Origin of the sequence: Streptomyces sp. 5K101, from assembly GCF_046506645.1 — a bacterium.
Lineage (GTDB): Bacteria > Actinomycetota > Actinomycetes > Streptomycetales > Streptomycetaceae > Streptomyces.
In genome coordinates, this window is sequence record NZ_JBKFFO010000023.1 from 1 (window position 1) to 56,104 (window position 56,104).

Sequence of the window (56,104 nt, forward strand, 5' to 3'; positions counted from 1 at the left end):
CCTCCGCAGTGGAGGGCCACCCCGGCCCGCGGTCACACGACCGCGGTCACCGTTCCCGCCCCGACCGTCCGTCCGCCCTCGCGGACCGCGAAGCCGAGGCCGGGCTCCAGGGGCATGTCCCGGCCCAGTTCAACGGTCATGGTGACCGTCTCCCCGGGACGCGCGACCCCGGCCGCGCCGAGGTCGATGTCCCCGACGACATCCGCGGTGCGGATGTAGAACTGCGGCCGGTACCCGGTGGTCACCGGCGTGCTGCGGCCACCCTCGCGCGCCGACAGGACGTAGACCTGCGCGGTGAAGCGGCGGCTGGGCACGACGCTGCCCGGTGCGGCCACCACATGGCCGCGACGGACCGCGTCGCGCGACACCCCGCGCAGCAGCAGCGCGACGTTGTCGCCGGCCTCGGCCGACTCCATCGGCTTACCGAAGGTCTCCAGCCCCGTGACGACCGAGTCGCCCTCTTTCCCCGGCGCAGTCCCGCCGAGGATCTGCACCCGGTCCCCCATGCGTACGGTGCCGCGCTCGACCGCGCCCGTGACGACCGTGCCGCGCCCGGTGATGGTGAGGACGTTCTCCACCGGCAGCAGGAACGGCGCGTCCGTGTACCTGACCGGCATCGGCACATAGGTGTCGACGGCGTCGAGCAGCGCCTCGACGGCGGCCGTCCACCGCGCCTCGCCCCGCAGCGCCCCGAGTCCGGACACCCGGACGACGGGCGCCGCGTCGCCGCCGTAGCCATGGGCGGTGAGCAGGTCACGGACCTCCAGCTCCACGAAATCGGTGAGCTCCTCGTCGCCCGCGTCCGCCTTGTTGAGCGCGACGACGATGTGGTCGACGCCCACCTGGCGGGCCAGCAGGACGTGCTCGGCGGTCTGCGGCATGACGCCGTCGAGGGCCGAGACGACGAGGATGGCGCCGTCGAGCTGGGCCGCCCCGGTCACCATGTTCTTGACGTAGTCGGCGTGGCCCGGCATGTCGACATGGGCGTAGTGCCGGGTGTCCGTCTCGTACTCGACGTGCGCGATGTTGATCGTGATGCCGCGCGCGGCCTCCTCCGGCGCCCGGTCGATGCGGTCGAAGGAGACGTACGACGTGCCGCCGCCGGAGCGCTCGCTGAGCACCTTGGTGATGGCGGCGGTCAGGGTGGTCTTGCCGTGGTCGACGTGGCCCATGGTCCCGATGTTGAGGTGCGGCTTGGTGCGCACGTATGCCGTCTTGGGCATGACTTGTTCGTTCCTTTCCGGAACTCGAAGCGTGATCAGGACCCCTGGACCTCGCCGACCCTCCCCCTGCGGGGTCCGCCGGACGATCCGGGAAGGGTCAGCTTCGGGCGCCGCCGGGAGCCACGGCGACGTCGGCCGCGACTGCGGCCGTGTGGAATGCGGCCGCGGCGGCCGGGAACGCGGCAGCCTTCGGCGCGTCCGCGACTGCGGACGGCGCTGCGGGGAAGGCGTACCGGACCATGGCGTCGATGATCGTGCACGGCACCCGCCACGTCGAATGGTTTTCCCGTACGGCAGTTGGGCCCGGTCGCCCGCCCCGTTCGCCGCCGGCCGGCCGGTCGGCGGGGCGGCGGCGGGCGGGGCGATGTGTGCCGCGCTACGGCGTTGGGACATGTTCGTCGGTTAGTCTCCCCGGATGCTCGCCCCCGTCCCCCGGCCGGCATCCGGCCTCACCGTCCGCTGCACCAGGGCTCTGTTCTCGCCGTGGTCGCGACTGTCGCTGCTCGTGGTCCTGCTCGCGTCCGCCGCGTCGGCGGTGCTGCTCTACGAGCCGCAGCAACTGCTCTCGGCAGGCTGGCCGCCGCAGCTGAGCGGGCCGGCGGCGGTGGTGCTGTTCGGCGTGGGGTACGGGGTGTGCACGGCGGCGTTCGTGCCACGGCCGATCCTCAATCTGGCGGCGGGCGCCCTCTTCGGTTCGCAGGCCGGGCTCGTCGCGGCGATCGGCGGCACGGTGCTGGGCGCGGGCATCGCGTTCACGCTGGGCCGGGTGCTGGGCCAGGACGCGCTGCGGCCACTGGTGCGGGGACGCTGGCTGAAGGCGGCGGACGGGCAGCTCAGCCGGCACGGCTTCCGCTCGATGCTCGCGATCCGGCTGTTCCCCGGCGTGCCGTTCGCCGCGGCCAACTACTGTGCGGCGGTCTCGCGGATGGGCTACCTGCCCTTCCTGCTGGGCACGGGTCTGGGGTCGATCCCCAACACGGCGGCCTACGTGGTCGCGGGCAGCCGGGCGGGGTCGCCGACCTCGCCCGCGTTCCTGATCGCGGCGGGGTTCATCGTGGTGACGGGCGTGGCGGCGGCGGTCGTCGCCTGGACCAAGCGGCACCGGCTGCGGGCCCGGTGACCGGCTTTGCCGGGGACGCGGACGGCTCCGGGACCGCAGCGGAGCGGGAGCGGGACGGGGCCTGGGCGAAGTGCCGTCATTTCGGGGCGCTACGCTGCCTCACGATCGGCGCCGGCCCGACGGCGTACGCGCACCCGCGCGTCTCACGGGCCGTCAGTCCCATGGGCGCCTGACCGTCCGTCAGCCAAGTCAGCGAAGGGTCCGCATGACGACGATCGAACACGCCTGCCCATGAGCCGGCCGGTGTCCCGACCGGCAGCCGATACCTCAGCGCCGACCCGTGCTTTCGCCGGTCGGACCGTGATCATCTCTTGGGTGGCGTAGCTTTCAATGTCTTGGTTCGAATCATTCATCCTGGGACTCGTCCAGGGGCTGACGGAGTTCCTGCCGATCTCCTCCAGCGCGCATCTGCGACTCACGGCCGCGTTCGCCGGCTGGCACGACCCGGGGGCCGCGTTCACCGCGATCACCCAGATCGGCACGGAGACGGCCGTGCTGATCTATTTCCGCAAGGACATCGCGCGGATCGTGACGGCCTGGTTCCGTTCGCTGACCGACAAGGCGATGCGCCGGGACCACGACGCCCAGATGGGCTGGCTCGTCATCGTCGGCTCGATCCCGATCGGTGTGCTCGGCGTCACCCTCAAGGACCAGATCGAGGGCCCGTTCCGCGATCTGCGGCTGATCGCGACGACGCTGATCGTCATGGGCATCGTCCTCGGCGTCGCCGACCGGCTGGCCGCGCGCGACGAGATCGGCGGCCGCCACCGGGCGATCCGGGAGCGCAAGACGCTGGAGCAGCTGAGCGTCCGCGACGGTCTGATCTACGGCGTGTGCCAGGCGATGGCGCTGATCCCGGGCGTCTCGCGCTCCGGCGCGACCATCAGCGGCGGTCTGCTGATGGGCTACACCCGCGAGGCGGCGGCACGGTACTCGTTCCTGCTGGCGATCCCCGCGGTGCTGGCGTCCGGCCTGTTCGAGCTCAAGGAGGCCGGTGAGGGACATGTCTCATGGGGACCGACGATCTTCGCGACGCTCATCGCGTTCGGCGTGGGCTACGCGGTGATCGCCTGGTTCATGAAATTCATCACTACGAAGAGCTTCATGCCCTTCGTGATCTACCGGATCCTGCTCGGGATCGTGCTGTTCATCCTGGTCGGAACGGATGTACTGAGCCCGCACGCGGGTGAGTCGGCGGACTGACGGTCACGCTGCGGTGGGGGACGGTGACCGTTGCGAGGCCGTAATCTGATGCCATGTCCCCCATTCGCACCGAGCCCGCAGCCGCCCTGTCCGCCACCGAGCTGAACGCCCGCATCCGCGACCTGTGGGCCGACGGGGAACTCCCCGACGACCGGCGGCCGGAGTACGAGGCGCTCGTCGTGGAGTGGGCCGCGGCGGCACGCGAGGACGTGCGCCCGGCGGCCTGACGCCCCGGCTGCGTGCGCCGGGCCGCGTGCGCGGCCTGACCGTCCGGGCTGCGTCCGCGGCCCGGACGGCGCACCCTGGAGCCATGGCCTGGCAGGCACCCATCGTCGTGCACCCGCCCTCTCCCGGCGGCGGGCGGCGTGTCACCGTGCGCGGCGAGATCGTGGGGGTCGCGCGCAGCGACAAGGACCTCGTGGAGTTCCTGCGCAGGGCGGGGCTCGACGACGGGGACATGATCCTCGACGACCCGCATCTGGTGGAGTGGCGCGGTGGCGCCGCCCACCAGGCTATGCGGCCTGAGAGCGGCCGGTGCCCCGTGCTCGGCTAGCCTGAGGGCACGATGAACCGTTTGACCACGTCATGGGGCGCGTTCGAGCTCGCCCGCTTTCCCGAGGACCCCCGCGACACGCTCCGCGCCTGGGACGCGGCCGACGAGTACCTGCTGCGGCATCTGCACGGCATCGACGACGCCGCCCCCGTACCGCTGACCGGCACCGTGGCCGTCGTCGGCGACCGCTGGGGCGCGCTGGTCACCTCGCTCGCGGGCCACCACCCGGTGGTGCAGATCACCGACTCGTACCTCGGTCAGCAGGCGACCCGGTCGAACCTCGCACGGGCGGGGATCGGCTCGGCCGCGGTACGGCTGCTCTCGGCCCGGGACACCCCGCCGGAGCGCGTCGACGTACTTCTGGTGCGCGTGCCCAAGAGCCTCGCGCTCCTGGAGGACCAGCTGCACCGGCTGGCGCCCGCCGTCCACGCGGACACGGTCGTCGTCGGCGCCGGCATGGTGAGTGAGATCCACACCTCCACGCTGAGGCTCTTCGAGCGGATCATCGGCCCGACGAGGACGTCACTCGCGGCCAAGAAGGCCCGGCTGATCTTCTGCGCACCCGACCCGGACCTGCCACGGGCCCCCAGCCCGTGGCCGCTGCGGTACGACCTGCCGGCCGACACGGGCGCGCTCGCGGGCCGCACCGTCACCAACCACGCCGGAATCTTCTGCGCCGAGCGCCTCGACATCGGCACCCGGTTCTTCCTGCGCCATCTGCCGACCGGGCACGGCGCCGCGCACATCGTCGACCTGGGCTGCGGCAACGGCGTCGTCGGTACGGCGGCGGCGCTCGCCGCCCCGGACGCGCGGGTGACGTTCACGGACGAGTCGTTCTCGGCGGTCGCCTCGGCGGAGGCGACGTTCCGCGCCAACGTGCCTGCCGGGAAGGCCGAGTTCGTCGTGGGCGACGGCCTCTCGGCGCTGGGCGACGGCTCGGCGGACCTCGTGCTGAACAACCCGCCGTTCCACTCGCACCGGGCGACGACGGACACCACCGCGCGCCGGATGTTCGCGGACGCGCGGCGTGTGCTGCGGCCCGGCGGCGAACTGTGGGTCGTCGGCAACCGTCACCTGGGCTACCACGTGCGGCTGCGGCGGCTGTTCGGGAACTGCGACGTCGTGGCGAGCGACCCGAAGTTCGTCGTCCTGCGCGCGGTGAAGCGCCGCTAGGGCCCGGCCCTGCCGGGACGACGTGCGCTGCGCGGCTCTGGCGCGCCGCCCTGCGCTGCCCGACACTGAGCCGATGACGCAGCGCGTGGATCTCGCGACCGTGATGGACCGCCTTGCCATCGATGAACTGATCACCGGCTACGCCGTGGCCGTGGACGACGGCGACTGGAACGCCTACCGGGCCCTGTTCACCCACGACGGGCGGGCCGACTACCGGGGGTCCGGCGGGATCGAGGGAACGGCGGACGAGGTCGCGGGCTGGCTGGCGGAGACCATGCGGCTGTTCCCCGTCCGCCAGCACCTGATCGTCAACCGCCGCGTCGTCTTGCAGGACCTGGGCGGATATCCCGGGGACAGCGCCGAGGTCCGGGCCGACTACATCAACCCGATGCTCCCGGCGTCCGGCCAGGACTTCGTCTCGGGCGGCCGGTACCGCTTCGCGCTCACACGCGGGGACGCGGGCTGGCGCGTGCGCACGGTGGTGACGGAAGAGAGGTGGCGCCGCACGGGCGCTGCGCGCTCGAACACCTGACACGAGCGCCCCGGACGGGCTCCTCCGGAGCACCGCGAACACCCGGAGGGCGATCCAGGTCCGGGGACCGCCCCGGAGGGCTCCTTTGAAGCCCCGCCGGCGACACGAGTGCCGGGCCTGGGGCGGAGCCCCCGCGAACACCCGGAGCGCGCTCCGGGTCCGGGGACCGCCCCGGACGTGCTCCTCTGGAGCCCCGCCGGCGATTGAGGCGCGGGGTTCGTGGCAGCGCCCCCGGCACACGCGCCGCGGGGCCCAAGCAGCGCCCCGCGAACGCCCCGGAGCACGCTCCGGGTCCGGGGATCCCGGCAGGAGGGCCCCGGGCCCGGGCCGCGGTCTGTCGTGGCCACCCTTCGTGGCCCACACTGGTCCTTGAGGAGGCGCGGTATGCGGATTCCGGGCAGCCGGGGGGCAGGGCAGCAGCGGGGCGGCCGGCGTGGGAGGCGCGTGCCGCGCGGGGCCTGCGCCGTCGTCGCGGGGGCGCTTCCCGCGCTCTCCCTGCCCGAGCCCTCGCTGTGGTGGTTCGCCTACGTCGCCCTGGTCCCGTGGCTGCTGCTCCTGCGCAACGCGCCGACCGGCCGTCGGGCGCTCGTGGAGGGGTGGCTCGGCGGCATCGGGTTCATGATCGCCGTGCACCACTGGCTGCTGCCCAGCCTCCATGTCTTCCTGCTGGTCATCGCCGCCCTGCTGGGGCTCCTGTGGGCGCCGTGGGGCCTGCTCGTGCGGTTCATGACCCGCGGCAGCCCCTCCGTGGCACGGGCGGCCGCCTCCCTCGCGGTGATCCCGTCGAGCTGGCTCGTGATCGAGCTGGTCCGGTCCTGGGAGGGCCTCGGCGGACCCTGGGGCCTGCTCGGCGCCAGTCAGTGGGAGGTGCCGCCCGCCCTGCGGCTCGCCTCGGTCGGCGGCGTATGGCTGGTGAGCCTCCTGGTGCTCGCGGTGAACACCGCGGTCGCCCTGCTCATCGCCGTCCAGCGGGCCCGTACGCCCGCCGTCGCGGGCGTCGTCGTGTGCGCGACGGCGGCCGGGTCCGCCTGGGCGTGGGCACCGGAGCCCGGCAAGTCGGCGCCGATGCGGATCGCGGTGGTCCAGCCGGGCGTCGTGGCGGGCGCGGACAGCGTGGAGCGCCGGATCGACCGGGGCGAGGAGCTCACGCGTGACCTTGCGCGCCGGGAGAAGGCGCTGGACCTGGTGGTGTGGGGCGAGAGCAGCGTGGGCGCCGACCTGCGGGCACGTCCTGATCTCGCGGACCGCCTCGCCGCCCTGTCCCGGGACGTCGGTGCGCCCGTGCTCGTGAACGTGGACGCACGCAGCGAGGCGGCGTCGGGCCCGGCGGGCATCTACAAGAGCTCCGTGCTCGTCGGGCCCGACGGTCCGACCGGCGACCGCTACGACAAGATGCGCCTGGTGCCGTTCGGCGAGTACGTCCCGGCCCGCTCCGTGCTCGGCTGGGTGACCTCGGTCGGCAGGGCGGCGGCCGAGGACAGGATCCGCGGGACCGAGCCGGTCGTCATGACCTTGCCCCCCGCCCAGGGCACCCCCCTGCGCGTCGGCCCGCTGGTCTGCTTCGAGTCGGCGTTCCCCGACATGAGCAGGCACCTGGTGCGGGACGGTGCCCAGTTGCTGGTGGCCCAGTCCGCCACGTCGACGTTCCAGGAGAGCTGGGCACCCGAGCAGCACGCGTCGCTGGCGGCGCTGCGGGCGGCCGAGACGGGCCGGCCGATGGTGCACGCGACGCTGACGGGTGTGAGCGCCGTGTTCGGGGCCCACGGGCAGCAGATCGGCGGCCCGCTCACCACCGAGACCAGCGGTGCGGCGGTGTACGAGACGCCGCGTGCGACGGGCACGACGCTGTACGTCCGGTTCGGCGACTGGGCGGTGTACGGGGCGCTCGCGGTGCTGGCGGCGCTGGCGGCGGTCGAGGGCTCGCGAGCTATCCGGCGGCCTGCTCCAGGGCCCTCAGTACGACCCGTTCGCACAGCTCGTGGGTCCGCAGCGCGTCCTGTGCGCTGAGGTGCTTCCCGGCGCGCACGGCGTCGAGGAAGGCGTGCACGGCCTGTTCGATGCCGCGCTGGCGGGCGACCGGCACCCAGTCGCCGCGGCGCCTGACGCTCGGCTGGCCCTTGTGGTCCACGATCTCGGCCAGGTTGCGGACCTCGCGCTTGGAGTCCTGGCCGGAGACCTCCAGGATCTCCTCCGTGGAGCCGCTCATCCGGTTCATGGCGCCGATGGCGGTGAAACCGTCTCCGGACAGCTGGAGGACGACGTGGTGCATGAGTCCGCCGACGATCCGGGCGCGCACATCCGTGTGCTGGACGGGTCCGGGCACAAGGAACCGCAGGGTGTCCACGACGTGGATGAAGTCGTCGAGCACGAGGGTGCGCGGGTCCTCGGGGAGCCCGACGCGGTTCTTCTGCATGAGGATCATTTCGCGCGGGTGCTCCAGGCACTGCGCGTACCCGGGCGCGAACCTGCGGTTGAAGCCGACGGCGAGACCGGTGCCGCGTGCTTCGGCGAGGGCGACGAGCCGCTCGGACTCGGCGAGTTCGTAGGAGAGCGGCTTGTCGACGTAGGTGGCCACGCCCGCTTCCAGCAGCCGGGTGACGATCTCGGCGTGCGCCGGGGTCGGCGCGTGGACGAAGGCGGCGTCGAGGTCCTCGGCGAGCAGAGCGTCGAGGTCGGTGTGGCGGCGCCCTGCGGGGATGTGGTGGATCTCGGCGACGCGGGTCAGCGTGGCGGGCGTGCGGGTCTGCAGGTGCAGTTCGACGCCCGGCAGGGTGGTGAGGACCGGCAGGTACGCCTTCTGCGCGATGTCACCGAGCCCGATGCAGCCGACCTTCACAGGGGTCTCCCTCGATGCCGTACCGGCGTCAGCGGCGCGCCGGCTGTTCTTCGTGCACGTCCTGTGCCCCGGCAGCATACGTGCGCCGCGGCGGGCGCCAGTCGGCGATGCCATCGAAGGTGCGCAGCACGAGGCCGGGGCCGAAGCGGGAGACCGCAGACGTCAGCGTCTCGCGGACGGCGACGGCGGGCGTGCCGGACAGCGCCATGAGCCGGGCGACGCGGGCGGACTTGCGGACGACGGCCATGGTGCGCGGCAGCCGTTCGGCGCTGTAGGAGGCGAGGCCGGTGCCGAGGTCGCCGGCGGGCGGGGCGTGGTGGGCGAGGACGATCGCGTCCTCGATGGCCTGGTTGCCGCCCTGGCCGAGGGTGGGGGCCATGGCATGGGCGGCGTCGCCGAGGAGGGCGGTGCGGCCGCGGTGGAAGGCGGGCAGCGGTTCGAGGATGTGGTGCACGTCGTTGCGCAGCACCTGGGCGGGGTCCGCGGCGGCGATGACGGCCGGGATCGGGTCGTGCCACTGGCCGAAGCGGCGCAGCAGTTCGGCCTTCTGGTCACCCGCGGCGGCTCCGGCGGGTGCGGTGGCGGCGGCGTACGCGTAGATCCGGCCGTCCTTGAGCGGCTGGGTGCCCCACAGGGAGCCGGGCCCCCAGGTCTCGTGGGGTGCGAAGGGGGCGTCGGGCGCGGGGACGATCAGGCGCCAGGTGGTGAACCCGGAGTACACGGGGCCGGGGTGGCGGGGGAACAGGCTCCGGCGCAAGGAGGAGCGGATGCCGTCGGCCCCGATCACGAGGTCTGCCTCGATATCGCCGTCGGGCGTGGTGACGCGCGCGCGGCGGCCGCCGGCGACTCCGGGGTCGGCCAGTTCGCCGGGGCATCCGGTGCGTACGGCCCCGTCGGGCAGTCGGCGTGCGAGGCGGTCGACGAGCGTGGCGCGGTGGACGAGGACGAGGGGGCCGCCGAACCGCTCGGCCGCGGCGGCCGCGTCGGTGCGGGCGAGCCAGCGGCCCGCGGGGTTGCGCATGCCGCCGGCGCCCTGCCAGGCGGCGAGGTCGCGGATCTCGTCGCCGAGGCCGATGACGTCGAGGGCGCGCTGGGAGTTGGGGGCGAGTCCGATGCCGGCGCCGACCGGCTCCAGGGACGCGGCCCGCTCCAGGACGGTGACCTGCCAGCCCTGCCGGCTGAGGGCGACGGCCGCGGTGAGTCCACCGATGCCGCTGCCGACGACGACGGCTCGGGCGGTTGCACGGGCTTCGGGCATGACTGCTCCTCGACATGGTGACTACATCCGTAGTGTCACACACCGTACTACGGATGTAGTCGATCCGGTAGGTTGGCCTCATGGCCGCACGCTCCACCTCGCACACCTCCCGGACCTCCGGCACCGGAGCCCGCACCGCCTCCGCCGGAGCACCCGCATCGGCCGCCGGCTCGCGCGCCGGGATCATCGGCGACACCGCGCTGGCCCTCCTCTTCGAACGCGGCATGCGCGGGCTGACGCACCGCGCGGTCGACGCGGCGGCGGGACTCCCCCAGGGCTCCACGTCCAACCTCGCCCGCACCCGGCAGGCCCTGCTGGAGACAGCGGTGCGCCGCCTGGCCGAACGGGAGGCGGCGGTCCTCGCCCCGGAGGAGCTGCCCGCCCCCGGCGACGGCCGGGAGGCGCTCCTCGACGGGCTGGCACGCGCCCTCCACCGCTACCTCACCCGGCACCGGGAGCTGTTGGTCGCCCGTTACGAGCTGGCCCTGGAGGCGGTCCGCCGCCCCGAGCTGCGGGCGTTCTACGACAACGCCGGCGCCCGCTTCCGGGAACCGCTGAACGCGATGATGGCCGCCGCGGGCTCCGCCGACCCGGAGCGGCACGCGCTGTCCCTGGTCGCCTGGTGCGAGGGCCTGATGTTCTCCTGCGCGGCCGGCTCCTATCACCGGGCGTTGCCCGGCGAGGAGGAACTGCGCACCGGTTTCGACGAGCTGCTGCGCGGCATGCTCGGCCCGGGCCCCTCCTGCCAGGGATAACCCATGACCAAGAGGCGTTCCCGTGCAGGAGGATGGCCGCCATGACCACAGTTGAGCGCACCGAACCGTCCACCACCGCAGCCGAACGCGACATGCTGGACGGCTGGTTGGACTACCACCGCGAAACCCTGATCGCCAAGTGCGCCGGCCTGAGCGACGAGCAGCTGCGGACGGCATCGGCCGAGCCGTCCTCCCTGACCCTGATGGGCCTCGTACGCCACCTCGCGGACGTCGAGCGCTGGTGGTTCCGCCAGGTCATGGCCGGCGAGGACATCGGTGCCCTCTACTACAGCGACGAGGACCCGGACGGGGACTTCCGCGTCACCGACGAGGTCACCTGGGAGCGGACGCTCGCGGACTGGCGCACCGAGGTGGCCGCGGCCCGTGCGGCGGCCGCAGGGCTCGGGCTCGACGACCTGAGCACGGGCAGGACGTCCAAGGGCGGCAGCTACAACCTGCGCTGGATCATCACGCACATGATCGAGGAGTACGCCCGGCACAACGGCCACGCGGACCTGCTGCGCGAACGGATCGACGGCGCCACCGGCGAATGAGCCACTCCCGGCAGTCCGGCTGAAAGCCGCTTCACCCGTGCGGGCCATTTGCGGCATGTATTCCCCGGCAACCGCCGTCGCGCACAGCAGAGTTGCGCGGGTGCAGCGAACATCGATCACAGCAAGGGTCCTGGTCGGGGTGGCGGCGTGGGCCGTGACCGGCTGCGTCTCCGTGGAGGCGCAGCCCGCTCCCCCGCCCGCCGCTCCCCCGGCCGGGCGGCCGCAGCAGGTGGTGGAACCGCAGGTCGTCCAGGGTCCGGCCCGCGATGCCTTGGAGGCCGCCCTGCCGAAGCGGACAGAGCCGGCGGCATCGGCCCCGGCGCACCCCCGCGAGAAGACCGCCGCGCCCGCACCGCCCCGGCAGGCCCCGCCGCCCCGTACGCACAGCCGAACGCCACGGGCTCCCGCTCTGCCCCGGCCGAAACTGCCGCCGCTGCCCGAGATCCCCGTGAACCGGGGGGACGCCTGCGAGCTCGGCCAGGGCTGGGGCGGGTGGCGCGCCGACGGCCCCGAGGCCCGCTTCTGCCGTCAGGCGTACGGGAATTGACCCTCAGCCGGCGTCCAGTGCGCGCTCCAGGCGGTCGATCGCGGCCCGCACCCCGTGCCCGTACCCGTCGTCCGCCAGGGCATCCGTCGCCGCCCGCGCCCGGTCCAGGTGGGCCCGTGCGGCCTCCGGGTGGCGCAGTTTGATGTAGTCGGCGGCGAGATTCAGGTGCAGCGAGGGGTAGAGGGCCCGCACGGCGGGCGACTGCTCGTGCCGGACCGTCCGCTCCTCGCTCAGGCTCTCCGCCGCGGCCAGGGCACGCAGGTCCCAGGCCAGTTCGTCGTCCGGGTCGTCCTGGGCGTCGGCCATGTAGTGGGCCAGGGTGCACCGGTGCAGGGCGTCGCCGGCGTCCGAGATCTCGGCCCAGATCGAGGCGAAGCGGTGCCGCGCCTCCTCACGGTCGCCGCCGTGGAGCAGCATGGCCGCCTGCCCGATCCGGGTCATGACGGCGTCCCCCGACGTCTCCTGGTGGTCCACCACGGTGCTCTCCCACGTCCGGACGGCTCGCTGGCGCGCTGACGACGTACCGACGCTATCCGCCGCCACCGGCAATCCGGCACAGGCTCGGGCGCACCGCCCGAGCCCGTCAGCCCGGAGTGTGAACGGTCAGCCGAGGTCGGGGATCCGCCAGTCGATGGGGGCGTGGCCCTGTGCCGCGATCGCCTCGTTGATCTGCGTGAAGGGACGGGAGCCGAAGAACCTCTTCGCGGACAGGGGCGAGGGGTGCGCGCCCTTCACGACCACGTGGCGCGTCTCGTCGATCAGCGGCAGCTTCTTCTGGGCGTAGGCGCCCCACAGGACGAAGACCGCCGGGTCCGGCCGCGAGGCGACCGCGCGGATCACGGCGTCGGTCACCTTCTCCCAGCCCTTGCCCTTGTGGGAGTTGGGCTCGCCGGCGCGGACGGTCAGCACCGCGTTGAGCAGGAGGACTCCCTGCTCGGCCCAGGGCATCAGGTAGCCGTTGTCCGGAACGGGGTGGCCGAGCTCGGCCTGCATCTCCTTGTAGATGTTCCGCAGGGAGGGCGGGGTCTTCACGCCCGGGCGGACCGAGAAGCACAGCCCGTGGCCCTGGCCCTCGCCGTGGTACGGGTCCTGGCCGAGGACGAGCACCTTGACCCGGTCGTACGGCGTGGCATCGAGCGCGGCGAACACCTCGTCGCGGGGCGGGTACACCGGACCGTTCGCCCGCTCCTTCTCGACGAACTCGGTGAGCTCCCTGAAGTACGGCTTCTGGAGCTCCTCGCCGAGGACGCCGCACCAGGACTCGGGCAGCATGTCGGTGTCGGTCACGTCAACAACCTCCGGTAAACAACAGGCGGTTCCGAGATCTCGGAGCCGAGAACCCAGAACCTACCTGCCGCCACTGACAATCCGCCTTACCAGCTCTTCTTCCGGTAGAGCTCCCACATCTGCATGATCGTCTGCGGGTCGAGGGCGCGCTCGCCGCCGCCGATCTCCTCGTTGGCCGCCACGTACAGCTTGCCCTGCCACAGGGGCAGCAGCCGCACGTCCAGCCCGAGGATCTCCTGGGCCCGCTCGAACTGGTCGGTGACCGCTCCGCGGTCGCTCTCGCGCCGGGACTTCGGCAGCAGCTGCTCGGTGATCTCGGGGCTGTCGTACGGGGTGCCGAGCACGTTCTTGGGGCCGACGAAGGGAGCGATGAAGTTGTCGGGGTCCGGGAAGTCGGGGAACCAGCCTCGGCCGAAGACCGGGTAGTCGCCGGCCTGGTAGCCCGCCTGGAACTCCTTCCAGGGCTTGCCCTGGACCGTGATCTCGAACAGGCCCGTCTCGTCGAGCTGCCGCTTGATCTCGGCGAACTCGGACGCCGTGGAGGAGCCGTAGCGGTCCGTGGTGTACCAGAAGGTCAGCGGCACCGGCTCGGTGATCCCGGCCTCCTGGAGGATCTCCCTGGCCTTGGTCACATTGGGCTCGCCGAAGCGGTCGAAGAACTCGGTGGTGTGGCCGGCGATGCCCTTGGGGACCATCGAGTACAGCGGCTCGGCCGTGCCGTGGTAGACCTTCTCGACCAGCGCGCCGCGGTCGACGACCTGGGCGATCGCGCGGCGTACGGCGAGCTTGCCCGCGTTGGGGTCCTTCGGGTTGAAGACCAGGTAGCGGATGTCGGCGCCGACGGTCTCGACGAGCTGGAGGTGGTCGTTCTCCGGCCTCTTCTCCTGGAGCTCGACGACCTCCTCGGCGGTCAGACCACGGTTGATCGCGTCGATCTCCCGGTCCTTGAGGGCCTGCATCATCACGTCCGAGTCCTGGTAGTACCGGATCGTGACGGCGTCGTTCTGGATCTTGGCGAAGCCCTTGTACTTGCTGAACCGGCTCAGCTCGGCGTGCTCGCCCTTGGCGTAGTCGTCCAGGGCGTACGGGCCGGAGCCGGTCAGCTTGCCGTCCTCGCGGAGCTCGTCGGCGGGGTACTCCGAGGGCGGGACGATCGACATGGCCGGGGTGCCGAGGATGAACGGGAACGTCGCGTCCGAGGTGTTGAGCCGGAAGGTCACCGTGCGGTCGTCGGGCGTCTCGATCTTGTCGAGGGACCCGAGCAGTCCGGTGGGGCCGCCCTGGGCGTCGATCGTCCTGATCCGGTCGATGGAGTGCTTGACCGCCGCCGCGTCCAGCTTCTCACCGTTGGTGAAGGTCAGGCCGGGGCGGAGCTTGCACTCGAAGACTTTGTTGGCGGCGTCCGAGAAGCGACAGCCCTCGGCCGCGTCCGGCTGCGGGGTGGTGGAGCCCGTCGGGAAGCTCACCAGCGTCTGGAAGACGTTCCGGTACAGCTCCCACGAGCCGTCCCAGGCCGCGGCCGGGTCGAGTGTGCTGGGCTCACTCGTCGTGCCGACCGCTATCTTCTGCTCCCCGCCGGAGTCCTCGTCGGAGAAAAGGCCGCATCCCGCCAGCAGAGACATGGACGCTAGGGCTGCAGCGGCCTGCAGACAGGTCCGGTAGAACACGTGCACGCTCCTCGTTCAGCCATGGGTCGGCAGACCATACCGCAGCGCCCCGCCGGAGCAACCTGGTGGTCCGGCGGGGCACTTGGATCATTGCGGGGCAAAACCGCTCAGGCTGGTCCGGTGCGCCTCAGTGCACACCTGCGTTGAGGAACATACCGCCGTCCACGACAAGTGTCTGTCCCGTGATCCAGCCCGCCTGGTCGGACGTGAGGAACGCGGCCGCGCCCCCGATGTCCTCGGGCATGCCGAGCCTGCCCATGGGGTACGCTGCGGCCGCCTCGGCCTCCCGGCCCTCGTACAGGGCCTCGGCGAACTTGGTCTTGATCACCGCGGGGGCGATCGCGTTGACCCGCACGGCCGGCGCGAACTCGTGCGCCAGCTGGAGGGTCAGGTTGACCATGGCCGCCTTGCTCATGCCGTACGCGCCGATGAACGGGGACGCGGAGACGCCGGCGATGGAGGCGATGTTCACGATCGCACCGCCGTTCTCCTTCTGCCAGGCCTTCCAGGTCTGCTGGGCGAAGCCGAGCGCCGAGATCACATTGGTCTCGTAGACCTTGCGCGCCACGTTCAGGTCGAGCTCGGCGATGGGGCCGAAGACCGGATTCGTGCCCGCGTTGTTGACCAGGAAGTCCACCCGGCCGAACGCCTCCATGGTGCGCTCGACCGCGGCCGCCTGGTGGGCCTCGTCGTGGGCCTTGCCCGCCACCGCGACGACCCGGTCGGCGCCGAGCCGTTCGACGGCCTCCTTGAGGGCCTCCTCGCCGCGCCCGGTGATGCACACGCGGTCACCGCGGGCGACGAGCGCCTCGGCGATGCCGTAACCGATGCCCCGGCTCCCACCGGTGATCAGTGCGACCTTTCCGCTGTCCGCCATCTGCCACTCCCCTGCTCCGGGTACCTCTGCCATGTCCGTCGTGCCCCGTTTCAGTTGAGCGGGCCGCCGGCCACGTACATGACCTGGCCGGAGACGAAACCGGCGTCGTCGCCCGTGAAGAAGGCGATCGCATTCGCGATGTCCTCGGGGCGGCCCACACGCTGGACGGGGATCTGGCTCGCCGCCGCGGCCTGGAACTCCTCGAAGCCCATGCCGATCCGGGCCGCGGTCTGGGCGGTCATCTCGGTGACGATGAAGCCCGGCGCGACGGCGTTGGCGGTGATGCCGAACTTGCCGAGCTCCTTGGCCAGGGTCTTGGTGAAGCCCTGGAGACCGGCCTTGACGGCGGAGTAGTTGGCCTGGCCCCGGTTGCCCAGGGCGGAGGACGACGAGAGCGAGACGATCCGGCCGAAGCCGGCGTCCACCATGTGCTTCTGGCACGCCTTGGCCATCAGGAACGCGCCCTTGAGGTGCACGTTCATCACGGTGTCCCAGTCGGACTCGCTCATCTTGAACAGCAGGTTGTCACGGAGCACGCCGGCGTTGTTGACCAGGATCGTGGGCGCACCGAGCTCCTCGGCGACGCGGGCGACGGCGGCCTCCACCTGTGCGGCGTCGGAGACGTCGCAGCCGACGGCGACGGCCCTGCCGCCGGCCGCGGTGATCTTCTCGACCGTGTCCTTGCACGCGGCCTCGTCCAGGTCGAGTACGGCCACGGCGCGGCCCTCGGCCGCGAGCCTGACGGCGGTGGCGGCGCCAATGCCGCGCGCGGCTCCGGTCACGACAGCCACGCGCTGCTCGGTGGTGGACATTCTGGTTCTCCTCGCCCTTGAAGCCCGTCAATGCCTGAGCCGGGTCCCTGGATCGGCCGCTCCCGGCTCATACGCTGAGCGACCGCTTAGTACCTCGGCAGAAAGGACGCTAGAAGCCCTGGCACCCGGTGTCAACGGCACCGGGGCGCGGCGGCGGACATCACACCGCCCCGGACGCGTGGCTCAGCGCACCAGCAGGTCGAGCAGCCGCTCCACCTCCGCCTCGGGGTCGAGCGTCAGACCGGTGTGCACGGGGCCCGGCTGGACGACGGTGGACCGGGGGGCGATCAGCCAGCGGAAGCGTCGCCCGGCGTCGTCGCGTTCCGCCTGACCGGCGTCCTCCCCGCCCCGGCAGACGCCCTCGACGGCGTGCAGCGCGGCGCGCACGCCGGTGACGTCCGCGTCGGGGTCGAGCGCCCTCAGCTTGGCCACGTCGAGGTGGGTGCGGGCAGCCACGAAGCTCCTGGCCCGGCAGTACACGACCACACCCGCGTTGAAGCACTCCCCGCGCTCGACCCGCGGGACCACGCGCAGCAGCGCGTACTCGAATACGTCCCTCTCGCTCACCGGTCGGTGTCCTTGCTCTTCTTGGTCGGGTGCGGCCACGGGGTCAGGTGATCGGTCAGCCAGCCGGGCGGCTGCGGCTGCCGGGGCTTCGCGGGGGCGTTCAGGGTGATGCGCTCGTGGATGCTCGCCACGCGCGCCAGCAGGGCCTCGACGTAGGCGCAGCGCAGGGCGTCGGTGGAGTCGAAGCCGGGCTCGTCGACGAGCCACTCGTCGGGCACGTCGGCCGCGACCTCGGTCAGCAGCTCCTCGGTGACGCGGGGCGCGAGCTCGGCGGCGGCCGCGGCGATGTCGGGGCCGAAGCGGGCCAGCGCGTGGTCGGAGGCGTCGTACGGCTTGGCGGCGGAGACGGCCGCGCCCGGCCAGTTGTGATGCCAGATCATGGTGGCGCCGTGGTCGATGAGCCACAGGTCCCCGTGCCAGACGAGCATGTTGGGATTGCGCCAGGAGCGGTCGACGTTGTTGATCAGGGCGTCGAACCAGACGACCCGGCCCGCCTCCCGCGCGTCGACCTCGTAGGCGAGCGGGTCGAAGCCGAGCGAGCCGGGCAGGAAGTCCATGCCGAGGTTCAGGCCGCCGCTCGCCTTGAGCAGCTCCTGCACCTCCTGGTCGGGCTCGGAGAGCCCGATGACGGGGTCGAGCTCGATGGCGACGAGGTCGGGCACCCGCAGTCCCAGGCGCCGCCCGAGCTGCCCGCAGATGACCTCGGCGACCAGGGTCTTGCGGCCCTGCCCGGCGCCCGTGAACTTCATGACGTAGGTGCCGAGATCGTCGGCCTCGACGATCCCGGGGAGCGAGCCGCCCTCACGCAAAGGCGTGACATAGCGGGTCGCTACGACCTCTCCCAACACTTTCCCAGGCCACCCATCTCTTCAGCCTTACAATCCACGGACGACTTCTCCGGAGCGTAGAGGCAGGAATCACGGGTCAACGGCGCTGGGGAGATTCTGGGGAGTTTCGGCCGGCGAGCCGGTCTCCCCGCTCCCCAAGCAGACCGTCGATGGTGCCGCGCCCCTTGCTGCCAGCTTCCGGCATGAAGTGAGCATAGTAACCGAGGGTGATGGCCGGCGAGGAATGTCCGAGCCACCGAGCCAGGGTCACGACGGACTCTCCGGCTTCCAACATGATCGAGGCGTAGGTGGGCCGAAGCACGTGGAAACCGGCCTTCGGGGCCGCCGCCCACTGCCAGGCTTTCGCCCCCTCGGCACGTGGCGGGATGACGCCGGCCTTGGCACGGCTGCTGGGGCGGCGCGTGCTTCTCGGCACACGAGTCGTTCGGCGAGTACGCCTCCGACGAGGACCACCAGTATCCGGACAGCGGGTCGGCCGCCTTCTCCGCGGACGGCAAGCTCGTGTGGGCGCACGTCAGGGGACCGTTGGGGACCGGCGGGGACAGCGAGGACGACCAGGAACTGTGGCTCGTCCTCGACGCAGCCGACGGCACGGTCCTGGGACGGGCCGAGACCATGACGGTGGGCTCCGGTTCGTACCACTCCCCGCATCCCGACCCGGCGCAGATGGGGCTGAGCGTCGGTGAGGGCGAGGAGGGGTCGCCCGCGCTGTGCGGACGGTGGGACGGACAGCGGCTGTCCGCCCGGAAGGTCGACGACGAACTGCTGCTGCAGGACGTGAGCCCGTCCGGGCGGAGCCTGCTGGCCGTGGACATCGGGCAGTACAGTACCTGCACTCGTCGGACGACGGCTCGGTTCTGCGGGAGCTGGACGCCGAGGGCACTGTGCCGGTGCATCCCCGGAGCGCCGGTGGGGAGCGCGTGTACTGGGACTACGAGGCGGCTTTCGTGGACGAGGACACCGTCGTCGCCGGCACCACCGGGTGCGACGCCGGTCTCGGCACGGCCCGCCACTGGCTGGTCGACGCGCGCACGATGACGCTGCGCGGCGAGATCTCGTACCCCTTCCCCGTTCGGGGTCCGGCCCGGCCGGTGGGTGACGGCAGCTGGTACACGGTCTCGGGGGACGGGGCGTCGGTGTCGGTATGGGAACTGCCCGCCTCCCTCTGAGGGGAGACGGGCAGCCTCGGTGGTGGAGCCGGCCTATGAACCGTCGTGGGCCGTCAGCCGGCCGAAGCTGTCGAGCAGGTCGGCCCACTGGTCGTCCCGGCCGGTGGCCGACAGGCGCACATAACCGGGGCCGGCCATGTGCTCCAGGAAGAACGTGTGGAAGCTGTCCGCGACTTTCTCGAATACGGATGACTGCGTCCACTCGATCCCGGTGTCCGGGAAGTACCAGACCGCTCCCGTTGCCCGGTTCAGGAAGAACGGGTCGTCGGCGACGACACCGCAGCAGAACCATTCGTCCTTGTTCAGCTCGACCGCCGCTCCAGGGACCGGGTCGGCGTAGAACTGCATCCTGAGGATGTCGGAGGCGGGAAATACGGTGACGTCACCGCAGGTGGCGCCGTCCGCGACGGAGAGGAACTCCCGATACGCCTCCGGGACTCCCGGCAAATCAAGGCCGTCACGCCGAGCCCCGGCGGGCAGCGAATTCATCATGCGCCATTCACTGCGGCTGTTCATTGCGGCACGCAACTCGTCCGCCACGCGCTGGAGCTCGGCAGTCACGACATCCCTACCATTCGATCTTGATCTTGATGGGCGTGTAGTCGTCCAGACTCCTGATCTGCTGCCAGATCTGCTGCGTGCCTATGTGCTGGTTGGTGAACCTGTCCAGCATCTTGAGGTTAGCAGCGGTGTCCGGGCCGCCGAGCTGGAGCTCGTGGATGTGGTCCGGGTCCATGCGGTTCAGGATCCGGTCCTTGAGCTTGTCGGCGAACTGCGGATTTGTCGATCCGTACTGGTCGTAGACCCTACGGATGAGGTCACCCTTGTAGTTCTTGGTGACCTGCTTGTTGCGTGCCACCGGGTTCGGGGCCTTGAACAGCTTCCCCTCGTCGCTGAGTTTCTGCAGCGCCGCCGCCTTCTTGGCGAACTCGGTGCGCGACATCCCCTCGACGTACTTGACCGTGACCTCGACGGGCTCACAGTTCGCGTTGTGTACGAGAAGGGTCTGACCACCGGCGACCACGTAGTACGTGTGGACGCCTTCGACGGTGAGGTTGTGGACCCGTTCGGTCCGCCGCTCGGTGTCGACAGCGGTGATCTGGATCCAGGTGCCGCTGGAACTGCGCAGCATCTGTCCGGGCTCGAGATCCCGGGCTTCCGCCCAGCGGCCCACGTCGGGCAGCCAGTAGGTGTGCGCGTCGGTCGAGGTGATCTCCGCGGTTCGATCCCCGTCACGACCGTCGACGTCGACGGTGAGCGTCACGAGGTTCTTGGCGCCCTTGCTGTTGAAGGTGTCGAGAACCGCACGGCCACGGCTGTTGTCCGACTCGACGTCGGTCGCGAAGACCTGGTCGCCCTCCCGAAGGTCCTCGATCGCCTTGGTCGAACCGTCGGCGAGGACGACCTGGGTGCCGGGCACGAAGCTGTTGGTGCACTTCGGTGCTTCCGGCTCCTTCTTGGGTGCGGGTGCGCTGGGCGTCTCCGCATCGGTCTTCTTGCCGGTCGACGCGGCGTCCGTGACCGTCTCGGCCTTGTCCGCGGCCTTCTTGGTGTCACCGGCGCTGTCGATCGCGTCGAGACCCTTCTTGGCGTACTTGCCCGCCTTGACGGCCGTGGCTCCGTAGCCGATCAGCGGAATGGCCGAGGACATCGACAGTGCGGCGTCGGCGTAGTTGCCCTCTGCCGCGTACCAGATGCCGTTGGCGACGTCCGCGACCTCGCCGACGACCGGGATCAGGCCGACCACGTCGAGGGCCGCGTGTCCGATGTCGGAGAGGGACAGCCCGAAGAGGTGTCCGTCGAGTTCGACGAAGGTGATCGGGTTGCCGCCGGCGAACGCGTAGCGGTTGCCGGTGAACGGGTCGGTGGCCAGCGACATGTCGGCCAGGGCGCCGCTGTACGAGTCCCGGGTCAGGAAGCGGTTCAGGCCCGGGTCGTAGTTGCGGAAGCCCATGTCGTACGTGCCCGACGCGTTGTCCCAGCGTGAGGAGTTGAAGCGGAAGGCGTTGTACGACTCCTTGTCGGGATTGGCGGAGTCGGGTTTGTCGGCACCGGTGAACTGCGAGTCGTCGTCCGAGCCGTAGGCGGTGTAGCCGTATGTGGCCCGGGTGTTGCCGTCCTCCTTCGTGATGGCCTCGACGTCACCGCGCGGGCTGGTGACGTATTGCGAGTACTCCTTGGAGCCGTCGTCCTTGTGCTTGATCTGTGTGGACCGCTGGCCCGACGGCAGGTACTGGTAGGACTTGTCGGCCTTGCCGTTCAGCTCCTCACGCAGGACCTGGTTGTCGATGCCGAGGTAGGTGAAGGCGGTGGTCTTGGACTCGGCGCCGGCAGTCGTCTGGGAGACGGTCCGGTCGAACGGGTCGTAGACGTAGGTGGTGGTGACGGCGGAGGCTCCCGAGCCCGCCCGTGTCTTGGCGGTCCGGTCGAAGCCGTCGTAGTAGTACTTCTGCGACGTCTCGCCGCCGATGGTGACGGTGTCCAGCCGGCCGAGGGGGTCGTAGTTGTACGTGGACGACACTCCGTCCGCCGAGGCGGACATCAACCGGTTACGGTCGTAACGCTGCGTCGTCGTGATGCCGTCGAGGGTCTGCTCGACAATGTTGCTGTTGCGGTCGTAGGTGTACTTTTCGGTGGCCGGACCGTCGCCGGTCTTGGCCACCTGCTTGATGCGGTCCTGCGGGTCGTACTCGAAGGCATAGGTGCTGTTGATGTACGCCGCGCTGTTGTCGGCGTTCATCAGCTTCAGGACGTCCTTGGAGCGGTGCCCGTTCTCCGTGTACTCGAGGTCGTGCTGGGACACGACCGTCTCGTCGGACTTCTTCTCGACGGACCGCTTGACCGACCCGTCGAGGTAGTAGGTCATGTCGAGCGTGTTGCCGTTCGGCTTGGTCTGCTTGAGCAGTTGCCCGCGCTGGGTATACGTGAGCGAGGTGATCTGCTGGTTGCCTGCCGTCGGCGAGTCCGCGTTGGTGACCTTGGAGACCAGGTCCCGCGGGTCGTACTCAATCTGCGACCAGGTCAGGTCGTGGGTCGAAGTGACCGGGTTGCCGTTCTCGTTGTACGTGAGCGCGGTGGTGTTCTGGACCGCGCCCGCCTTCACCTCCTCGACCTTGGCGATCCGGTTGAGACCGTCGTACGCGATCCGGTACGTGTCGATCTTCGCGCCGGACGAGTTGTCCTTGACCTCGACCATGCCGCCGTTGGCGTCGTACTTGTAGGCGAAGTCCTTCTTCTCGTTGTCGGTCTCCCCCTCGGTGGAGCGGACCAGCTTCACCGTGTCCGCGAGAACGGTGCCGTTCGCCCGGTCGGTGACGCTCACCTTCTGCGGGCCGTCCTCGACGAAGGAGTAGCTGCCCAGGGAGATCCAGGTGCCGCTGTCCTTGGTCTGGTCGACGGTCCTGGTCGCGCTGCCACCGCTGTGATCGACGGTGAACGTGGCGTCGCTCGCCGCTCCGGTCATCTTCGGGTGGCGGACGAAGACCTCGTACGTCCCGTTCTGCGGGATGTTCAGCTGCCAGGCGAACACGGCCGTACCGGCGCCCGCCGGATGGGAGTAGGTGTCGTAGCCGTGTTGCTGCTCGGCCTGGGTGCGGGACCAGTTGCCCTGGATCGCGGTGTTGTTGAAGTCGGAGCTGTCGACCAGGACGACCTGCTGGCCCACCGGGACGCCGTCGTCGGAGCGGGCACTCTGGTTGCCCGACTGGTAGAAGTCCCAGGTCATCGTGCGCTGCTGGGACCCGCCGGCTGAGGTCAGGGTGTTCTTGGTCTGCTGGCCGAGCTCGTTGTAGCCGTAGGCCGTGGTGATGTCCCACGGGTCCTTCGAGCTCTTGGTCCAACCGTTGTCGTAGTAGGTGAAATCGGTGACGTTGCGGACCGACTGGCCGTCCGAGGGCGGTGCGGAGACCGAGCTCAGATTGCCCACGGAGTCGTAGTCGTAGAACGTGACGTCGGGCGTCGAGTAGCGGGCGTCGTCCTTGTCGAAGGGCGAGCGCTCCTCCTTCACCCGGTTCAGTTCGTCGTAGACGGTCTCCGAGGTGTAGTCGGTGGTGTCGTCGGTGGTGGCGACGCCCCGCGGAGTGATCGTCTTCGTCCGGTTGCCGACCTGGTCGTACTCGTACTTCGTGGTCCGGTAGGTGATCGTGCCGGAGGCGTCCTTGCTGAACGGCGCCTTGGACTCGATCAGAGCACCACGTTCGTCATAGGTGGCCAGCGCCTCGTTGCCCTCGGCGTCCGTCTGGCCGACGCGCAGACCGTCGCGGTCGTAACGGATCGAGGTGGAGGCGCCGATCGCGTCGACGCTCCGGATCACTCGGTGGTTCAGGTCGTAGGTGACCGCGGTGGTGAAGTCGTCGGGGTCCGCGGTCGCGTTCTTGCGCGCGTCGACGACCTTGACGACGTTGCCGACGCTGTCGTACTCCGTGGTGACCCTGCCGCCTGCGGCGTCGCGCGCTTCGATTTGCTGGTAGATCGCGTCGTAGGCGTGTGTCGTGGTGTAGTCGCCCTCGGCCGGGGTCTCGTTGCCCTTCGGCTCGGTGATGGTCAGGACGTTGCCGACCTTGTCGTAGGTCGTCGTTGTCCTGCGGGCGGGGTCGGTGGCCAGATCGCCCGGCATGTTCGACTCGACCAGCTGGTCGGCCTTGTCGTACACCGAGGTCGTGACGGCCCCGTTCGGGGCGATCGCCTTCGTGATGTTGTCGTTGGCGTCGTAGACCGGCGCCGGGGTGACGATGAAGTCACCTGCCGCCTGGTCCTTGGGCTCCTTCTTCTCCAGCGGCCGGCTGAAGGCGTCGTAGGTCTGGGTGACCTCGGCGCCCTTGGCGTTGGTGACCTTGAGGACGTTGCCGCGCTCGTCGTAGGCGAAGGCGGAGGTTCCGCCCGCGGCGTCGGTGATCTCGGCCGGGTAGCCGACCGGCTGGAAGCCGCTGTTGACGGTCGCGTTGCCGTTGGCGTCGATCGACCGGGTGACCTGGCCGTAGGTGTCGTACTCGGTCCGCGAGGTGTAGTCGCCCTCGGTGGCGGACGCCACGCCCTTCGGGTCGGTCACCGAGGTGAGGTTGCCGCGGGTGTCGTAGCCGAACTGCCAGGTGCGGCCCTCGGGGGACTTCTTCTGGAACAGGTCGGCGATGTGGCCGTCCAGCCCGGTGGAGTAGGTGAAGGTCTGGGCCTCGGTGCCGTTCTTATTGGCCTCGGCGTCCTTCTGCTCCAGCGGGTAGCCGGTCTTCGGGTCGTAGGCCCAGGTGGTCACCGCACCGTTGGCCTCTTCCAGGCGTGTGACGTTGTTATCCGCGTCCCAGGCCAGCTTTGTCGTCTCCGACTTGGCGTTGGTGATGGTGTTCGGGCGGCCGTAGCCGTCCAGGGACTGGGTCGTGGTGTGGTTCTCGGCATCCGTCACCTTGGTCTCGATGAACGAGCCCGCAGTGGCGTCCGGGTCGCGGTAGACGTAGCCGGTGGTGCCGCCGAGACGGTCGGTGATGGTCTGGGTGTTCCAGTGGAACTTCGGGTCGTCACCCTCGCTCGGGTAGTAGTAGTCCAGCGAGGTGGCGTTGCCGCGCGGGTCGGTGACCTTGACCAGCTTGGCGTTCTTGTTGCCCTGCTCGGCGTCGTAGACGAAGCCGAACACCTTCGGCTGGGACGAGCCCGCGCCGTCGGTGAGCTGGGTCAGCAGGCCCTTGTCCGAGTACTCGAAGGCGACCTTGCGGCCCGAGATGTCGGTCATCGACTTGACGTGGTCGATGATCTTCGGGCTGCTGGTGTCGGCCTTGGTGTAGTACTCGACGGTCAGGCTCTGCCGCCCGGCCGGGTCGGTGGTGTACCGCAGGAACTTGACCGGCTTGTTGTTGGACTTGCGCTCTTCGTAGGTGTAGGTCTGCGTGTTGCCGTTCTTGTCGGTGATCGACGTGAGGTAGCCGTCGCAGTCGAAGAAGAACTGCGTGCGGTCCGGACGGGTCAGCGACCAGGCCTTCGGGTCGCCGTCCTTGTTCGGGGTGCAGTCCACGCCCTCGCCCTGCCGCAGCAGGTAGTGGACGCCGGCCGGGGCCTTCCACGTCCCGTCGTCCTGCTTGCGGAAGGTGTGCTCGGTGCCGTCGCCGTCGGGCAGCGTCACCTCGGTCGGGTGCGGGTTGGGGTGGAAGTCCAGGCCCGTGCCGAGCCGCACCGGCATCGCGAGCTGAGCAGACCAGCCGTGGCCGAGGACGGTGTCGGAGGTGTCCTGGGAGTTGTACGCGAAGCGCGCGAACGTGGTCAGGCCGCGGCCCGGGTTGGAGAAGGCGTTGTACTGCCAGACCGTGTTGCCCGCGTACAGGTTCGTCATCATGGACGACCCGGCGCCGGTGTTCTTGCCCGCGTACGAGTAGAACTTCTCCAGGCCGAGCTGGTTGGACGTCGGGTCCTCGACGCGGACGTTCTGGGCCAGCGGCGCGATGGACTCCGTCGCCGACAGCCAGGTGCCCGCCGTCACGTTGCGCAGGTCCCACTTGAGGACGTAGTCGAGGCGCTTGTTGCCCGAGTCCGAGTTGATGGGCGCCTGCAGCAGGGCCTTGACGTTGGCCGACTGGCCGGGCAGCAGGTCCTCCCGCAGCGGCGTGAAGTGCTGGTTGCCGCCGGTGGTGGCGTCCGTGCCGTCGGGCAGCGACCAGGTGTACGACAGGGCCTGGTCGGCCGCCTTCCAGACGCTGGTGGTGGTGTTGGTGACGGTGACGTCGACGGTGTACTGGTCACCGGGGGTCATCCGGGACGGAGTGTAGGGCGAGAAGTACGTCGAGTCCGTGGACTTGGCGAGGTAGGTGACGACGAGCTGCGGGCGCAGCTGCGGCTCCTCCGCCTCCGAGGAGAGGAAGATCGTCCGCTCCTGCGGTCCGGTCGAGGACTCGTCGCTCAGCCTGACCGCGAGGCCCTTGTCGGACGCCGGGTCGCTCACCCAGGACTGGGCGAGCGAGGTGACGTTCCAGGACTGGCGGGCCGGGTCGTTGGTGACGGTGCCGACGGTGTCCGCGACGGCCGGGTCCATGTCACCGCCGGGGGTGGTCCACGCCGTGGTGGCGTCCGCCTTGTTCCACGAGGCGGTGGCCTCGTCGAAGGCCCGGTTCAGGGCGTGCACCTCGTAGACGGCGCCGGAGCTGCCGGTGGTGGTCGTGGTGCCCCACAGGTCCAGCTGGGCGTCGATGACGCGGGAGGCGGACGGCACCTGGCTGAGCGCCGGGAACTTCAGCAGCGCCCGGGTCGTGCCGTACGTGGAGGAGTTGTTGCCCACGGACAGCCACGGCCGGTCGATCCCGGAGTCGGAGATGGTGTCGTGACCGGTGGAGGGCTGGGTGGTGGACAGCGTGGTGTCGGCGGCGTCCGACTGAAGGACCAGTGTGGTGCGGCCCGCCTTGGGCAGCTTCACGATCCGTGTCGGGGCCGGGACGACCTGGCCGTCCTTGGTCTTGACGGCGACCATGTAGTAGAAGACGTTCCCGAACGCGTCCGCCGAGTCGGCCGGGGTCGGCGTCGCGGTGGTGTCGGTGTACGAGGTGGTGCCTTCCGGGAGCGGCGCGATCAGCGTCTGCGGTGACGGCGTGAACGTCTGGAAGACGCTGCGGTGCACCTGGTACTCGGCGATGTCGTCGCGGTCGCTGACCGGGTCCAGGTCCTGGTACGCGTCCCAGTTCAGCTCGGCCCCGGTGGCGTGGATCACCTCGGGAGCGTGCAGCGTGGTGCCGGGGCGTCCCCAGGTGAGCTGCAGCTTCGGGTAGTTGGCGACCTCGCCCTTGTAGGCGTACTCGGCCGCCTCGTAACGCGGCCCGCCCTTGGGCGCGCCCGCGCTCTCGTCGCCGGCCTTGACGACGAAGCCGTGGTTGGTGTGCGTGCCGTCGATCCAGGACTGGACGGTCTTGGTGACGGGGAAGCTGTGCCAGGTGTTGGACTCGCCCGGCTTCTTGGTGACGACGCCGCCCTTGGTGAAGCGCACGGCGTCGGCCAGCACGGCGGTCGAGCTGGACGCGGGGCCGTCGCCGAGGACGACCTTGCCGGCCGTGCCCGCCTTGAACGGGTGGGTGCCCAGCGTCTTCCACACGCCGCCGCTGCCGGCCCGCTGGTCGACGCTGTACGTCTTGCTGCCGCCGCTGTAGGTGACGGTGTACGGGGCGTTCGTGGCGCGGTCGGAGGCCGGCACGTAGTGCGCCTCGACCTGGTAGTCGCCGTCCTCGGGGAGGTTCGGCTGCCACGTGTAGGTGTCGCCCGGGATGATGTCCTTGTTGTAGAGGTAGTCCTGGTTGACCGCGTACTGCGTGAAGGCGGTGTTGCCGGACGCGGGCCAGGAGCCCTGCGCGGCGGTGGTCCCGCTGTCGCGGTCGTCGACCAGGACCGAGGTGCCGGACAGCTCACCGGTGATACCGGAGGCGTTGTTCCACGTCGCGGTGGTCTCGTCCCAGGCCGCGGTGGCGCGGTGCGCCTCGAGCCTGACCTCGCTGTCGCCGGTGGTGTGGGTCTGGTCGTAGTACAGCTTGAGGTCGGCCGAGTCCAGCTTCGTACCGGCGGGCACGGCCCCCAGCGGGAACCGCAGCAGGGCGCGGGACGAGCCGCTGCTGGTGTTGCCCACCGACAGGCGCCAGTTGCCGTCGTAGTTCGACGCCGGGCCGTCGGAGCTGATCATCACGTCCTGGGACTGCGTGGACGTGGGCGCGATGGAGATGGTCGGGTCGACGACGACGGGGTAGCGCCGCTCGGGCGCCCCCAGCCACGCGGCGTCGGGCCGCAGGGTGAGCGTGTACGAGGTGCCCTTGCCGCTCAGCTTCTGCGTGACCCGGTCCGTGCCGGACACCCCGTACGGCGACTCGCCGTCCTTCTTGGCGTCCGTCATGAAGGGGGCTGGGATGACCAGCGCGGGGCGGGTGGGGCCGGAGCTCTCGCTGTAGAGGGCGATGGAGCCGCCCTTGCGACGCTCGGCCTTGAGGCCGCCGGTGGTGAGGGTGAACTCGTAGGACGGCGCCGTGGTGGGCGCCGAGTTGAGGACGATGCCCTCCTTCACCGTGCCGTTGCCGACCGTGTAGGTGAGGTCGGTGCCGGCGCCGAGGGCGTCCTTGTAGGTGACGGTAGAGCCGTCCCACTCCGGCTTCAGGCTGCCGGTGGCACCCTTGATGCCGATGGCGGCCCAGTGGCCCTCGTCCAGCTCGAAGCGGACGAGCTCGCCGGGGCGCTCACCGAAGTAGGTGCGTGCGACGTTGGTGGTGTTGGCCAGGGTGAAGCCCTTGCGGTCCGCCGGCTTCACCGTGGGGTCGATGGGGCTCCACTTCTTGCCCGCGGCATAATGCGTGGGCACGGCGGAGACCTCGGACTGGACGCGCCCGTCGGACAGTTGCCAGTAGCGGGCGCTGGGGGTGCGCCGGTCGGTGAGCTCCTTGACCCGCTTGGCGGCGGGGGCGGCCTTGCCCTTGGGCAGCCGCTCGTTGCTGGGGACTGCGGTGTCGGGCAGTTCGGGTGGTGCGGCGGGCTCCGGTTTGTCGTCGTCCAGGCCGAGGAAGTCCTTCAGCCCGCTGACGAACCCGGTTCCGCCGCCGCCGGACGGCACGGCGAACGCCGGTTGCGGCATGCCGGTCACGGCAACCGCGACGACGCAGCTGATCACCAGCGTGCGTCGTATTCGTCTCCTGTACATTCCCTCTCCTCGCTCAACGGAGGCTTTTCGGAGGGCAGTTGTAACTGTCTTCAACTTGACGGTGTCAAGCGTTGAGACATTTGGGGCGGGACCGTCGAAGCGAGCATCACCGCAGGTCAGTGCCGCTCCGGCCGGGCGGAACGGCGGTGCGGGCGGCGGGAACGCGGCCGGGGTGACCGAAAGGCGGCACGGATGGCCGGAAGACGGCTCGCGCGGCACCGGCGGTCGCCGCCGAAACCGTGCGCACGGGGTGGTGCGCTGCGCCCCGTCACGGCGGAGAATTGGGCGGTCGTCCCCCGATCCGCGACAGGGGAAGAACATGTCACAGCGCAGTGACCTCCGACGGCGCCGGGCCGCCCTGGAGGACGAGTGGTCCCGCTGGGTGCCCCGGCTGCGGGCGGCCCGGCGGTATCCGGGCGGTGGCGACGCCCTGCGGCCCGAGGTCACCGAATCGTGGGTGCGCTCGCTGAGCAGTGTCGATCCCGGCCGGGACAGCGCCCCGGTGTCCGACGGGGCCGCGGTGCACAGCCGTTGGGCCGGCTCGCCGCTGCGCCGGCCGGTCGGCGATCTCGGGGACGAGCTGCGCAGCATCGCCGAGGACGCCGGGTTCGTGACAGCGGTGACCGACGAGTGCGGCACCATCCTGTGGACCTGCGGCGGGCGGACCATGCAGCGCCGCGCCGAACAGGTGAACTTCGCCCCCGGCGGCCGCTGGGACGAGCAGGCCATGGGCACCAACGCCCTGTCGCTCGCCCTGCGGACCGGCCGTCCGAGCACCGTGTTCTCCGCCGAGCACCTGGTGACGGCGCTGCACGGCTGGGTCTGCTACTGCGCGCCGATCCACGACCCCGGCGGGCAGGTCCTCGGCGTACTCGACCTGTCGACCACCTGGGACCGTTCGCATCCGCTGGCCATGTCCACCGTGCGGACACTGGTGTCGACGATCGAGGCCCGGCTACGGGCCGGCACCACGGCCCCGGGCCGCACGGTGCGGCTGCGGCTGCCTGGGGACGCAGGAGGCCGTGCTGGACGGCGAACCACTGGCCTTGCGGCCGCGTCAGCTGGAGATCTTGACGCTGCTGGCCCTGGAGCCGGACGGCTTCTCGCCGGAACGGCTGCGCGAGGCGCTGTACGGGGACCGGCCGGTGACGGTCTCCACGTTCAAGGCGGAGATCTCGCACCTGCGGCACGCCCTGTCCGGCGGCATCGCCACCCGCCGGTACGCCCTCACCACGCCGGTCGCCTGCGACGCCGTCGACCTGATGCGGGCGCTCGAGAGCGGTGACACGGCCGCCGCGCTGCGCCACTACCGCGGCCCGCTGCTCCCGCGGTCCGAGGCGCCGGGAATCGCCGAGTGGCGGGCCCGGCTGGAGGTCGCCGTACGGGAGGCGGTCCTCGCCAGCGCCCGCCCGGAGCACGCGCTGCGCTACGGCGAACGGGCACCGTACGACACCGAGGTGCACGAGCACGCGCTGCGCCTGCTGGGCGCGGGCGATGCACGCCGGGCGCTGGCGGCGGGGCCTTTTGGTCAGAGCGAAAACGCTCGGCGTCATGAGCGAACACACCTACGCTCAAGGGTGGAAAGCATTGTCCGTTCGAGGGTGGAGAAAAGTAGAGCCTGGTCCCCTGGGAAATCCAGAGGCTCCTGTACTCCTACAACGCGCACTAGAACTCATGGAAACAACGGGCATCTCCTTCGCCGATTTCATCAATCGTTCCGGTCTTCCGGAAGCCGACGTTCGAACCCTTCTCAGTCGGGATATCCGCGAACGGCCCCGCGTGGGATGCCCGCGATGTCGACGAAGTCGACCGTCGCCGGGAGGGTCCGCTGCGAGGTTCTGACCTACCTCACCGGTCACTCAGTACCCGAGGTCGTAGAGGCCGAAGTGGTGGTCGTCCCGGCGCCGACGTAGTTCGACGAGCCCGACTGGGTCGTCGCTAAGACCTCGGCGCGCTTGCTTCGTCGGCTGGAAACGGTTGACCAGCGAGAGGATAACGCCATGCTGGACGTGCTGTAGAACGAGGAGACGCAAGGAGGCCCCAGGTAATTCGGAGCCCGGCCGTCAGAGCACCATCATCCCGTTCGTCTCGAAGAGCTGCTCCAAAGTACGGGAGAGGACGAAGTGGTGGCCCCCGCGGGGGGTGATCCGGTGAAGCACAGTCTGTACGCCAGATCGTCCATGCGCTGTCGTGCCTGCGACGACCAAGCCATCGGCCGGGAGGCGGGGTCCGTCCAGAGCAACAGCAGGCCGCCTCTTCACCTGGACGTGATCACCTGGTCACTCGCCCGCAGCAGCAGCTAGGTGAGGCTCGACGGGACGATCCCGTAACGGCGCATCTTGCGGTACATGGTGGCGCGGGAGATGCCGAGGTCCTGCGCGGTGCGCTGGACGTTGGAGTTGCGCTCCATCAGGCCACGCAGAATGGCATCCCGTTCCAGCGCTTCGATGGTGGTCAGGACCTTGTGGGACGACACCCGGCATTCCGGCGGGAGATCGTCCACGTGGATCGTCCCGGCCAAGGGGCGCCGTGCGAGGCCGCGGATCACCGACTCCAGCTGCCGGACATTCTCCGGCCAGGGGCAGCGCTCCAGCATGGCCAGTGCCTCCGGGGAGCATCTGCTCTCCCCGCCTGGCCGATATTTGAGCAGGAAGAACCGAACCAGGTGCTCGATGTCGCCATAGCGATGACGCAGGGGCGGCACCTCCACCGAGGCGCCACACAAACGGTCGAGCTCGTCGTCGGGCGTGACCATGGACGGTTGGCTGGTCATGATCAGTTGGCCGCGGGCGGTCCCGTCGGGGTGCGCCAGCAAACTTGTCAGCCGCCGGCGCAGCTGATCGCCCAGCAGGTGGACGTCGCGCAGTACGACCACCGTCGACGGCCTGGCCCGCAGCTCGCGGACATCGCGCAGCCAGTGCTCGGTGGCGTGCGGCGCCTCCGACAGCGGCGCTTCCACCATCTCGAGCCGGCGCCCGGCACTGTGGGCCCGGTGGACGGCATGGACCAGCGTCCGCTTGCCGGCACCTGCCTCGCCCACGAGATGAAGCCAGGATCCGGCGACGAATGCCGCCTCGGTTTCGGCGACCGCGCGCAGCCACTGCGGGGAGGAGCCCACCAGCCCCAGGCCCGGTCGTCCGGGGCCGGTGGAAAGGACCGGTCCGGGCTGGGGGCGCCCGATGACCCGGACCCGGAAGACGGCGCCCGCGTCGCTGTCCTCGCGCCGGCTTCGGCTGACCCGCAGCTCGGCGACTCGTCCGGAGGGGAGGGCGATACTCCGTGCCCCTTCGAACCGGACATCGGCGGCGATCTCCCGCGCGTGGTCGAGCAGCGCGTAGTGATCCGGTCCTGTCACGGCTGATCTGAACTGCTCGTTCATCATGACGACTTCACGATTGAGGGCCAGGACGGGTCCAGGGCGCACGGAGGAGCAGGCGTCCATGTAGTCCTGGAACAGGGCCCGCTCCCGTCGCGAGCTGATTGCGGCGATCTCATTTTCGATCTGGCCCGCGACGGAGCGGGCCAGGGCCATGAGCATCCCGGCGGAGCCCTGACGAAGCGTGGTCAGGTTGAAGGCTCCCAGCAGCGTGCGCCGGACAGGATGCAGGATCGGCACGGCCGCGCAGTGGAAGTCCCGCAGTTCCTCGACGTAGTGCTGGCTGCCGGCGATCATGACCGGACGGCCGCTGGCCAGCGCGGTCCCGATGCCGTTGGTGCCCACATAGCGCTCGGCGAACACGTGGCCCGGGGCCAGTTGCACTCGGTTGAGCCGCGTCGTCAGACCCTCGTGGGAAAGCTTGCGGGACAGCACCACGCCGTCCCGGTCCGTGATCATCGTGGACACCGGGTCGTCGGCGAGCTGCTCGTGCAGCCTGTTCACGATCGGCAGCGCCGCCCTGGCGAGCGGGCTGTCCAGATTGGGATTCTCGAGGTAGGGAGCCTCGATGCAGCTCGGCTTCACCTCGTACTCGATCGAGCGCTGCCATGAAGCGACCACGAGAGGGCGGGCGCTCTCATCCTTGGTGACTTCCAGATACAGCTCTCTGGCTGCTGTCAGTGAACTGCCAGGTTGACGTCGGGGCATTTAACACTTCCGAATCACGCGCGTCATCCCTCGATGGACTGATTGGAACAGCTCGATGACGCCGCGCCTATGGCGTGTATCACATTGAGACATCCGCGGACCGTTTCTGAGACATCGGCCTGCGAACAGCGGCCTGTGTAATCGGCGCACCGTCCACCCGCCGATTCGCAGGGAGCGCCATGAAAGCCGTGCAGGTCATCGAGTACGACGAGCCGCCAGTCCTCGTGGATGTGCCGGACCCGCAGATCACCGGTCCGCTGGATGTGATCGTGAAGGTGGGAGGTGCGGGGGTCTGCCGCACCGATCTCCATATCCTCGAAGGACAGTGGGCCGCCAAGAGCGGGGTTGTCCTGCCGTACACCATCGGCCATGAGAACGCCGGCTGGGTGCAGGAGGTGGGACAGGCCGTCACCAACGTCAAGGTCGGCGACCCGGTCATCCTGCACCCGCTCGTGACCTGCGGGCTGTGCCGGGCCTGCCGGGCCGGCGACGACGTGCACTGCATGAGCTCGGCCTTCCCGGGGATCGACACCAACGGCGGCTATGCCGAGTACCTGAAGACCACCGCCCGCTCGGTCGTGGCACTCGACCCGTCCCTCGAGCCGGCCTCGGTGGCCGCGCTGGCCGATGCCGGGCTCACGGCGTACCACGCCGTCGCCAAGGCGGCCCGGATCCTGCGACCGGGTGACAGGGCCGTGGTGATCGGCGCCGGAGGTCTCGGGCACATCGGCATTCAGGTGCTCCGGGCTCTGTCTCCGGTCGAGATCATCGTGATCGACCGGAGCGCGGATGCACTCGCGCTCGCCAAGGAGCTGGGGGCCGAGCACACGCTGATCGCCGACGGCAGTGAGACCGAGCGCGTACGGGAGCTCACCGGAGGGCACGGGGCGGAGGCGGTTCTGGACTTCGTCGGCGAGGGGGGTGCCGTCGAGACGGGCGTGGCCTGCCTGCGCCGTAACGGCAACTACTACGTGATCGGTTACGGCGGCCGGCTCGACGTTCCGACGATCGATGTCATCTCCACCGAGATCAACTTCATCGGCAACCTCGTCGGCTCCTACAACGACCTGTCCGAGCTGATGGTGCTGGCGGCCCAGGGCAAGGTCGGCCTGCACACCCAGCGGTACCCCCTGGCGTCTTTCCAGGACGCCCTCGACGACCTGTCCGCCGGTGCCGTACGCGGCAGAGCGATCTTGATTCCCTGACCGTCGAAGGAGCACTCCCATGCGCAAGAGTTCGTACAAGGGCGTGGTCGCCGCCGCGATCGCCGTGGCCCTCTCCGCCACCGCCTGCACCGGCCAGGGTCCGGTGGAGAACAAGCCCGACAAGCCCGCGATGTTCAAGCCGGGTTCGGAGATCAGCTACCAGGCGTACAGCAAGTCGTACCCGGCGACGAAGGTCAAGGACGTCCCCGGGCCGTGCAGCTATGAGTCCATCAGCCGCAAGGACTACTCCGGACAGACACTGAAGATCATCAGCCACGCCGTCCCCGTCATCGGCGAGCCGACTCAGCTGCACGCCCGGCAGTTCGAGGAGATCACCGGAGCGAAGGTGCAGGTGGTCAACGTCCCCTTCGGGGAGCTGCACCAGAAGATCCTCACGCCCCTGCAGGCGGGTCAGCCGGCGTACGACGTCATGTTCTACCCCTCCCTGTGGATCGGTGACATGGCCCCCTATCTGGCCCCTGTGCCGAAGAAGTATCTGGACACTCCCGGCATGAAGGACGTCACCAAGGCCTACATGGACGTGGCGACCTGGGACGGGAAGGTCGTGCAGTACCCCGTGGACGGTGACAGGCACTATCTCAAGGTCCGGACGGATGTCCTCGAGGACCCGAAGCAGCAGGCGGCGTACAAGGCGGCCACGGGCAAGGACCTCCGGACTCCCAGGACGTGGGCCGAATACCAGGAGGTCGCCGCGTTCTTCAGCGGCAAGGACGTCGACGGTGACGGCAAGCCGAACTTCGGCAGTGCCGAGGTGACCAAGCGTGACGACCTGACATTCTCGGCGTTCATCAGCCGTGCGGCGCCGTACGTCAGGCACCCGGATGTCGAGGGTGGCCTCTTCTTCGACGTCGACACGATGAAACCGCTGATCAACACGCCCGGTTTCGTACGCGCCCTCGAGGACATGGTGAAGGCCAAGTCGACCTGGGCACCGGGGGGCGCCAACTTCGGTCTGGGGGACGAAATCCTGTCCTTCGGCGGTGGCCAGAGCGTGATGTCCTATTCGTGGGACGACGCCTTCATCCAGGGGCAGCAGCCGGACGGCAGGATCCGCAACAAGATCAAGGCGGCGGAGTTGCCGGGCTCCGAGGAGGTCTACAACCGCACCACGAAGAAGTGGGACAAGAAGCCCAACCAGGCTCCCTACTTCACCTGGGGCTGGACCTCGGCGGTGGCCAAGGGCGCGCGCAACCAGAACATGGCCTTCGACTACCTGTGTTTCTTCAGCAACGAGGCCAACACCGCTCTGGACCTGACCATCGGTCGTTTCGGTGTCAATCCCTACCGCACCGCGCACTTCAGCGCGGAATTCTGGGAGCAGCAGGGCTGGGACAAGGACGTCGCCGAGTCGTACGTCGAGACGCTCTCCGGGATGGAGTCGAGCATCAACCGCGTCTTCGACCTGCGCGTACCGGGTGTCAACGGGTACATGTCCGCACTGGCCGACGGCGTCGCCGCGGCTCTCGCGGGCCAGAAGTCTCCGCAGCGCGCGCTGGACGACGTGGCCGCCGAGTGGGACACCATCACCGGCCAGATCGGCAAGGACAAGGTGCAGAGCGCCTATCGACACGTGGTCGCACTCGAGGACAACTGACCTGATCGCGGGGCGCCCCGGGTGGCCGGCCGAGCCGGTCGGCCACCCGGGGGCGCCCGCCCACTTCCACAAGGACAACCATGGAAGCTCTGCGCCGGCACAAGAGCATGTTCCTCCTCCCAGGACTGCTCACGCTCGCACTCATCATCATCTTTCCGCTTCTGTTCACCATTCGTGTCAGCTTTTCCGGCTGGAACGTGAGCAACCCTCAGATGGACTTCATCGGAGGTGCCAACTACACCACGATGCTGCAGGACGGCCGATTCTGGGCCGCGATCATGCGCCTGGTCCTGCTGGCGGGCGGCACAGTCCTGATCCAGTACGTGATCGGATTCGGGATGGCCCTGCTCGTCTGGCGTGAGACACGCGGCCGTCGTCTGTGGCGGGTGTTGTTCCTCGTTCCCATGATGACCACTCCCGTGGTGATGGCCGCCATCTGGCAGATGATCTTCCACGAGTCGCTGGGGCCGGTGAACGATCTGCTCGGGATGCTCGGCCTGACCGAGGTTCCCTGGCTCACCGAGTCCGGTCCGGCGCTGGTTGCGCTGATGACCGTCGAGGTGTGGCAGTGGACCCCGTTCATGTTCCTCCTGCTGCTGGCCGGCCTGTTGAGCCTGCCCAAGGAACCGTTCATGGCCGCGGCCATCGACGGGGCGGACGCTTGGCGCACCTTCCGGAAGGTGACCTTCCCGCTCATGGCGCCGGTGTCGGTCGCGGCGATCATCATCCGGCTGATCGAGGCCTCCAAGCTTTCCGACAGCGTGTACGTGCTGACCTCCGGAGGGCCGGGCTCCGCCACGGAGACGCCGGGCTACTACCTCTACATCCAGGGGCTCAGGGATCAGCAGACCGGGTACAGCGGGGCGATGTCCCTGACCTATCTGGTCCTGATGATCGTCACGCTCACGGTTGTCGCCGCCCTGCTCGCCAGAGCCTTCAAGCTGAAGGGTGACTCATGAGGTCGCGCCTTTATCCCGTATTCAAGTACACCGTGATCGCCTTCTGGGCCTGCTTCGTCGCGGGGCCGTTCCTCTGGGCCATGACGACCAGTTTCAAGGACGTCAACGGCGTCCAGGGCGGCGCCACTTACCTGCCATGGCTGCAGTACGAACCCACCGTCACCGGGTGGCGCAACATCTTCGGCGGAGCCGGGGGTGTGGATGTGATGCAGCCCTTCGTCAACAGCGCCATCGTCACCGTCGCCGCCTCGGCCATCAGCCTCGTCCTCGGGTCCCTGGCCGCCTACGCGTTGTCCCGATACCGCTTCAAGTTCGGCTTCGTCAAGAACAGCGACATCATCTTCTTCTTCGTGTCACAGCGGATCATGCCGCCCGTCGTCCTGGTGATCCCGTTCTTCTACCTGCTCCAGTGGACGGGCCTGCTGGACACCATCCTTGGCCTGGTCATCGTGACGGTTGCCCTGCTGCTGCCGATCGCGGTCTGGGTGATGGTCGACTTCTTCAACGGCATTCCGCGTGAGATCGACGAGATGGCCATGCTCGACGGCTGCGGCCCGTTCCAGACCTTCATGCGTGCGATCCTGCCGAATTCCCTGCCAGGACTGACCGTGGCCGCGATGTTCTGTGTCGTGTTCGGCTGGAACGACTTCTTCTTCGCCTTCCGGCTCACCTTCACCGAGGTCCAGACCCTGCCCCAGGCGGTCGTCGCCCTCAACTCGTCCATCCCGCCCTGGTGGACGCTGTCCGCCGCCGCCCTCTTCGGCGTGACGCCGCTGGTTCTTCTCGCGCTCCGGGTCGAGCGCTATCTGTCCAAAGGCAACCTCTCGGGAGCGGTCCGATGAAGCTGAGCACCATTGATCTGAGCGCCACCGATCTGTGCCTGACCGTCGACGGCGTCGATCATCTCAAGGAGGTGACCGCGGTCTTTCGGCCGGGACGGCTCCACACCGTCATCGGCCGGACGATGGCGGGAAAGACCACGCTGCTGCGGGTACTGGCCGGTCTGCAGGCGGTCGACTCCGGCTCCCTGACCAGGGAGGGAGCCGACTTCCTGAAGACTCCGGTCTGGCGACGCGACACCGCCATGGTCTACCAGCAGTTCATCAACTACCCACATCTCAACGTGTTCGACAACGTCGCCTTCCCGCTCAAGCGGGCGGGACTGTCACGCGACGAGATCCGGCGGCGTGTCAGGGAGAGCCTGGCACGTGTCGGCCTTGCCGACTTCGAGCGGCGCAAGCCGTCTCAGCTCTCCGGCGGCCAGCAGCAGCGAGTTGCGCTGGCGCGGGCGCTCGCCCGCGCCACGGGCATCCTCCTGCTCGACGAGCCGCTGGCCAACCTGGACTACAAGCTGCGTGAACAGTTGCGGGACGAGTTCAAGACCCTCTTCTCGGACCAGGGCGACACCATAGTGATCTACACGACCACCGAGCCCGCCGAGGCGATGATGCTCGGTGACGTGGTGCTGGTCATGCACGAGGGACGGATCCTCCAGATCGGCCCGCCGCAGGAGGTCTTCGAGCGCCCGGCGACGACCACGGTGGCGTCCATCATCAACGACCCGCCCATGAACATCTTCACGGGCCGCATCGAGAGCGGTCAGGTCACGGTGGCCGGCTTCCAGGCCACGCATGTGTCCGCGCATCTCGCCGATCTGCCCGACGGCGCCTACCAGTTCGGCCTGCGCGCAACCGACGTCGGCCTGGCCTCCGCCGGCGTCGAGGGGGAAGTCACCTTCGTCGAGATCTCCGGGTCGGAGACGTTTGTCCACGCGGCCGTCTCCGAGACCCCGTTCGTCATACAGATCGAGGGCATCCATGACGTCGCTCTCGGTGATCTGGTGAAGCTGCGACTGCGCCCCGAGCGACTGTTCGCATTCGACGAGCAGGGAACGCTCGTGCGGACACCTTCATACGATCTCGCTTCAGTGGAAGGGCGTTGACATGACGCAGTTGGACATCATCGATGTCGGGCACAGCTACACGCACGGGGACAAGGAAGGGCAGTGGGCTCTCAAGCCACTGGCGCTGACCTTCGAGGCCGGCAAGACCTACGCACTGGTCGGGCCGTCGGGCTGCGGCAAGACCACGCTGCTGAACATCCTGTCCGGGCTGGTCAGGCCGACACAGGGGCAAGTGCTCTTCGACGGCGCGGACGTCACTGCACTGCCGACCAAGGCGCGCAACATCGCCCAGGTGTTCCAGTTTCCCGTCATCTACCAGTCGATGACGGTGTACGAGAACCTGGCCTTCCCCCTGCAGTGCCGCCGGTGGGACCAGGCGAGGATCGATGCCAAGGTCCATCAGGTCGCCGAGGCTCTGGACCTGGACGACCGGCTCAGGCAGCCTGCCCGGCAGCTCACCGCCGACGACAAGCAGCTCATCTCGCTCGGCCGTGGTCTCGTCCGTGATGACGTGGCCGCCGTGCTGATGGACGAACCGCTGACCGTCATCGATCCTCAGCTGAAGCACTCGCTGCGGCGCAAGATCCGTGAGATCACGGAGCAGTTCCGGCCCACAGTCATCTACGTCACCCACGACCAGTACGAAGCAATGAGCATTGCGCAGGAAGTGCTGGTCATGAAGGACGGCCGAGCCATGCAGCAAGGCACCCCGGAGCAGCTGTTCGAAGCCCCCTCCTCGACGTACGTCGGCTACTTCATCGGATCACCGGCAATGAACTTCTTGACCGTGGACCGGGCACACGGGAACGTCACCCTTGGGAGTAGGGCCCTGGCCATGGCGTGGGACATTCCGGAGAGCACCACCGAGAGCCAGGTGGGAATCCGGCCCGAGTACGTCAAAGTCGTCACGGAACCCGGGCCCAATACGTTTCCCGCCAGGCTCCGGGGCGTCCGGGACCACGGGCCGCAGCGCGTGCTCGAGATGGAGGTGGCCGGTCAGCTCATCCGGGCGAAGGTGCCGCGGGAGGAAGGCATTCCGGCGATGGAGGAGTTCCTGGTGCATCTGCCACGCGCCAAGGCGCTCCCCTATGCGCACGGTCGCCTGGTACTCCAGTCGTAGATCCTACTGTTGCGGACGGCAGGTCCGTTCCCGTCGGGACGAAAGGACGCCCGTGCCCTCGACGGCTCCCACACCGGCCTGCATATCGCGTCACCGAAGCGGACGGTGGAAGCCGATCTCGGCTTCCACGCCGAGCCAGGTCTCAGGACGTCGTGCACGGTCGGCATGCAGACGTGTGGGGTCGGCTGTTGGTGTCAGAGATCGCATTCCGCGGCGCGGGCCCATCTCTCCAGGGTGCGCCTGGCCGCTGCTCAGAGCATGCCCAGTTCGCCGCCGGGACGGCGGAACCGGCACGCCTCGGTGCCACGACGGGTGATCAATCCTCTCGGGCGGCCCTCTTCACAGCCTGCTCCAGCTCGAACCTGTTCGCGCCTGTCGACGCCGCGTACTCGCTGATCGCGTTCTGCACCACAGCCGCCGCCTCCACCCACGGCCGCCAGGCTTCCGGGCTGTAGCCGGCCGCCATCGCCGCATCACGCGCCCGATTCGCCTCGCGCTGGAGTTCGATCAGGGATTTGGGGAGGTCCTCAGCCACGGCCGGATCGTACGATCGCGCCCGGCGCTGCTACGCCGGAGGGGCCGGGACACGCTGCGCAATCGCACGATCAGCTCGTTCGTGACGACTGCCTCGACCCGGGCCCCGGCGGCCAGAGCCGGAGGAGGCGCAGCACGGTGTGCGCCCGCATCGGAGCGTGACGTATGGCTGCACCGGGACCGCGCAGAGCGGTTGGTCGCGGCAATGTGGGAAAGGGCTGAACATCCACGGCAGGAGGTCCGTACTTCACTGCGAACCGGCCGGCAGAGGGCCGGCCGTGGAGAGGGAGCCAACATGACCGGATCGCAGGGGACCGCACGGACCGTGGCGCGGCGTACCGTCGTCGCCGCGGCGGGCGGCGCCGGTCTCGCCGTCGCCCTGACCGCCTGCGGCGGTTCGCAGGACTCGGCCGGGTCGGTGTCCGACCAGCCGGCCGACCAGAGCGGTGCGGCGACGGGCGGCTCGGGCGGCGGCTCGGTGGTCGCGCGGACCACCGAGATCCCGGAGGGCGGCGGCAAGGTCGTCGGGGACGTGGTGATCACGCAGCCCAAGGCGGGCGAGTTCAAGGCGTTCTCGTCCAAGTGCACGCATCAGGGCTGCGCGGTCAAGGACGTGGCGGACGGGGTCATCACGTGCCCCTGTCACAACAGCGCGTTCGACGCGTCGGACGGCAGCGTCAAGGCGGGTCCCGCGACCTCGCCGCTGCCCCCGGCACAGATCACCGTGGAGGGGGACTCCATCAAGCTCGCGTGACTCGGCCGGTTCCGGTGCACGGGGTCAGGCGCCGGAACGGCCCTCGGGGGTCACGCGTGGGAGGCGGCCGGGCCGGGCCCGGGGTGTGCGCGGGGTCAGGCGCGCAGAGTCCGGTGCGGCCGCTTCCAGCAGCCCAGCACAGTGTCGGTGGTCACGATCGTGGCCACCAGGGACAGCGTGTTGCGGATCATCGCGGGGGTGTACTCGGCGGGCACCCCCGCGATGGCGTCCGCCACCACGGCGACGGTGTAGCCGAGGTTGACGGCGTCGAAGACGGCGGCGGGGACGGCGACGTTCGCCGAGACGCCGGTGACGACCAGGGTGCGGCAGTCGAGGTTGCGCAGCAGCGGGTCGACCCCGGTGCCCGCCACGGGGGACAGACCGTGCAGCCTGCGGACGACGATGTCCTCGTCCGCCACGGCGATCGGCGCCGCGACGCGGACCGCGGCCGAGCCGCAGTGCTGCTGCACCGGGAGCCGGGCCGCGGCCCGGAACAGCCGGGCGTTGCCGTTCGCGCCGCGCCCGTCGCGCCGCCGCTCCGCGACGGCGTGCATCACCTGCACGTCCGCCTCGTGCGCCGCGTCCACCAGCCGCGCGATGTTGTGGAGCGCGCCGGAGGAGCGGGCCTGTGCGGCCAGTTCGGGCAGCGCTCCCCCGGCTCCGACGACACCCTCCTGGCACTCGACGGTGAGCAGCACGGTGGTGGCGGGATCCAGCTGGTCGGCGAGCTCTTCCCTGGACGCCATGGCGTGCCCTTCCTCGCTGTGCCGGGGGGCGCGAGGGTAGCCGCCCGTGCGCGAGACAGGAAGTGCCGCCGCCGCTGGGCAGGAAGTGCCGCCATTGCGCTGGGGTGGAAGTCCCGCCATGATTCTGACACACCGTCAGCACACGGGAGGGGCACGCCGATGGCCGTCACCCAGCGCCGCGGCCGGCGCATCATGATGACCCCCGAGGAGCTGGACGCCTTCCTCGCCGAGCGGCGCACCTGCCGGGTGGCCACCGTCTCCGCGGACGGCCGCCCGCATGTGAGCGCCCTGTGGTTCGCCTGGGACGGCACGTCGCTGTGGCTGTACTCGCTGACCCGCAGCCGCCGCTGGGCCGACCTGCGCCGCGACCCGCGCATGGCCGTGGTGGTCGACGACGGCGAGGAGTACGGGGAGCTCAGGGGCGTCGAGCTCGCGGGCACGGCCGTGTTCGTCGGGGAGGCCCCGCGCACGGGCGCGGACTGCCCCGAACTGCGGGTGCCCGAGGCGCTGTTCGCCCGCAGGAACTTCGGCCTGGTCGCGATGCCGCACGACGGCCGGCACGCCTGGCTGCGACTGACGCCCGACGCGGTCGCCTCCTGGGACTTCAGGAAGCTGTCAGCCCGCTGACACCGCGGCCGTGCGCAGCGCGTCCACGGCCGCCCGGATGGACGGCCTGCGGTCGGCGTCCGTGCGCCACACCGCGTACACATGGCGGCGCATCCGCTGGCGTACGGGGACGAGCGCCACGCCCTCGGGTACGGGCCCCCGGCCGAGCCGGGGCGCGACGCACACCCCGAGGCCGGCCGCGATCAGCGCCAGCTGGGTGTGGTGTTCGCCGGCGAGGTGCGCGATCCGGGGTTCGAAGCCCTTGGCGCGCAAGGTGAACACCAGCCAGTCGTGGCAGAACTCGCCCTCGGGCCAGGACACCCACTCGTCGTCCGCGAACTCCTCCAGGTCCACCTCCTCGCGGTCCGCGAGGGGGTGGCCGGCCGGCATGGCGACGTCGGGCACGTCGTCGAGCAGCCGGGCCTGGCTGAGCCCGCCGGGGACGGGCAGGCGCTTGTTGCTCCAGTCGAGGACCACCGCGAGATCGAGGTCACCGCGGATGACCGCCCGGATGCCCAGCTCGGGCTCCAGCTCGCGGGTCTGCACCCGCAGGTCGGGGTGGTCTCCGCGCAGCGCGGCGACGGCGGCGGGGAACAGGCCGCGGGCGGCCGTGGGGAACGCGCCGAGTCGCACCTCCCCCACGACCTGTCCGCGCTGCGCCTCGATGTCGGACTGGGCCAGCTCGACCTGGGAGAGGATGCGCGCGGCGTGGTCGGCGAGGAGCCGGCCGGCGTCGGTCAGGCGCACCCCCCGCCCGTTCTTGGCGAGAAGCTGCTGACCGACCTCCCGCTCCAGCTTCGCCATCTGCTGGGAGACGGCCGAGGTCGTCACGTGCAGTCCGTCGGCGGCCCCGCTCACGGAACCGTGCCGGGCGAGGGCGTCGAGGGTGCGCAGGCGCTCCAGGTTCAACATGTAAGTGATGCTAAGGGAACGGGTCCAACTTTTCTCGCTTGTCCTAAGAAAAGGGCTTCGGGATCGTTGTGCGCATGACCACCGCTGCCTCGGCGCCGGCCTCGTCCGGCCGTACCCGCCCGCGCCTTCCCTCCACCGCCCCGCGCCGGTGCGCCGTCGACTGGCGCATCCGGTTCGCGGTGCTCTCGACGGTCTGGGGCTTCAGCTTCCTTCTGATCAAGGTCGGCACCGGGGCGTACGCGCCGTTCCAGGTGACCTTCGGGCGGCTCTTCTTCGGCACCGCCGTCCTGGCCGTGGCCATGGCGTTCCGGCGCGAGCGGCTGCCGCGCAGGCTGCGCACCTGGGGCCACCTCGCCGTCGCGGCGTTCCTGCTCAACGCACTGCCCTTCTCCCTCTTCGCCTACGCCGAGCTGACGATCCCCTCGACGCTCGCGGGCATATGCAACGCCACGTCGCCGCTGTGGGGCATGGCACTGTCCCTCGTCGCGCTGTCCGAGGACCGGCCGACCCGGCGGCGGGTGGCGGGGCTGGGCATCGGGTTCCTCGGCGTGCTGACGGTCCTCGGCGCCTGGCAGGGCTTCTCGGGCCTCGACGTCCGCGGCACGGCGATGGCGCTGCTCGCCTCCCTCAGCTACCCGGTCGGCTGGATCTACGTGCGCCGTACGCTCGCCGGGTCGAGCCACTCCCACCTGTCGCTCACCGGCGCGCAGCTGGGGCTCGCCACCGTCCAACTGGCCGTCGTCACCCCGCTGTTCACCACGGTGCCGCCATCGTTCCCGATGGTGCCGCTGCTCGCCGTCGCCGCGCTCGGCGCGCTGGGGACGGGACTGGCGCTGCTCATGCAGTACGGGCTGGTCGCCGAGGTCGGTCCGACGACGGCGCAGATGGTCACGTACTTCATTCCGGTCATCGCCACCGCGGCAGGTGTGACGCTGCTGGGCGAACAGCTCGCCTGGAACACTCCCGTCGGCGCACTGATCGTGCTGGCGGGGGCAGCGCTCACGCAGAGCCGCGCCAGGAACACGCCTACGACCCCGGCACCGGCCCCCGCGCGCGGAACGGAACCGTCGTCGCCGGCCACGGCCGCCCGGATCGCACCGGAAGCCGCCCCGTCCGCAGAGGCCGCACCGGAAGCCGCCCCGCCCGCCGGCACCCCGGCGTGCGCCGCTCAGCCGTAACTGCGCGCCGGCACCGGGCCGATCGCGGCGGCCACCGCCGCGGCGACCGGTTCGATGTCGGCGTGCGCGAGCGCGGATACGGTGATGCGCACGCCCGGCCCCGCGGACATCCGGAACCGCGCCCCAGGGGCCACGGCCCACCCGGCGTGCAGCAGCCGCGTCACCGCGCCGGTCTCGTCGGGCACGGGCACCCACACGTTCATCCCGCTGCGTCCGTACGCCTCGACACCCCGGCGGGCCAGCGCCCCGATGAGCGCCTCCCGCCGCTCGCCGTACGCGCGTGCCACTGCCTGGGCATCGACCGCCCCGGACGCCCACAGATGGGCGACCGCGCGCTGCAGCAGCGTGCTGACCCAGCCCGGACCGAGCCCGAGGCGCCCCAGCACCCGGTCGACGGTGACGGTGTCGCCGGTGAGGACCGCGACCCGCAGATCCGGTCCGTACGCCTTGGCCGCCGAGCGCACGAAGGCCCAGTGCGCGGTGACGCCGGCGAGGGGGTGCAGCAGCTGGTCGACGATGGCGTACCCGTGGTCGTCCTCGACGACGAGGGTGTGCGGGAACCGGCCGAGGACGGACCGCAGTTCCGCCGCCCGCCCGGCCGTCAGGACCGCGCCGGTGGGATTCTGCGCCCGGTCGGTGACGACGACGGCGCGCGCCCCGGCCGCGAGGGCCCGTTCGACGTCCGCGGGGAGCGGCCCGTCGTCGTCGACACCGACCGGCGCCGCCCTGAGCCCGATGGCCGTGACCAGGTCGAGCAGGCTGCCCCATCCCGGATCCTCGACCGCCACCGCGTCTCCGGCCCTCAGGTGGGCGGTCAGCACGCGCTCGATGGCGTCCAGTGCGCCGGAGGTGGCGGCGAGCGGCCCGTGGGGAACGCCGTCGGCGTCGAGGGAGGCCCTGGCGATGCGCGCGAACTCGGCGTCGAGCGGCCCCTCGCCGTAGAGCGTCGGGCGCTCGGCGTGGTGACGCGCGGCGACGGCCAGCGCCTCGTCGAGCGGCGGCAGGAGGGCGGTGTCGGGATTGCCCGCGCTGAGGTCACGGACGCCGGGCGGCACCTCGACCCGGATGGCGTTGCGGGGTGTGCTCGCGGGGCGCCGGCGCACCCGGCTGCCTCGCCGGCCGGCGGTCTCGATGACGCCGCGCTCGCGCAGGGTGCGGTAGGCGGCGGCGACGGTATTGGGATTGACCCCGAGGTCGGTCGCCAACTCGCGCATGGGAGGCAGCAGTTGTCCCGGTTCGAGGTCGCCGGCGCCCACCGCGCGCTCGACGCTCGCGGCAATCTCCGATGCACGCCGACCTGCGATCCGATACTCTCCTAGCACAAAACACATTATGCACTAGTGCAATGGAGTTCCGCAATGCCGCCTGCCGCCCAGCCGGACACCGCCGCCGCATACGAGCCGACCGGCCGCACGATCCCCACCCGGGGCCGGGACCGGGCCTCGTACGACCGCGAGCTGGTCCACTCCATACTCGACAGTGCCTACGTCTGCCATCTCGGCTTCGTACGGGACGGCGCGCCCGTCGTGCTCCCGACCCTGTACGCGCGCGTCGGCGAGACGCTGTACGTCCACGGCTCGACCGGTTCGCGCCCGCTGCGCACGGCGGGCCAGGCGGACCCGGGCCTGGACGTATGCGTGACGGTCACTCATGTCGACGGCCTGGTGCTGGCGCGCTCCGCCTTCCACCACTCCATCAACTACCGTTCGGCGGTGATCCACGGCACGGCGTACCAGGTCACCGACGAGAACGAGAAGCGCACGGCACTCGACGCCCTGGTCGACCACGTGGTGGCGGGCCGGTCCGCCGACTCGCGTCCGGCGAACGCCAAGGAACTGGCGGCGACGGCGGTGATCCGTATCGACCTCGCCGAGGTGTCCGCCAAGTCCCGTACCGGCGGCCCGAACGACGAGCCCGAGGACATGGCCCTCCCGCACTGGGCCGGTGTCGTCCCGGTGGCCCCGTCGTACGGCGCCCCGGTCCCGTCGGCGGACCTCTCGGAGTCGGTGGCCCTGCCGGACTACCTGGCCGCGCTGGGCTGAGCCGCACCGGCACGACGGGCAGGGGCGGTGCCGCGCGGCCCCGCCCCCCGTCGCTCACACGGTGGCCGCTGCGCGCCTGCGAACGGCGGCGACGCGTGCCTCGGCCACCGCGAGCCCGGCCACGGCGGTCAGCAGGAGCAGGGTGCCGACGACCGTCGCGACCGTCAGGTGCTCGCCGAGCAGCGTCACCGCGATGACGGCCGCGCTGACCGGCTCCAGCAGCATGATCACGGAGACGGTGGCGGCGCGGACGACGGCCGCACCCGCGAAGTACAGCGCGTACGCGAGTGCCGTGGGCACGGCCGCGACATAGCCGAGCAGCCACACCACCCGGGCGGAGTCGGCGGTGTGCGGCAGCAGCCCCTCGGCGAGCGCCATCGGCAGCAGGCCGACGGCACCGATCGCGAACGCCCACGCCGTCGTCGACAGCGAGTCGCCGCCTGCGCCGTCCCGGCCGAGCCATCGCGTCAGCAGGGTGATCGCCGCGTACCCGGCGGCGGACAGCACGGCGAGCACGACGCCGGCGGGCCGTACGGTGCCGCCCTCGCCGCCGATGACCAGCACGCCGAGCCCGGCGAGCGCTCCGGCCACCGCGAGCATGCCGCCGCGCCCGAGGCGCTCGCCCATGGTGAGCCGGGCGCCGACGGCGATGAGGACGGGACCCGCGCCGAGCGTGACGACCGTGCCCACGGCGAGGCCGGTCACCTCGACGGCCGCGAAGTACGCGCTCTGGAAGAGGCTCAGCCCGAGGCCGGTGCCGACGATGCGCAGGTACGCGCGCCCGCGGGACTCGGCGACGGCGCGCGGTGCGGGGCCCGCCGTACGCCTGCGTGCGCGTACGGCCAGGACACCGAGCAGCAGCAGGAGTCCGCCCGCGCAGCGCCAGAAGGACAGCGCGAGGGGACCGAGATCACTCACCGCGAAGACGAGAGAGGCCGCCGCACCGGCGGTGCCCCAGGCGACGCCGGCGAAGACGAGGTAGAGGAGGCTCCGTCCGACGGGCACGCCGACAGGAGCTGCAGAGGAATTCGACACGTGACTTCTCCGTGTGGAGGACAGGGAATGAGGGATCGCTCGCTCCGTCACGCGGGCAGCGGCGAACCGCTCGGGAGCACCCCGAGCCCGGTCCTCGTCGGAAAACGGCCGCCCGCGCTAAGCGGCAGGCGGCGGAAGTACGGTCAAATGCATGATCGCCACCCTAGGGCGCGGGGTGTCCGGCGGACAACTCCTCGACGGCCGCGCCGCCGCGGGCGGCTTCCCTTCCGCCCTCGGCGACCGGCCCGGACGGTGCCTTGGGCGCCTGCGACTGGGCGATGAACGCCCCGATCAGCACCACGGCGCCGCCGGCGATCTGCGGGGCGGACAGGTGCTCGCCGAGCAGCACCCAGGCCAGCACGGTCGCGATGACCGCCTCGAGACAGGCCACGACACCGGCCACCTGCGGGGAGAGCATGCGCACCGAGACGACCCCGGTGACGTACGCGAGCACGGTAGCGATCAGCACGATCCAGCCGAGCAGCAGCGCCGCCGGCACCTCGGTGCCGCTCATGTCGGCGCGCCCCGCCAGCAGGGACCAGTCCATGCCCCAGGGCCTGGCCACGAGGGTGAGCACCGCCGCGCCGATGAGGAGGCCGTAGGCGATGACGCCCAGCGGGTCGGGCGCGTCGTCGCCGTCGCCGCCCTGGTCGGACAGGACGAAGTAGCCGACCTGGCAGCAGGCCGCGCCCAGCGCGAGCAGCAGTCCGAGGGCGTCGAAGCTCAGGCCGGCCCACACCTCGACGACGCAGGCGAGTCCCGCGGCCGCGAGGACGACACCCACGACCGCGGCGCGGGTCACCGGCCGCCGCTGCACGAAGCGGACCCAGCCGAGCACCAGGGCGGGCGCCAGGTACTCGATGAGGAGCGCGACGCCGACGGGGATGCGGGAGATGGCCGCGAAGTAGCAGGCCTGCACGCCCGCGACGGCCAGCAGGCCGAAGCCGGCGAGCAGCGCGGGCCTGCACAGCACGAGGGCACGATGGCGCCAGGCCAGCGGCAGCATGACGAGGGCGGAGCCCGCCACCCGTAGCCACACCACATGGAGCGGGTCGAGACCCGCCTCGATCAGCGGCTTGGCCGCGACTCCCGACCCACCGAACGCGAAGGCCGACCCGAGGGCGATGCCCAGGCCGGCGCTTCTTCCCGAAGACGTGCGCATCGGGCCATCATGTCAGCGCGCGTCAGGACCGTCACCCCCGTGACACATGTCGAGACGCTGCCGCGATCCGCACGCCGACCTGCGCCGTGTCGACGCCCGCGCGGCGCAGGACGTCGGCGGCACGGCACTCGGGGTCGGTGACGACGCGGGAGAGGACGTCGACGCCCCGGGCCCGCAGGTCGCCGCGCATCTGCGCACGGGCGAGGGCGCCCGTCATGGCGGCGACGGCCGACGGCGACCAGCCGGGCACGGCGGCCGCCCGCACCACCGGGAGGACCCCGGAGTCCTCCACCGACCCCTGCCAGCGCAGCCCGTAGCCGATGCTGCGCTGCACGAGATAGCCGAGAACCCGGGCGACCTGCGCCGCGTCGCCGACCGCCGCCCGCACCTCCGCGTCCGACTCCAGGAGCGAGTGCAGCAGATGGGCCGTGTCGATCTGCCGGTCACCGTCCCGCAGCGCCCTCCGGCGCGCGCCCGCGACCACCGAGGCCAGCTCGACGGTGAGCGAGTCCTCGATCTCGGCACGGACGGGGGCGGGCTGCCGGGGCACCCGCGGCATGGGGTTCTGCACAGATCCCACCTCATCAGGCACCGGGGATCCGGAGCGTCGCCGCCGGGGAGCATTTGCACATCCCACGGAGGTTGGGCACGCGTGGCCGGTTCCTCCTCCTTGCGGATGAGATCGCGACAACTCTCGCTCCGCGCAGCACGCCGCCTTGCCCAGGGGCGGCCGTCACATCTGACGGGTCGTCAGTATTGAATGTTCGCGCGGCCGGAGCTACGTTCCGCGGCACCGTAACCCGACTGGAAGGAGTGGCCGCATGGCCGAGGTCAGCGCGGAGGCACGCATCGAGGCGCCGGCGGCGAAGGTCTGGGCCCAGCTGACGGACTTCGCCTCGTACGGCCGCTGGAACGCCACGCACACCAGCTTCCCCAGGGGCGGGCCGGAGCCGCTGGAGAGGGGGGCCACGTTCGCGGAGAACATGAAGCTGATGGGCTTCCCCGCCGAGGTGACCTGGACCGTCGAGGAGCTGGAGACGGAACGGGTGCTCGCCATCAGGGGCAAGGGGCCCATGTCCGTCGACGTCGGCACCCGCTACGAGCTGGTCCCGGACGGCTCGGCGACGACGGTGCGCATCGACGGCGAGTTCACGGGCGCGGCGGTCTCCCTCATGGCCGGCAAGCTCAAGGACTCGGCCACGGCGGCGCTCAACGAGTCGCTGCGCAAGCTGGCCGGACTGGTCACCTGAGCACGCGCGCGGGGCCCCGCGGCACGGGGCCCCTCGGTGCCGGCGTGCGGCTCAGTGCTCGTCAGCGAGGATCAGGTAGAGCTTCTTGCGGGCCTCGTTGATGACCGCGACCGCCTTCTGCCGCTGTTCGGCACTGCCCGTCTTCCAGACCTGGCCGAACGCCTCCATCAGTCCGAAACCGGCCTGGCGGATCTCGTTGACCGTGTCCCAGTCGACGCCGCGCCCGGCCTCCTCCCACGGGGCTTCGGGCCCTGTCTCGGCCTCGGCGCGACCGGAGTCCGTGAGCGTGAACAGCTTCTTGCCGCCCTCGCTCTCGGAGACGATCAGACCCTCGTCCTCGAGCAGCTGGAGCGTCGGGTAGACCGAGCCGGGGCTGGGCTTCCACACCCCGCCGCTGCGCTCGCCGATCTCCTGGATCATCTCGTAGCCGTGCATCGGCCGGTCCTTGAGCAGCGCCAGGATCGAGGCGCGGACGTCACCGCGCCGCGCCCGCCCCCGGCCGCCGCCGCGCCCGCGTCCGCCACCGAAGGGTCCGCCGAACGGAGGCCCCCAGGGCCCGAACGCCGCCCGCCGACCCTCCCAATCACCCCGACCCGGATGGCCGGGCCCGCAGTGCCCACGACCCCGACCGTGTTCGCCTTCCTGACCGTGTCCATGTGAACGCATCGCTACGCTCCTTCCATCGTTGATCTGTCGCGATGCTTCAACGATATATCGGAACCTGTCGTATGACAATGCTCGCCCGGTCCAGCTCTCCCGATTTGGCCTTGGCCTGCGGCTTTGCGCGGCCGTACGGTCGCGGCATGCGGATTCGTATCGTCGACGCCTTCACCGACCGTCCCTTCGCCGGCAACCCGGCCGGAGTCCTGCTGCTGGACTCCGACGGATTCCCCGACGACGCCTGGCTCCAGAACGTGGCCAAGGAGGTGAATCTCTCCGAGACCGCCTTCGCGCACCCCCTCCCCGGCGGCGGCGAGGCGGACTGGGCGCTGCGCTGGTTCACCCCGGTCGCCGAGGTGGACATGTGCGGGCACGCCACCCTCGCCACCGCGCACGTCCTGCACAGCACGGGCACCGCGAGCGGCACCGTACGCTTCAGCGCGCGCTGCGGGATCCTGACCGCCACCGCCCACGACGACGCGACCGTGACCCTCGACTTCCCCACCGCGCCGCTCACTCCCGTCCCCGTTCCCGACGGCGTTCCCAAGGCACTCGGCGCCGACGTCCTGTCCGCACACGACACCGGCGAGCACGTCGGCGACCTGCTGGTGGAGCTGTCCGACGAGGCGACGGTCCGGTCCCTGACCCCGGATTTCGCGGCCCTGGTGGCGCACTCCCGGCGGGGCGTCATCGCCACTGCGGCGGCCGACGACCCGTCAGCGGGCCACGACTTCGTGTCGCGCGGCTTCTTCCCCCGCGTCGGCATCGACGAGGACCCCGTAACGGGCAGTGCGCACACCGCGCTCGCACCGTTCTGGGCCGCGCGCCTGGGCCGCGACGAGCTGACCGGACTCCAGGCGTCCGCCCGTTCCGGTCTGGTCCGCACCGTGCTGCGCGGCGATCGCACACTGCTCACCGGCCGCGCCGTGACCGTCATCGACGGGGAGCTGCTGACGGCGCCCTGACCCGACGCGGGCGTGCGGCCGGTGCCGTACGCCCCTCGGTCAGCAGGTCTCGCGGCCAGTCGGCGTGGGCAGCCAGCACACGTGGCCGGCCAGCAGTCCGTAGCCGACGAAGGCCACGATGTCGAGCAGCGCGTGGGCCGCCACCAGGGGGCCGACCCGGCCCCAGCGGCGGTACAGGAGCACGAAGACCACGCCCATCACCATGTTGCCGACGAACCCGCCGACCCCCTGGTAGAGGTGGTAGGAGCCGCGCAGCAGCGAACTCGCCACCAGCGCGGCCGTCGGCGACCACCCCAACTGCCCCAGCCGGCGCAGCAGATAGCCGACGACGATCACTTCCTCCAGCACGGAGTTCTGGATCGCCGAGAGGATCAGCACCGGGTACTTCCACCACACGTCCGGCAGCGATTCCGGCACGACGGTGAGATTGAACCCGGCGGCGCGCGCCCCGAGGTAGAAGGCCAGCCCGGCGCTCCCGATGCCCGCCGCGACGAGCGCGCCCCTGCCCAGGTCCGACCACGGGCGGCTCCGGTCGAAGCCGATCGCCCCGAGTCCGGCGCGCTCCCGGACCAGGAAGTGCGCGACGAGCAGCACGGGCACCAGAGCCGTGGTGATCCCGAAGAGCTGCCAGGCCAGATCGAGCCACGGCCGCCCCGGTGCGGCCGACGAGTTCAGCATCGCGGCCTGGTCCTTGAGCCCGCCCGGCTTCGTCAGCGACCCGACGAAGCGGATCAGGGACGAGACCGCGCTCGCGCCCAGCGACAGCGCGAGGACGAGCACCGTCTCGGACCGCAGGATCTTCCGCGACGCGCTTTCCTGGGGAAGAGATCCGGTCACGCCTCCGGGCTCCGCCTGCACAACTGCCTCCAGTTCGCCAATCCGTCTCGTCCCCATCCTCGTCCCGCTCGAGTCTCGAATGCAGGTACGAAGATCGCACGCGACAGGCCGGGGGGACACACGTCATCACGATGACGCGGTCCCCTTTTTTCCTTGCACACCGCACAAGGAGGGGCACCACCGCATGGGACGTCACAGCTTGCCCGACGCCGAGGTGACGGAAAGAGGCAGGTCCCGTGCACGCGTCCGCCGTCGTACCACAGTCGCCGCCACCGCAACCGTCTCGGCGTCTCGGCCGGGGCGGGGGCGGCCGTGCGGAGCGGGTTGCTCTCCTTCGCCGGTTCCTGCCGAGTCCGAGCCTTCGACGACCTCGCCGCCGCGCCTCACCGGGTCGCGACACCGCAGCGGCCTCGGCGCCCGGCCCGGTCATGACGCCCAGTTCGGTCACAACACGACGCCCGGTCACGACGCCACGCCGGGGAAGCCCACGGGCCAGGTGTGCACCGGCTCCCCCTCGCGCATCAGCTCGCAGTAGCGCCGCGTGGTCGCCGTGAGCGCCGCTTCCCGTTCGAGGCCGGCCTCCAGCGCCCGGTGGAAGGTGTCCGCCTGCCAGGAGGCCCCGTTCATGCGCCGCCTGCACCGTTCCTCGATGATGCCGAGGTACCGGTCCCGGTCGGCGGGCTCGATGTTCCACGCGTCCAGGCCGGCCGCGGCGAGCGGGAGCAGTTCGTCGCGCACGAGTTTGGCGACGGGCACGCGGGTGACACCGCCGCCCCGGCCCGGGCGCGGCCACAGCAGTTCGGCGTCGATGCCGTGGCGGCAGGCGTCCTCGAAGTTCTCGTGGGCGGCCGCGAAGGGCAGGCGGGTCCACACCGGCCGCGTCTCCTCGGCCAGCGCCCGCACGAGCCCGTAGTAGAAGGCCGCGTTCGCGACGACGTCGGCGACCGTGGGGCCGGCGGGCAGGACACGGTTCTCCACGCGCAGGTGGGGCACGCCGTCGACGACCGCGTACACCGGCCTGTTCCACCGATACACGGTGCCGTTGTGCAGGACCAGTTCCTTGAGCCCCGGCACCCCGCCGTCGTCGAGCACCCGCAGCGGGTCCTCGTCGTCGCAGATCGGCAGCAACGCGGGGAAGTAGCGCAGGTTCTCCTCGAAGAGGTCGTACGCGGAGTGCACCCAGCGCTCGCCGAACCAGGTGCGCGGGCGCACCCCCTGCGCCTGGAGCTCTGGCGGGCGGGTGTCGGTCGCCTGCTGGAACAGCGGCGGGCGTGACTCGCGCCACAACTCCCTGCCGAAGAGGAAGGGCGAGTTGGCGCCGACGGCGACCTGGACGGCCGCGACCGCCTGCGCCGCGTTCCACACGTCGGAGAACCGGGCGGGCGTCACCTGCAGGTGCAGCTGGACCGACGTACAGGCCGCTTCCGGAGCTATCGACGACGAGGTGCAGGTCAGCCGCTCGACGCCCTCGATGTCGAGGGTGAACTCCTCGCCGCGTGCGGTCACGATCTGATCGTTGAGAAGCATGTAGCGGTCGACGTGGGAGAGATTGGCGGAGACCAGATCCTGCTGCCGCAAGGTGGGCAGAATTCCGATCATCACGAGTCCCGAGCCCACATCGGCGGCCCTGCGGTCGGCATATGCGAGACCGGTCCGCAACTCCTCCGCCAGCTGATCGAAAACATGCCCGTCCAGCCGGTGCGGAACGATGTTCACTTCCAGATTGAACATTCCGAGCTCGGTCTGGAAATCGGGGCTCGAGATGCGGGAGAGTACTTCCGCATTCATCATCCTCGGCGTCCCGTCCGCATCGGCGAGATTCAGCTCTATCTCCAGCCCCATCAGATTCCTGGGCCGGTCGAACCTCTTCTCCGCAAGCAGCCGACCCAGTCCCGCCAGGCACTGCTGAAGCTTGCGCCGGTACCGTTGACGATCGGACAGGTCGAACCCGCCTGCCACGATCTTCTCCCCCATCGGAGCGTCCCTCCTCGAGTGGGCAGCCACGCACGTGGGCCGCTCGTGTCACGGACGATAATGCCCAGACTCTTTGATCCGTAACGCCTGCACGGCAGGTCCGCTCCCGATAGGCTGGAGCCCGCAGTCATGGGGCACATTCACCGGACACTTCCCGCCGTGTGATGCGATGGTCACTTTCCGGATCCGGCCGGGGCGAAAACACCGTACGGATTCGGCCTACCACGCTGCGGAGAAAGCCGCAGGCCATGACATCGCCACGCGGAGAACGCGTCGGAAATCCGGAGCGGAAGGGGCCGGTATAGGCCTTGCGGAAAATCGCCGGCACGGCTAGCGGAAACAATCACTGAACACGGGTCGTATAAACTCTTCGGGATGGGCCGACCTTCGGCGCCAGGTGGTCTTTCCGGCCCCGCGCGGCCCATCCGCCGACAGTGCCGTCCGCACCTCCCCGCATCACCGTGTCTCTTGAGTGAGAGGCGACCCACCATGCCGCTGCATGTTCCCCCGGCCCCCGCGCCCGCCCTGCGCAGCGTTCTCGCAGCACTCGGTTCCCCCACGGCCGTCCGTGAGGCTCCGACACCCGCTCTGAGGTCCGTCCAGGGACCCCTGAGCCCCGAACTGCCGCTTCCGGTCCACGTCCTGGACCGAGTCGTCCCGGCCGCCGGCATGCCGTACACCCGGCTCGCCGGATGGCGCTTCCTGATCCGCAGCGGCGATCGTGCCGTGGCCGCGGCGGACACCAGGCCGACGCCGGACGGCTGGGCCTTCTCCCACTTCTTCGAAGGGCCCTATCTCGGTTCCACGGAACGTGCGCTGCGCCAGGCGGAGGCCATGGGAGCACCATTCCAGCCGCGCCTGCTGTCCGTGCCGGAGCTGTACATGCTCACGCTCTGGCTGCATCGCGACGTCGACGCGGACGCGTCCGCCGGCACGCTTCAGCCGACCGACGTCCTGGTGCCGCTGGCCCCCGCCCCGCCGGGCATCACGGCTCACCGGCCGCACCGGGTCGCCGATCTGCTGCCTGTGCTGACCCTGCGGCTGACGCCGCGGCCCCTGTTCGACTCACCGGCCGCCTGACCTCGCATCTCCCGTACGCCCCGCGACCGGACGGTCGCGGGGCGTACTGCTGAGCGGCGCATGGCCCGGCCGGACTAGCTCTGCCGGGTCACCAGGAACCACCCGAAAGGACAGCCCTGTTGCGCTGAACCGCTCGCGTGGGTGACGCGTCATGAATCAGTAGGAAGAGCTGCTGTGAAATCCCTGCGGATCGACGCCCGTGGGGGAACACTGGGAACCGACCGACAGATACGGGGGCGGCCATGAACAGCTCATCGAGCCGCAGGACACTCACCACATCGCAGCGAAAGAACCCATCCATGTGCCAGCACCAGCCACCCTGCCCCTCACCCGACTCAGCCGACCGGGAGGCGGCACGCCTGGTGGCGCACCACCCGGAGCAGGGCTGGAGCCTCCTGTGCAACGGTGTGCTCCTCTTCGAGGACACCGGCGAACTGCTGCCCGACGGGCAGGTCATCGCACCGCACCGGCCGCGTGAGACCGGCCAGGTGGTGACCGCCGCGTAGCGCGGTCACCGACACGACCGGGGGCCGGCCGGAGAGTTCTCCGTACCGGCCCCGATCCATGCGCGCCGCGCGCCGGGCGTCAGTTGTCGTACGCGTCCAGCGGCGGGCAGGAGCAGACCAGATTGCGGTCGCCGAAGGCGCCGTCGATACGGCGGACCGGCGGCCAGTACTTGTCCGCAGCACTCACACCTGCCGGGAAGACGGCCTCCTCACGGCTGTAGGCGTGGTCCCACTCGCCGCCGAGGGCGGCCGCGGTGTGCGGGGCGTTGCGCAGCGGGTTGTCGTCCGCCGGCCATGCGCCCGACGCGACCTTCTCGATCTCGGCCCGGATCGCGATCATCGTGTCGCAGAAGCGGTCG

At 70.4% G+C, this 56,104-nt stretch carries 51 protein-coding genes and 1 pseudogene (1 of these 52 cut by a window edge); 26 read left to right on the forward strand and 26 right to left on the reverse strand.

Annotation, left to right across the window (positions count from 1 at the left end):
• Window positions 1-32: 32 nt before the first annotated feature.
• Window positions 33-1,223 carry an elongation factor Tu gene (gene tuf, locus ACLB9X_RS29730; RefSeq protein WP_410363520.1) on the reverse strand — a complete coding sequence of 397 codons (1,191 nt, stop codon included), beginning with the start codon at window positions 1,221-1,223 and terminating at the stop codon, window positions 33-35.
• Between the two features lie 97 nt (window positions 1,224-1,320).
• Window positions 1,321-1,488 (reverse strand): hypothetical protein, encoded by a 168-nt coding sequence (locus ACLB9X_RS29735; RefSeq protein WP_410363521.1) that lies wholly within the window; start codon window positions 1,486-1,488, stop codon window positions 1,321-1,323.
• A 150-nt stretch (window positions 1,489-1,638) separates the two neighbouring features.
• Here ACLB9X_RS29735 and ACLB9X_RS29740 point away from each other — a divergent pair, with 150 nt between their 5' ends.
• The 7 genes from ACLB9X_RS29740 to lnt all read left to right on the forward strand — a co-directional run bounded on the left by ACLB9X_RS29740 (window position 1,639) and on the right by lnt (window position 7,811).
• Window positions 1,639-2,343, forward strand: a complete 705-nt coding sequence (locus tag ACLB9X_RS29740) for a TVP38/TMEM64 family protein (protein WP_410363522.1) — start codon at window positions 1,639-1,641, stop codon at window positions 2,341-2,343.
• Window positions 2,344-2,673: 330 nt separating this feature from the next.
• Window positions 2,674-3,546, forward strand: coding sequence for an undecaprenyl-diphosphate phosphatase (locus tag ACLB9X_RS29745; protein WP_410363523.1), 873 nt, complete (start codon window positions 2,674-2,676; stop codon window positions 3,544-3,546).
• Between the two features lie 53 nt (window positions 3,547-3,599).
• Window positions 3,600-3,773, forward strand: coding sequence for a hypothetical protein (locus ACLB9X_RS29750; protein WP_410363524.1), 174 nt, complete (start codon window positions 3,600-3,602; stop codon window positions 3,771-3,773).
• Between the two features lie 83 nt (window positions 3,774-3,856).
• Window positions 3,857-4,099 (forward strand): hypothetical protein, encoded by a 243-nt coding sequence (locus ACLB9X_RS29755; protein WP_410363525.1) that lies wholly within the window; start codon window positions 3,857-3,859, stop codon window positions 4,097-4,099.
• Between the two features lie 12 nt (window positions 4,100-4,111).
• On the forward strand, window positions 4,112-5,272 hold the full coding sequence (locus tag ACLB9X_RS29760; RefSeq protein WP_410363526.1) for a methyltransferase: 1,161 nt from the start codon (window positions 4,112-4,114) through the stop codon (window positions 5,270-5,272).
• Between the two features lie 73 nt (window positions 5,273-5,345).
• Window positions 5,346-5,804 carry a nuclear transport factor 2 family protein gene (locus ACLB9X_RS29765; protein WP_410363527.1) on the forward strand — a complete coding sequence of 153 codons (459 nt, stop codon included), beginning with the start codon at window positions 5,346-5,348 and terminating at the stop codon, window positions 5,802-5,804.
• 384 nt (window positions 5,805-6,188) lie between these two features.
• Complete coding sequence (gene lnt, locus ACLB9X_RS29770; protein WP_410363528.1) at window positions 6,189-7,811, forward strand: apolipoprotein N-acyltransferase; 1,623 nt, start codon at window positions 6,189-6,191, stop codon at window positions 7,809-7,811.
• Here lnt and ACLB9X_RS29775 read toward each other — a convergent pair.
• Together ACLB9X_RS29775 and ACLB9X_RS29780 are read right to left on the reverse strand one after the other, a co-directional pair.
• Window positions 7,732-8,640, reverse strand: coding sequence for a Gfo/Idh/MocA family protein (locus ACLB9X_RS29775; protein WP_410363529.1), 909 nt, complete (start codon window positions 8,638-8,640; stop codon window positions 7,732-7,734). The genes lnt and ACLB9X_RS29775 overlap by 80 nt on opposite strands.
• Window positions 8,641-8,668: 28 nt before the next feature.
• On the reverse strand, window positions 8,669-9,898 hold the full coding sequence (locus ACLB9X_RS29780) for an FAD-dependent oxidoreductase (protein ID WP_410363530.1): 1,230 nt from the start codon (window positions 9,896-9,898) through the stop codon (window positions 8,669-8,671).
• 80 nt (window positions 9,899-9,978) lie between these two features.
• Between ACLB9X_RS29780 and ACLB9X_RS29785 the strand changes: the two genes are divergently transcribed.
• The 3 genes from ACLB9X_RS29785 (at window position 9,979) to ACLB9X_RS29795 (ending at window position 11,754) form a co-directional block, all read left to right on the forward strand.
• Window positions 9,979-10,653: a TetR/AcrR family transcriptional regulator gene (locus ACLB9X_RS29785; protein WP_410363531.1), complete on the forward strand. Its 675-nt coding sequence runs from the start codon at window positions 9,979-9,981 to the stop codon at window positions 10,651-10,653.
• Window positions 10,654-10,694: 41 nt separating this feature from the next.
• Window positions 10,695-11,207, forward strand: coding sequence for a DinB family protein (locus ACLB9X_RS29790; RefSeq protein ID WP_410363532.1), 513 nt, complete (start codon window positions 10,695-10,697; stop codon window positions 11,205-11,207).
• A 100-nt stretch (window positions 11,208-11,307) separates the two neighbouring features.
• Entirely contained in the window at window positions 11,308-11,754 is a 447-nt protein-coding gene (locus ACLB9X_RS29795) for a hypothetical protein (protein WP_410363533.1), read from the forward strand.
• 3 nt (window positions 11,755-11,757) lie between these two features.
• On the opposite strand, the gene ACLB9X_RS29800 is transcribed toward ACLB9X_RS29795, so the two are convergent.
• The 8 genes and pseudogenes from ACLB9X_RS29800 to ACLB9X_RS29835 form a co-directional block, all read right to left on the reverse strand.
• The gene (locus tag ACLB9X_RS29800; RefSeq protein ID WP_410363534.1) at window positions 11,758-12,231 is read right to left on the reverse strand and encodes a hypothetical protein; all 474 of its coding nucleotides are present in this window, start codon (window positions 12,229-12,231) and stop codon (window positions 11,758-11,760) included.
• A gap of 126 nt (window positions 12,232-12,357) precedes the next feature.
• Complete coding sequence (locus ACLB9X_RS29805) at window positions 12,358-13,041, reverse strand: uracil-DNA glycosylase (protein WP_410363535.1); 684 nt, start codon at window positions 13,039-13,041, stop codon at window positions 12,358-12,360.
• 86 nt (window positions 13,042-13,127) lie between these two features.
• Window positions 13,128-14,708, reverse strand: a complete 1,581-nt coding sequence (locus ACLB9X_RS29810; protein WP_410363536.1) for an ABC transporter substrate-binding protein — start codon at window positions 14,706-14,708, stop codon at window positions 13,128-13,130.
• A gap of 127 nt (window positions 14,709-14,835) precedes the next feature.
• Window positions 14,836-15,585, reverse strand: coding sequence for an SDR family oxidoreductase (locus ACLB9X_RS29815; RefSeq protein ID WP_410363537.1), 750 nt, complete (start codon window positions 15,583-15,585; stop codon window positions 14,836-14,838).
• A gap of 50 nt (window positions 15,586-15,635) precedes the next feature.
• Window positions 15,636-16,397 carry a 3-oxoacyl-ACP reductase FabG gene (gene fabG / locus ACLB9X_RS29820; RefSeq protein WP_410363538.1) on the reverse strand — a complete coding sequence of 254 codons (762 nt, stop codon included), beginning with the start codon at window positions 16,395-16,397 and terminating at the stop codon, window positions 15,636-15,638.
• Between the two features lie 183 nt (window positions 16,398-16,580).
• A complete protein-coding gene (locus ACLB9X_RS29825; protein WP_410363539.1) occupies window positions 16,581-16,964 on the reverse strand; it encodes a DUF3037 domain-containing protein in 384 nt (127 codons plus the stop codon).
• Window positions 16,961-17,812, reverse strand: coding sequence for a HipA family kinase (locus ACLB9X_RS29830; RefSeq protein WP_410363540.1), 852 nt, complete (start codon window positions 17,810-17,812; stop codon window positions 16,961-16,963). The genes ACLB9X_RS29825 and ACLB9X_RS29830 overlap by 4 nt, the downstream gene beginning before the upstream one ends.
• A gap of 76 nt (window positions 17,813-17,888) precedes the next feature.
• Window positions 17,889-18,194: pseudogene (locus tag ACLB9X_RS29835) on the reverse strand (tyrosine-type recombinase/integrase); the annotation flags it as partial.
• 538 nt (window positions 18,195-18,732) lie between these two features.
• On the opposite strand from ACLB9X_RS29835, the gene ACLB9X_RS29840 reads away from it, so the two are divergent.
• Window positions 18,733-18,981 (forward strand): hypothetical protein, encoded by a 249-nt coding sequence (locus ACLB9X_RS29840; protein WP_410363541.1) that lies wholly within the window; start codon window positions 18,733-18,735, stop codon window positions 18,979-18,981.
• A 33-nt stretch (window positions 18,982-19,014) separates the two neighbouring features.
• On the opposite strand, the gene ACLB9X_RS29845 is transcribed toward ACLB9X_RS29840, so the two are convergent.
• Together ACLB9X_RS29845 and ACLB9X_RS29850 are read right to left on the reverse strand one after the other, a co-directional pair.
• A complete protein-coding gene (locus tag ACLB9X_RS29845; RefSeq protein WP_410363542.1) occupies window positions 19,015-19,542 on the reverse strand; it encodes a hypothetical protein in 528 nt (175 codons plus the stop codon).
• 7 nt (window positions 19,543-19,549) lie between these two features.
• A complete protein-coding gene (locus ACLB9X_RS29850; RefSeq protein WP_410363543.1) occupies window positions 19,550-28,618 on the reverse strand; it encodes a DNRLRE domain-containing protein in 9,069 nt (3,022 codons plus the stop codon).
• A 319-nt stretch (window positions 28,619-28,937) separates the two neighbouring features.
• Between ACLB9X_RS29850 and ACLB9X_RS29855 the strand changes: the two genes are divergently transcribed.
• Window positions 28,938-29,903, forward strand: coding sequence for a GAF domain-containing protein (locus ACLB9X_RS29855; RefSeq protein ID WP_410363544.1), 966 nt, complete (start codon window positions 28,938-28,940; stop codon window positions 29,901-29,903).
• A gap of 1,014 nt (window positions 29,904-30,917) precedes the next feature.
• On the opposite strand, the gene ACLB9X_RS29860 is transcribed toward ACLB9X_RS29855, so the two are convergent.
• Window positions 30,918-32,702 carry a sigma-54-dependent Fis family transcriptional regulator gene (locus ACLB9X_RS29860; RefSeq protein WP_410363545.1) on the reverse strand — a complete coding sequence of 595 codons (1,785 nt, stop codon included), beginning with the start codon at window positions 32,700-32,702 and terminating at the stop codon, window positions 30,918-30,920.
• A 179-nt stretch (window positions 32,703-32,881) separates the two neighbouring features.
• Between ACLB9X_RS29860 and ACLB9X_RS29865 the strand changes: the two genes are divergently transcribed.
• The 6 genes from ACLB9X_RS29865 (at window position 32,882) to ACLB9X_RS29890 (ending at window position 39,504) form a co-directional block, all read left to right on the forward strand.
• On the forward strand, window positions 32,882-33,907 hold the full coding sequence (locus ACLB9X_RS29865) for an NAD(P)-dependent alcohol dehydrogenase (protein ID WP_410363546.1): 1,026 nt from the start codon (window positions 32,882-32,884) through the stop codon (window positions 33,905-33,907).
• A 19-nt stretch (window positions 33,908-33,926) separates the two neighbouring features.
• Window positions 33,927-35,522 (forward strand): extracellular solute-binding protein, encoded by a 1,596-nt coding sequence (locus ACLB9X_RS29870; RefSeq protein WP_410363547.1) that lies wholly within the window; start codon window positions 33,927-33,929, stop codon window positions 35,520-35,522.
• Window positions 35,523-35,602: 80 nt separating this feature from the next.
• Window positions 35,603-36,481, forward strand: a complete 879-nt coding sequence (locus tag ACLB9X_RS29875) for a carbohydrate ABC transporter permease (RefSeq protein ID WP_410363548.1) — start codon at window positions 35,603-35,605, stop codon at window positions 36,479-36,481.
• On the forward strand, window positions 36,478-37,323 hold the full coding sequence (locus ACLB9X_RS29880) for a carbohydrate ABC transporter permease (RefSeq protein WP_410363550.1): 846 nt from the start codon (window positions 36,478-36,480) through the stop codon (window positions 37,321-37,323). Before ACLB9X_RS29875 ends, ACLB9X_RS29880 begins: the two co-directional genes overlap by 4 nt.
• Window positions 37,320-38,423, forward strand: a complete 1,104-nt coding sequence (locus ACLB9X_RS29885; RefSeq protein WP_410363552.1) for an ABC transporter ATP-binding protein — start codon at window positions 37,320-37,322, stop codon at window positions 38,421-38,423. The genes ACLB9X_RS29880 and ACLB9X_RS29885 overlap by 4 nt, the downstream gene beginning before the upstream one ends.
• A 1-nt stretch (window position 38,424) precedes the next feature.
• Window positions 38,425-39,504: an ABC transporter ATP-binding protein gene (locus tag ACLB9X_RS29890; RefSeq protein WP_410363553.1), complete on the forward strand. Its 1,080-nt coding sequence runs from the start codon at window positions 38,425-38,427 to the stop codon at window positions 39,502-39,504.
• A 316-nt stretch (window positions 39,505-39,820) separates the two neighbouring features.
• On the opposite strand, the gene ACLB9X_RS29895 is transcribed toward ACLB9X_RS29890, so the two are convergent.
• A complete protein-coding gene (locus ACLB9X_RS29895; protein WP_410363554.1) occupies window positions 39,821-40,039 on the reverse strand; it encodes a hypothetical protein in 219 nt (72 codons plus the stop codon).
• 294 nt (window positions 40,040-40,333) lie between these two features.
• Between ACLB9X_RS29895 and ACLB9X_RS29900 the strand changes: the two genes are divergently transcribed.
• Window positions 40,334-40,792 (forward strand): Rieske (2Fe-2S) protein, encoded by a 459-nt coding sequence (locus ACLB9X_RS29900; protein ID WP_410363555.1) that lies wholly within the window; start codon window positions 40,334-40,336, stop codon window positions 40,790-40,792.
• Window positions 40,793-40,887: 95 nt separating this feature from the next.
• Here ACLB9X_RS29900 and ACLB9X_RS29905 read toward each other — a convergent pair whose 3' ends face one another.
• Window positions 40,888-41,538 carry a cysteine hydrolase family protein gene (locus ACLB9X_RS29905; RefSeq protein ID WP_410363556.1) on the reverse strand — a complete coding sequence of 217 codons (651 nt, stop codon included), beginning with the start codon at window positions 41,536-41,538 and terminating at the stop codon, window positions 40,888-40,890.
• Between the two features lie 159 nt (window positions 41,539-41,697).
• Between ACLB9X_RS29905 and ACLB9X_RS29910 the strand changes: the two genes are divergently transcribed.
• Window positions 41,698-42,165: a pyridoxamine 5'-phosphate oxidase family protein gene (locus ACLB9X_RS29910; protein WP_410363557.1), complete on the forward strand. Its 468-nt coding sequence runs from the start codon at window positions 41,698-41,700 to the stop codon at window positions 42,163-42,165.
• Here the strand turns inward: ACLB9X_RS29910 and ACLB9X_RS29915 are convergent.
• Complete coding sequence (locus tag ACLB9X_RS29915) at window positions 42,154-43,056, reverse strand: LysR family transcriptional regulator (protein ID WP_410363558.1); 903 nt, start codon at window positions 43,054-43,056, stop codon at window positions 42,154-42,156. The two genes, ACLB9X_RS29910 and ACLB9X_RS29915, sit on opposite strands and share 12 nt — an antisense overlap.
• A gap of 74 nt (window positions 43,057-43,130) precedes the next feature.
• On the opposite strand from ACLB9X_RS29915, the gene ACLB9X_RS29920 reads away from it, so the two are divergent.
• Entirely contained in the window at window positions 43,131-44,234 is a 1,104-nt protein-coding gene (locus tag ACLB9X_RS29920; protein ID WP_410363559.1) for a DMT family transporter, read from the forward strand.
• Here the strand turns inward: ACLB9X_RS29920 and ACLB9X_RS29925 are convergent.
• Window positions 44,225-45,556 (reverse strand): aminotransferase class I/II-fold pyridoxal phosphate-dependent enzyme, encoded by a 1,332-nt coding sequence (locus ACLB9X_RS29925; protein WP_410363560.1) that lies wholly within the window; start codon window positions 45,554-45,556, stop codon window positions 44,225-44,227. The two genes, ACLB9X_RS29920 and ACLB9X_RS29925, sit on opposite strands and share 10 nt — an antisense overlap.
• A 36-nt stretch (window positions 45,557-45,592) precedes the next feature.
• Between ACLB9X_RS29925 and ACLB9X_RS29930 the strand changes: the two genes are divergently transcribed.
• Window positions 45,593-46,276 (forward strand): pyridoxamine 5'-phosphate oxidase family protein, encoded by a 684-nt coding sequence (locus tag ACLB9X_RS29930; RefSeq protein WP_410363561.1) that lies wholly within the window; start codon window positions 45,593-45,595, stop codon window positions 46,274-46,276.
• A 54-nt stretch (window positions 46,277-46,330) separates the two neighbouring features.
• Here ACLB9X_RS29930 and ACLB9X_RS29935 read toward each other — a convergent pair whose 3' ends face one another.
• The 3 genes from ACLB9X_RS29935 to ACLB9X_RS29945 form a co-directional block, all read right to left on the reverse strand.
• Complete coding sequence (locus tag ACLB9X_RS29935; RefSeq protein WP_410363562.1) at window positions 46,331-47,311, reverse strand: DMT family transporter; 981 nt, start codon at window positions 47,309-47,311, stop codon at window positions 46,331-46,333.
• Between the two features lie 163 nt (window positions 47,312-47,474).
• Window positions 47,475-48,473 (reverse strand): EamA family transporter, encoded by a 999-nt coding sequence (locus ACLB9X_RS29940; protein ID WP_410363563.1) that lies wholly within the window; start codon window positions 48,471-48,473, stop codon window positions 47,475-47,477.
• Between the two features lie 31 nt (window positions 48,474-48,504).
• Complete coding sequence (locus tag ACLB9X_RS29945; protein WP_410363564.1) at window positions 48,505-49,044, reverse strand: Clp protease N-terminal domain-containing protein; 540 nt, start codon at window positions 49,042-49,044, stop codon at window positions 48,505-48,507.
• A gap of 250 nt (window positions 49,045-49,294) precedes the next feature.
• Here ACLB9X_RS29945 and ACLB9X_RS29950 point away from each other — a divergent pair, with 250 nt between their 5' ends.
• Window positions 49,295-49,723 carry an SRPBCC family protein gene (locus ACLB9X_RS29950; protein ID WP_410363565.1) on the forward strand — a complete coding sequence of 143 codons (429 nt, stop codon included), beginning with the start codon at window positions 49,295-49,297 and terminating at the stop codon, window positions 49,721-49,723.
• Window positions 49,724-49,774: 51 nt separating this feature from the next.
• On the opposite strand, the gene ACLB9X_RS29955 is transcribed toward ACLB9X_RS29950, so the two are convergent.
• Window positions 49,775-50,389 (reverse strand): PadR family transcriptional regulator, encoded by a 615-nt coding sequence (locus ACLB9X_RS29955; protein WP_410363566.1) that lies wholly within the window; start codon window positions 50,387-50,389, stop codon window positions 49,775-49,777.
• A gap of 137 nt (window positions 50,390-50,526) precedes the next feature.
• On the opposite strand from ACLB9X_RS29955, the gene ACLB9X_RS29960 reads away from it, so the two are divergent.
• Window positions 50,527-51,348 carry a PhzF family phenazine biosynthesis protein gene (locus tag ACLB9X_RS29960; RefSeq protein WP_410363567.1) on the forward strand — a complete coding sequence of 274 codons (822 nt, stop codon included), beginning with the start codon at window positions 50,527-50,529 and terminating at the stop codon, window positions 51,346-51,348.
• 39 nt (window positions 51,349-51,387) lie between these two features.
• Here the strand turns inward: ACLB9X_RS29960 and ACLB9X_RS29965 are convergent, their stop codons facing one another.
• Window positions 51,388-52,206 carry a CPBP family intramembrane glutamic endopeptidase gene (locus tag ACLB9X_RS29965; protein WP_410363568.1) on the reverse strand — a complete coding sequence of 273 codons (819 nt, stop codon included), beginning with the start codon at window positions 52,204-52,206 and terminating at the stop codon, window positions 51,388-51,390.
• A gap of 441 nt (window positions 52,207-52,647) precedes the next feature.
• The gene (locus ACLB9X_RS29970; RefSeq protein WP_410363569.1) at window positions 52,648-54,159 is read right to left on the reverse strand and encodes a glutamate-cysteine ligase family protein; all 1,512 of its coding nucleotides are present in this window, start codon (window positions 54,157-54,159) and stop codon (window positions 52,648-52,650) included.
• Between the two features lie 489 nt (window positions 54,160-54,648).
• Here ACLB9X_RS29970 and ACLB9X_RS29975 point away from each other — a divergent pair, with 489 nt between their 5' ends.
• A complete protein-coding gene (locus ACLB9X_RS29975) occupies window positions 54,649-55,239 on the forward strand; it encodes a hypothetical protein (protein WP_410363570.1) in 591 nt (196 codons plus the stop codon).
• A gap of 299 nt (window positions 55,240-55,538) precedes the next feature.
• The gene (locus ACLB9X_RS29980; protein WP_410363571.1) at window positions 55,539-55,745 is read left to right on the forward strand and encodes a DUF5999 family protein; all 207 of its coding nucleotides are present in this window, start codon (window positions 55,539-55,541) and stop codon (window positions 55,743-55,745) included.
• A 79-nt stretch (window positions 55,746-55,824) separates the two neighbouring features.
• On the opposite strand, the gene gcvP is transcribed toward ACLB9X_RS29980, so the two are convergent.
• Window positions 55,825-56,104: the 3' portion of an aminomethyl-transferring glycine dehydrogenase gene (gene gcvP / locus ACLB9X_RS29985; protein WP_410363572.1), read on the reverse strand. It continues 2,606 nt past the right edge of the window; only the last 280 of its 2,886 coding nucleotides appear in the window; its start codon lies beyond the right edge, outside the window — the gene reads right to left on this strand; its stop codon occupies window positions 55,825-55,827.

What these genes read in the sequence shown, in the direction of transcription:
- tuf (WP_410363520.1), bottom strand. Translation starts at nt 1,223, where the DNA reads ATGCCCAAGACGGCATACGTGCGCACCAAGCCGCACCTCAACATCGGG.
- ACLB9X_RS29740 (WP_410363522.1), top strand. Translation starts at nt 1,639, where the DNA reads ATGCTCGCCCCCGTCCCCCGGCCGGCATCCGGCCTCACCGTCCGCTGC.
- ACLB9X_RS29745 (WP_410363523.1), top strand. Translation starts at nt 2,674, where the DNA reads ATGTCTTGGTTCGAATCATTCATCCTGGGACTCGTCCAGGGGCTGACG.
- ACLB9X_RS29750 (WP_410363524.1), top strand. Translation starts at nt 3,600, where the DNA reads ATGTCCCCCATTCGCACCGAGCCCGCAGCCGCCCTGTCCGCCACCGAG.
- ACLB9X_RS29755 (WP_410363525.1), top strand. Translation starts at nt 3,857, where the DNA reads ATGGCCTGGCAGGCACCCATCGTCGTGCACCCGCCCTCTCCCGGCGGC.
- ACLB9X_RS29760 (WP_410363526.1), top strand. Translation starts at nt 4,112, where the DNA reads ATGAACCGTTTGACCACGTCATGGGGCGCGTTCGAGCTCGCCCGCTTT.
- ACLB9X_RS29765 (WP_410363527.1), top strand. Translation starts at nt 5,346, where the DNA reads ATGACGCAGCGCGTGGATCTCGCGACCGTGATGGACCGCCTTGCCATC.
- lnt (WP_410363528.1), top strand. Translation starts at nt 6,189, where the DNA reads ATGCGGATTCCGGGCAGCCGGGGGGCAGGGCAGCAGCGGGGCGGCCGG.
- ACLB9X_RS29780 (WP_410363530.1), bottom strand. Translation starts at nt 9,898, where the DNA reads ATGCCCGAAGCCCGTGCAACCGCCCGAGCCGTCGTCGTCGGCAGCGGC.
- ACLB9X_RS29785 (WP_410363531.1), top strand. Translation starts at nt 9,979, where the DNA reads ATGGCCGCACGCTCCACCTCGCACACCTCCCGGACCTCCGGCACCGGA.
- ACLB9X_RS29790 (WP_410363532.1), top strand. Translation starts at nt 10,695, where the DNA reads ATGACCACAGTTGAGCGCACCGAACCGTCCACCACCGCAGCCGAACGC.
- ACLB9X_RS29815 (WP_410363537.1), bottom strand. Translation starts at nt 15,585, where the DNA reads ATGGCGGACAGCGGAAAGGTCGCACTGATCACCGGTGGGAGCCGGGGC.
- fabG (WP_410363538.1), bottom strand. Translation starts at nt 16,397, where the DNA reads ATGTCCACCACCGAGCAGCGCGTGGCTGTCGTGACCGGAGCCGCGCGC.
- ACLB9X_RS29850 (WP_410363543.1), bottom strand. Translation starts at nt 28,618, where the DNA reads ATGTACAGGAGACGAATACGACGCACGCTGGTGATCAGCTGCGTCGTC.
- ACLB9X_RS29855 (WP_410363544.1), top strand. Translation starts at nt 28,938, where the DNA reads ATGTCACAGCGCAGTGACCTCCGACGGCGCCGGGCCGCCCTGGAGGAC.
- ACLB9X_RS29860 (WP_410363545.1), bottom strand. Translation starts at nt 32,702, where the DNA reads ATGCCCCGACGTCAACCTGGCAGTTCACTGACAGCAGCCAGAGAGCTG.
- ACLB9X_RS29865 (WP_410363546.1), top strand. Translation starts at nt 32,882, where the DNA reads ATGAAAGCCGTGCAGGTCATCGAGTACGACGAGCCGCCAGTCCTCGTG.
- ACLB9X_RS29870 (WP_410363547.1), top strand. Translation starts at nt 33,927, where the DNA reads ATGCGCAAGAGTTCGTACAAGGGCGTGGTCGCCGCCGCGATCGCCGTG.
- ACLB9X_RS29875 (WP_410363548.1), top strand. Translation starts at nt 35,603, where the DNA reads ATGGAAGCTCTGCGCCGGCACAAGAGCATGTTCCTCCTCCCAGGACTG.
- ACLB9X_RS29880 (WP_410363550.1), top strand. Translation starts at nt 36,478, where the DNA reads ATGAGGTCGCGCCTTTATCCCGTATTCAAGTACACCGTGATCGCCTTC.
- ACLB9X_RS29885 (WP_410363552.1), top strand. Translation starts at nt 37,320, where the DNA reads ATGAAGCTGAGCACCATTGATCTGAGCGCCACCGATCTGTGCCTGACC.
- ACLB9X_RS29890 (WP_410363553.1), top strand. Translation starts at nt 38,425, where the DNA reads ATGACGCAGTTGGACATCATCGATGTCGGGCACAGCTACACGCACGGG.
- ACLB9X_RS29900 (WP_410363555.1), top strand. Translation starts at nt 40,334, where the DNA reads ATGACCGGATCGCAGGGGACCGCACGGACCGTGGCGCGGCGTACCGTC.
- ACLB9X_RS29905 (WP_410363556.1), bottom strand. Translation starts at nt 41,538, where the DNA reads ATGGCGTCCAGGGAAGAGCTCGCCGACCAGCTGGATCCCGCCACCACC.
- ACLB9X_RS29910 (WP_410363557.1), top strand. Translation starts at nt 41,698, where the DNA reads ATGGCCGTCACCCAGCGCCGCGGCCGGCGCATCATGATGACCCCCGAG.
- ACLB9X_RS29915 (WP_410363558.1), bottom strand. Translation starts at nt 43,056, where the DNA reads ATGTTGAACCTGGAGCGCCTGCGCACCCTCGACGCCCTCGCCCGGCAC.
- ACLB9X_RS29920 (WP_410363559.1), top strand. Translation starts at nt 43,131, where the DNA reads ATGACCACCGCTGCCTCGGCGCCGGCCTCGTCCGGCCGTACCCGCCCG.
- ACLB9X_RS29930 (WP_410363561.1), top strand. Translation starts at nt 45,593, where the DNA reads ATGCCGCCTGCCGCCCAGCCGGACACCGCCGCCGCATACGAGCCGACC.
- ACLB9X_RS29940 (WP_410363563.1), bottom strand. Translation starts at nt 48,473, where the DNA reads ATGCGCACGTCTTCGGGAAGAAGCGCCGGCCTGGGCATCGCCCTCGGG.
- ACLB9X_RS29950 (WP_410363565.1), top strand. Translation starts at nt 49,295, where the DNA reads ATGGCCGAGGTCAGCGCGGAGGCACGCATCGAGGCGCCGGCGGCGAAG.
- ACLB9X_RS29955 (WP_410363566.1), bottom strand. Translation starts at nt 50,389, where the DNA reads ATGCGTTCACATGGACACGGTCAGGAAGGCGAACACGGTCGGGGTCGT.
- ACLB9X_RS29960 (WP_410363567.1), top strand. Translation starts at nt 50,527, where the DNA reads ATGCGGATTCGTATCGTCGACGCCTTCACCGACCGTCCCTTCGCCGGC.
- ACLB9X_RS29970 (WP_410363569.1), bottom strand. Translation starts at nt 54,159, where the DNA reads ATGGGGGAGAAGATCGTGGCAGGCGGGTTCGACCTGTCCGATCGTCAA.
- ACLB9X_RS29975 (WP_410363570.1), top strand. Translation starts at nt 54,649, where the DNA reads ATGCCGCTGCATGTTCCCCCGGCCCCCGCGCCCGCCCTGCGCAGCGTT.
- ACLB9X_RS29980 (WP_410363571.1), top strand. Translation starts at nt 55,539, where the DNA reads ATGTGCCAGCACCAGCCACCCTGCCCCTCACCCGACTCAGCCGACCGG.